Source organism: Gallalistipes aquisgranensis (assembly GCF_014982715.1).
In the GTDB taxonomy this organism is placed as follows: Bacteria; Bacteroidota; Bacteroidia; order Bacteroidales; family Rikenellaceae; genus Gallalistipes; species Gallalistipes aquisgranensis.
Genome location: NZ_JADCJY010000002.1, coordinates 346029 through 403699 on the forward strand (window position 1 = coordinate 346029; position 57671 = coordinate 403699).

43 protein-coding genes and 1 pseudogene (2 of these 44 cut by a window edge) are annotated in these 57671 nt (G+C 59.7%); 31 read left to right on the forward strand and 13 right to left on the reverse strand.

The genetic code is table 11. The features are described 5' to 3' along the window. The 5 genes in view from INF32_RS10770 to INF32_RS10790 are tightly spaced (at most 34 nt apart) and all read left to right on the forward strand, a layout consistent with a single transcriptional unit that may run on beyond the window. Positions 1-781, forward strand: partial view of a SusC/RagA family TonB-linked outer membrane protein gene (locus INF32_RS10770; protein WP_226388409.1) — the 3' portion only. Its footprint begins 2504 nt before the window's first position; the window shows 781 of its 3285 coding nt (coding positions 2505-3285); its start codon lies off the left edge, out of view; the stop codon is at positions 779-781. Between the two features lie 26 nt (positions 782-807). Then, entirely contained in the window at positions 808-2664 is a 1857-nt protein-coding gene (locus INF32_RS10775) for a RagB/SusD family nutrient uptake outer membrane protein (RefSeq protein WP_226388410.1), read from the forward strand. A 34-nt stretch (positions 2665-2698) separates the two neighbouring features. After that, positions 2699-4435: a DUF5123 domain-containing protein gene (locus INF32_RS10780; protein WP_226388411.1), complete on the forward strand. Its 1737-nt coding sequence runs from the start codon at positions 2699-2701 to the stop codon at positions 4433-4435. 16 nt (positions 4436-4451) lie between these two features. Beyond that, complete coding sequence (locus INF32_RS10785; RefSeq protein ID WP_226388412.1) at positions 4452-5858, forward strand: right-handed parallel beta-helix repeat-containing protein; 1407 nt, start codon at positions 4452-4454, stop codon at positions 5856-5858. Positions 5859-5870: 12 nt separating this feature from the next. Further along, entirely contained in the window at positions 5871-7292 is a 1422-nt protein-coding gene (locus tag INF32_RS10790) for a right-handed parallel beta-helix repeat-containing protein (protein WP_226388413.1), read from the forward strand. Positions 7293-7424: 132 nt separating this feature from the next. Here INF32_RS10790 and INF32_RS10795 read toward each other — a convergent pair whose 3' ends face one another. Both INF32_RS10795 and uvrC read right to left on the reverse strand, forming a co-directional pair. Then, positions 7425-7733, reverse strand: coding sequence for a DUF3467 domain-containing protein (locus tag INF32_RS10795; RefSeq protein ID WP_226388414.1), 309 nt, complete (start codon positions 7731-7733; stop codon positions 7425-7427). Between the two features lie 121 nt (positions 7734-7854). Further along, positions 7855-9690 carry an excinuclease ABC subunit UvrC gene (uvrC, locus tag INF32_RS10800; RefSeq protein ID WP_226388415.1) on the reverse strand — a complete coding sequence of 612 codons (1836 nt, stop codon included), beginning with the start codon at positions 9688-9690 and terminating at the stop codon, positions 7855-7857. Positions 9691-9792: 102 nt separating this feature from the next. On the opposite strand from uvrC, the gene INF32_RS10805 reads away from it, so the two are divergent. After that, entirely contained in the window at positions 9793-11577 is a 1785-nt protein-coding gene (locus INF32_RS10805; RefSeq protein ID WP_226388416.1) for a lysophospholipid acyltransferase family protein, read from the forward strand. 52 nt (positions 11578-11629) lie between these two features. On the opposite strand, the gene INF32_RS10810 is transcribed toward INF32_RS10805, so the two are convergent. The 3 genes from INF32_RS10810 to INF32_RS10820 form a co-directional block, all read right to left on the reverse strand. Beyond that, on the reverse strand, positions 11630-12181 hold the full coding sequence (locus INF32_RS10810) for a 5-formyltetrahydrofolate cyclo-ligase (protein ID WP_226388417.1): 552 nt from the start codon (positions 12179-12181) through the stop codon (positions 11630-11632). A 98-nt stretch (positions 12182-12279) separates the two neighbouring features. Beyond that, positions 12280-13344, reverse strand: coding sequence for a uroporphyrinogen decarboxylase family protein (locus INF32_RS10815; RefSeq protein ID WP_226388418.1), 1065 nt, complete (start codon positions 13342-13344; stop codon positions 12280-12282). Positions 13345-13409: 65 nt separating this feature from the next. Further along, a complete protein-coding gene (locus INF32_RS10820) occupies positions 13410-14789 on the reverse strand; it encodes a polysaccharide lyase 6 family protein (protein WP_226388419.1) in 1380 nt (459 codons plus the stop codon). 167 nt (positions 14790-14956) lie between these two features. Here INF32_RS10820 and INF32_RS10825 point away from each other — a divergent pair, with 167 nt between their 5' ends. From INF32_RS10825 to INF32_RS10870, 10 genes are all read left to right on the forward strand, one after another. Continuing rightward, positions 14957-15649: a succinate dehydrogenase/fumarate reductase cytochrome b subunit gene (locus INF32_RS10825; protein ID WP_226388420.1), complete on the forward strand. Its 693-nt coding sequence runs from the start codon at positions 14957-14959 to the stop codon at positions 15647-15649. 33 nt (positions 15650-15682) lie between these two features. Continuing rightward, positions 15683-17626: a fumarate reductase/succinate dehydrogenase flavoprotein subunit gene (locus INF32_RS10830; RefSeq protein ID WP_226388421.1), complete on the forward strand. Its 1944-nt coding sequence runs from the start codon at positions 15683-15685 to the stop codon at positions 17624-17626. 43 nt (positions 17627-17669) lie between these two features. Further along, entirely contained in the window at positions 17670-18413 is a 744-nt protein-coding gene (locus INF32_RS10835; RefSeq protein ID WP_226388422.1) for a succinate dehydrogenase/fumarate reductase iron-sulfur subunit, read from the forward strand. A gap of 166 nt (positions 18414-18579) precedes the next feature. Continuing rightward, on the forward strand, positions 18580-19068 hold the full coding sequence (locus INF32_RS10840; RefSeq protein WP_226388423.1) for a DUF456 domain-containing protein: 489 nt from the start codon (positions 18580-18582) through the stop codon (positions 19066-19068). Next, positions 19062-19934, forward strand: a complete 873-nt coding sequence (gene epsC, locus INF32_RS10845; protein ID WP_226388424.1) for a serine O-acetyltransferase EpsC — start codon at positions 19062-19064, stop codon at positions 19932-19934. The genes INF32_RS10840 and epsC overlap by 7 nt, the downstream gene beginning before the upstream one ends. Before the next feature lie 43 nt (positions 19935-19977). Continuing rightward, positions 19978-21978: an LTA synthase family protein gene (locus INF32_RS10850; protein ID WP_226388425.1), complete on the forward strand. Its 2001-nt coding sequence runs from the start codon at positions 19978-19980 to the stop codon at positions 21976-21978. A gap of 81 nt (positions 21979-22059) precedes the next feature. After that, positions 22060-23130, forward strand: coding sequence for a tetraacyldisaccharide 4'-kinase (gene lpxK / locus INF32_RS10855; protein WP_226388426.1), 1071 nt, complete (start codon positions 22060-22062; stop codon positions 23128-23130). Further along, positions 23087-23890 (forward strand): purine-nucleoside phosphorylase, encoded by an 804-nt coding sequence (locus INF32_RS10860; protein ID WP_226388650.1) that lies wholly within the window; start codon positions 23087-23089, stop codon positions 23888-23890. The genes lpxK and INF32_RS10860 overlap by 44 nt, the downstream gene beginning before the upstream one ends. A gap of 2 nt (positions 23891-23892) precedes the next feature. Then, positions 23893-24405 carry a hypothetical protein gene (locus tag INF32_RS10865; RefSeq protein ID WP_226388427.1) on the forward strand — a complete coding sequence of 171 codons (513 nt, stop codon included), beginning with the start codon at positions 23893-23895 and terminating at the stop codon, positions 24403-24405. A gap of 25 nt (positions 24406-24430) precedes the next feature. Beyond that, complete coding sequence (locus INF32_RS10870) at positions 24431-24943, forward strand: single-stranded DNA-binding protein (protein WP_226388428.1); 513 nt, start codon at positions 24431-24433, stop codon at positions 24941-24943. A gap of 76 nt (positions 24944-25019) precedes the next feature. On the opposite strand, the gene tsaB is transcribed toward INF32_RS10870, so the two are convergent. Then, positions 25020-25733, reverse strand: coding sequence for a tRNA (adenosine(37)-N6)-threonylcarbamoyltransferase complex dimerization subunit type 1 TsaB (tsaB, locus tag INF32_RS10875; RefSeq protein WP_226388429.1), 714 nt, complete (start codon positions 25731-25733; stop codon positions 25020-25022). 92 nt (positions 25734-25825) lie between these two features. On the opposite strand from tsaB, the gene INF32_RS10880 reads away from it, so the two are divergent. The 3 genes from INF32_RS10880 (at position 25826) to INF32_RS10890 (ending at position 29918) form a co-directional block, all read left to right on the forward strand. After that, positions 25826-26830 carry an adenosine kinase gene (locus INF32_RS10880; RefSeq protein WP_226388430.1) on the forward strand — a complete coding sequence of 335 codons (1005 nt, stop codon included), beginning with the start codon at positions 25826-25828 and terminating at the stop codon, positions 26828-26830. Between the two features lie 14 nt (positions 26831-26844). After that, positions 26845-27198 carry a dihydroneopterin aldolase gene (folB, locus tag INF32_RS10885; RefSeq protein ID WP_226388431.1) on the forward strand — a complete coding sequence of 118 codons (354 nt, stop codon included), beginning with the start codon at positions 26845-26847 and terminating at the stop codon, positions 27196-27198. Between the two features lie 146 nt (positions 27199-27344). Beyond that, positions 27345-29918: an adenosylcobalamin-dependent ribonucleoside-diphosphate reductase gene (locus INF32_RS10890; RefSeq protein WP_226388432.1), complete on the forward strand. Its 2574-nt coding sequence runs from the start codon at positions 27345-27347 to the stop codon at positions 29916-29918. A gap of 128 nt (positions 29919-30046) precedes the next feature. Here INF32_RS10890 and INF32_RS10895 read toward each other — a convergent pair whose 3' ends face one another. Next, positions 30047-31060: a DUF4837 family protein gene (locus INF32_RS10895; RefSeq protein ID WP_226388433.1), complete on the reverse strand. Its 1014-nt coding sequence runs from the start codon at positions 31058-31060 to the stop codon at positions 30047-30049. A 176-nt stretch (positions 31061-31236) separates the two neighbouring features. Between INF32_RS10895 and INF32_RS10900 the strand changes: the two genes are divergently transcribed. The 3 genes from INF32_RS10900 (at position 31237) to INF32_RS10910 (ending at position 33597) form a co-directional block, all read left to right on the forward strand. After that, positions 31237-31812 (forward strand): polysaccharide deacetylase family protein, encoded by a 576-nt coding sequence (locus INF32_RS10900; protein WP_226388434.1) that lies wholly within the window; start codon positions 31237-31239, stop codon positions 31810-31812. 184 nt (positions 31813-31996) lie between these two features. Further along, positions 31997-32563 (forward strand): elongation factor P, encoded by a 567-nt coding sequence (gene efp, locus INF32_RS10905; RefSeq protein ID WP_226388435.1) that lies wholly within the window; start codon positions 31997-31999, stop codon positions 32561-32563. A 269-nt stretch (positions 32564-32832) separates the two neighbouring features. Then, on the forward strand, positions 32833-33597 hold the full coding sequence (locus INF32_RS10910) for a zinc-binding dehydrogenase (RefSeq protein WP_226388436.1): 765 nt from the start codon (positions 32833-32835) through the stop codon (positions 33595-33597). A gap of 121 nt (positions 33598-33718) precedes the next feature. Here INF32_RS10910 and INF32_RS10915 read toward each other — a convergent pair whose 3' ends face one another. Both INF32_RS10915 and INF32_RS10920 read right to left on the reverse strand, forming a co-directional pair. After that, the gene (locus INF32_RS10915; protein ID WP_226388437.1) at positions 33719-34231 is read right to left on the reverse strand and encodes a GNAT family N-acetyltransferase; all 513 of its coding nucleotides are present in this window, start codon (positions 34229-34231) and stop codon (positions 33719-33721) included. Further along, on the reverse strand, positions 34228-35253 hold the full coding sequence (locus INF32_RS10920) for a DUF4435 domain-containing protein (RefSeq protein ID WP_226388438.1): 1026 nt from the start codon (positions 35251-35253) through the stop codon (positions 34228-34230). The genes INF32_RS10915 and INF32_RS10920 overlap by 4 nt, the downstream gene beginning before the upstream one ends. A 64-nt stretch (positions 35254-35317) precedes the next feature. Between INF32_RS10920 and INF32_RS10925 the strand changes: the two genes are divergently transcribed. The 4 genes from INF32_RS10925 (at position 35318) to INF32_RS10940 (ending at position 42176) form a co-directional block, all read left to right on the forward strand. Further along, positions 35318-35662, forward strand: a complete 345-nt coding sequence (locus tag INF32_RS10925) for a translation initiation factor (RefSeq protein WP_226388439.1) — start codon at positions 35318-35320, stop codon at positions 35660-35662. Then, on the forward strand, positions 35659-38676 hold the full coding sequence (locus INF32_RS10930) for a DUF2268 domain-containing protein (RefSeq protein WP_226388440.1): 3018 nt from the start codon (positions 35659-35661) through the stop codon (positions 38674-38676). The genes INF32_RS10925 and INF32_RS10930 overlap by 4 nt, the downstream gene beginning before the upstream one ends. Positions 38677-38754: 78 nt before the next feature. Then, the gene (locus tag INF32_RS10935) at positions 38755-41115 is read left to right on the forward strand and encodes a penicillin-binding protein 1A (RefSeq protein ID WP_226388441.1); all 2361 of its coding nucleotides are present in this window, start codon (positions 38755-38757) and stop codon (positions 41113-41115) included. 50 nt (positions 41116-41165) lie between these two features. Beyond that, positions 41166-42176, forward strand: coding sequence for an aspartate-semialdehyde dehydrogenase (locus INF32_RS10940; protein ID WP_226388442.1), 1011 nt, complete (start codon positions 41166-41168; stop codon positions 42174-42176). Between the two features lie 132 nt (positions 42177-42308). On the opposite strand, the gene sppA is transcribed toward INF32_RS10940, so the two are convergent. Continuing rightward, positions 42309-44087 carry a signal peptide peptidase SppA gene (gene sppA, locus INF32_RS10945; RefSeq protein ID WP_226388443.1) on the reverse strand — a complete coding sequence of 593 codons (1779 nt, stop codon included), beginning with the start codon at positions 44085-44087 and terminating at the stop codon, positions 42309-42311. A gap of 172 nt (positions 44088-44259) precedes the next feature. On the opposite strand from sppA, the gene INF32_RS10950 reads away from it, so the two are divergent. The 3 genes from INF32_RS10950 (at position 44260) to INF32_RS10960 (ending at position 48995) form a co-directional block, all read left to right on the forward strand. Further along, positions 44260-45318: an Mrp/NBP35 family ATP-binding protein gene (locus INF32_RS10950; protein WP_226388444.1), complete on the forward strand. Its 1059-nt coding sequence runs from the start codon at positions 44260-44262 to the stop codon at positions 45316-45318. A gap of 431 nt (positions 45319-45749) precedes the next feature. Beyond that, positions 45750-46727 (forward strand): quinolinate synthase NadA, encoded by a 978-nt coding sequence (gene nadA, locus INF32_RS10955; RefSeq protein WP_226388445.1) that lies wholly within the window; start codon positions 45750-45752, stop codon positions 46725-46727. A gap of 84 nt (positions 46728-46811) precedes the next feature. Next, entirely contained in the window at positions 46812-48995 is a 2184-nt protein-coding gene (locus INF32_RS10960; protein ID WP_226388446.1) for a beta-glucosidase, read from the forward strand. Positions 48996-49128: 133 nt separating this feature from the next. Here INF32_RS10960 and INF32_RS10965 read toward each other — a convergent pair. Then, positions 49129-50106: pseudogene (locus tag INF32_RS10965) on the reverse strand (acyltransferase family protein). A 38-nt stretch (positions 50107-50144) separates the two neighbouring features. Beyond that, positions 50145-52274, reverse strand: a complete 2130-nt coding sequence (locus INF32_RS10970; RefSeq protein WP_226388447.1) for a TonB-dependent receptor domain-containing protein — start codon at positions 52272-52274, stop codon at positions 50145-50147. Between the two features lie 313 nt (positions 52275-52587). On the opposite strand from INF32_RS10970, the gene INF32_RS10975 reads away from it, so the two are divergent. After that, positions 52588-54762, forward strand: coding sequence for a S46 family peptidase (locus tag INF32_RS10975; RefSeq protein ID WP_226388448.1), 2175 nt, complete (start codon positions 52588-52590; stop codon positions 54760-54762). A 27-nt stretch (positions 54763-54789) separates the two neighbouring features. After that, positions 54790-56475 carry a glutamine--tRNA ligase/YqeY domain fusion protein gene (locus INF32_RS10980; protein WP_226388449.1) on the forward strand — a complete coding sequence of 562 codons (1686 nt, stop codon included), beginning with the start codon at positions 54790-54792 and terminating at the stop codon, positions 56473-56475. Between the two features lie 143 nt (positions 56476-56618). Here the strand turns inward: INF32_RS10980 and mnmG are convergent, their stop codons facing one another. Further along, positions 56619-57671, reverse strand: the 3' portion of a protein-coding gene (gene mnmG, locus INF32_RS10985; protein WP_226388450.1) for a tRNA uridine-5-carboxymethylaminomethyl(34) synthesis enzyme MnmG. 870 nt of this gene lie beyond the right edge of the window; 1053 of the gene's 1923 nt are visible here — the last part of the coding sequence; the start codon falls outside the window, past its right edge; it ends in the stop codon at positions 56619-56621.

The window sequence follows — 57671 nt, forward strand, 5'->3', positions numbered from 1 at the left end:
CGACGGATTCTACACGGTGGACGACTTTATGGAAGGCGAGGGCAACTGGGCGCTGAAACCCGGCGTAGCCAACAGTCAGCCCATTACCGGTTCGCTTGGTGCGCCGAGCGTGACACAGGGACCGCGCGTGGGTTCGCTGAAACTGAAAAAACTCACGCCCTATGACCCGAACGACCCTCAGTCGTGCATGGTGACCGCGGACGACCGCACGGTTATCGGTAACGCCACACCCAAGCATACGGGCGGTTTCACCCTCTCGGGCAACTACAAGGGAATCGACTTCTCGGTATTCCTGAACTGGGTTTACGGCAACGACGTCTACAATGCCCAGAAACTGATGAACGCCTCCACGTGGAAATATTCCTACTATAACTTGTCGAACGAATTCAATACCGGCAACCGCTTCATGATCTTCGACCGGGACGGCAACGATCTGCGGGGCGACAAGGCGGCGCTGAAAGCCTACAACGCCAACGCGACCATGTGGAGCCCCACCCAGTCGCGCGTAGTGCTCCATTCGTGGGGCATCGAGGACGGTTCGTTCCTGCGTCTGGCCAACGTCACCCTCGGCTACACGCTTCCCTCGAAACTGACCCGGAAATTCGGCGTTTCGAAACTGCGGCTCTACGTGACGGGCAACAACCTTTGGCTGTGGACCAAATACACCGGATTCGACCCCGAGGTGAACACCCGGCGGTCGACTCCGCTGACGCCGGGCGTCGATTATTCCGCCTATCCCAAAGCCCGGACCTTCACCTTCGGCGCCAACATCACTTTTTAACCCACGACATCAATAATCAACAGACCATGAAAAAGATATTTCTTTCGATAGCCGCACTGGCAACCCTGGGGATGTCGTCCTGCACCAAGTTCCTCGAAGTGAACTCCCCTTCGACGCTGACCGAAGAGGTGATGTACTCTTCGGAGTCGGAAGCCTACCGCGCGATCCTGGGCGTCTATGCCGTATTGGGACACAACCGGCTCTACGGGCAGCAGACCAGCCTCTATTACGGATACAACAACGACATCGAATTCGGCACCACCTCGGCCACGCCGGAGGACACGCGGCGCGGACTGTGGGACTACACGGCCACACCGTCGAACTCCGAGATGGAGGGATTCAACTACATGTATATCGCCATCAACCGGGCCAACGAGTGTATCACGGGCATCGAGAACAGTCCGCTTTTCATCAACTCCGACCCGACCCAGCCCAGCATGATCCGCCACCTGTACGGCGAGGCGAAGGCCATCCGGGCCCTGATGTACCTGGAGCTGACCCGCAACTGGGGCGACGTTCCCTTCCTAACACGGGAAACACGGTTCGACGACGACTTCTATCCCGGCGCCACGAACCGCGACACCATCCAGGCCCATGTCATCCAGGACCTGATCGAAGTCGAACCCACCATGTACTACGCGGGCGAACTGACCGAAAAGGTGGAGCGCCTCAACCGCGGTGCCGTCCAGGGACTGATCGCCCGGCTGGCGCTGACCCGGGGCGGCTGGTCGCTGAGACCCGACCTCAACAACCCGAGTGCACCCGGCCGGATGTACCGTCCCGCCGACTATCTGAAGTACTACCAGATCGCCGCCGATTACAGCCGGAAACTGATCGAATCGGGTCGCCACACGCTCGCGAGCAGTTTCAAGGAGGTCTTCTACAACCAGTGTCAGGAGATCTACCCGGGCAACGACGACATGCTCTACGAGGTAGCCATGGCACTCAACTACAACAGCGCCGTCGGACATAATATCGGTGTGCGGATCGAAAAAAACTCCTTCAGCATCTACGGGTTCAGCAACGTCTACTACAACGTGACTCTGCCTTTCATGTACTCTTTCGCCCAGGGCGACGTGCGCCGCGACATCAGTTGCGTACCTTACCTGTGGAAATGGAACGAGGAGACGGGCAGACTGGAGCAGGAACCCGCCGACCCCGTAAGACGCGTGTGCGTCGGCAAATGGAGCAAACTGGATATGAAAACGCCGCAAGGTTACAACGGCGAATACAACACGGGCATCAACTGGCCGATCATCCGCTATGCGGACGTCCTGCTGATGTTTGCCGAGGCGGAGAACGAACTCAAGGGCGCTCCGACCGATTCGGCCCGCATGGCGCTGAAGGAGGTGCGCAAACGGGCTTTCCCGGCCGACCTGCACGCCACCATGGTGGATGAATACGTGGACGGACTGACCGACCACGACACCTTCTTCGACGCACTGGTCAACGAGCGGGCCTGGGAGTTCGCCGGCGAGTCGATCCGCAAATACGATCTGATCCGCTGGAATCTGCTGCGCGAAAAGCTGATCGAACTGAAGCAGAACCTCTTCGACATGGGCATACAGTCCCGGAATCCGAGCGACGGCGGAAAATACGCCAACGTTCCGAACTATATCTATTACAAGAAAAATTCCGATGGGACACTCGATATCAAAGGTCTCGATCAGAATATGACCAGCACCCCCACAGGTTACACGAGATACCAATGGTGCGGCCGAATGGTGGAGACCCAGAACGGAGAGTTCATTCTGAAAAAGGAGTATAACTACTACTACCGCGACGTGGTGCTGAATCAGGACCCCATGGTCTACCTCTATCCCATCCACAAGGACGTGATCGCCGAGAGCATGGGCTCCCTGAAAAACTATTACGGCAAATAACCTTCACGGAAGCGAACGTAAAACCGAAGATACCATGAAAACCATCTATAAAACACTTTTGCCCGCCCTTTTCCTGATCGTAGGGGCATTGTTCCTGCAGAGTTGCGAAGATGACGTCGATCCGCGCAAAAACGCACGCCTGTTCATGCCGGACAGCTTCATCGTCAAGGCCCGCTACAACGGGCTGACGGCGAGCTGGCGGCGCAGTCCCGGAGTCCATCACTACGAAGTGGACCTGGCCCTGAACGCCGAATTCGACCCCATCGAGCGGACGAACCTCGTACACCCCGATTCGCTCAACACGAAATTCGCCAACCTCGAGGAGAAGACCCAATACTATCTGCGGCTGCGGGCCGTCTCCGACAAGGCGGAACTGAACTCCAAATATGTCTACACCCAGGGCCAAACGGACCGGATGTACTCCATCTTCTCGGAGCCCACCTATCAGGAGCTGGGCTACACGTACGTCACCCTGCGGTGGACGGCCGAAATGGCCGGCGATGAAGAGGGCGTAATGGTGCCCGTGGACGCCGACGAACTGGTGCTGACGTCGAGCGGAGCCGAAGACCGTTCGGTGGAGATCACGCCCGAAATCCTCGCGGCGGGATCGCTGAAGGTCGAAGGGCTGAGCGAAGGGGTCTCCTACCGCGCCACGATGAAAAAGGACGGCGGTCCGATCAGCTACATCGCCTTCAAAACGCCTTCGGTGCCCGACAACGGCATTCTGGTGGACAAGGACGACGACCTGAAGAGCACGATCGAAAGCGCGCCCGACGGAGCTGTCATCCTGCTGACGGGCGGACAGAAATACGACTACTCCGCACAGGAGATCGAACTGACCAAGGCCGTCACGATCACCGGAGCCCCGGGAGCACCTTCGCCCGTGCTCTACCTCAAACAGTTCGTCGTGGGCGGCAACACTCCGGGCACGTACAACATGGACCATATCACCATCAGCCACATCGAAATCTCCGGCGTGACGCTCAGCGGAGAGACGGAAGACCCCTCGGTGAAACCGGCCGGACAAGCCGTCTTCTTCATTCCCATTCCCAATAATGACGTGGTATACCACATCACGATCGGCAAACTGACGATGGACGACTGCGTGCTGCGCAACTACGCTGCCTCCGTCATCCAAGTGCCGGGGTATACAATCAGCAACAGCTCCGTCCATATCGGGGAGATCAGCGTGAACGACGCCCTCGTCTACGACATGCGGAGCGACAACAACGGAAAGATCGGAGAAGTACAGTCGTTCATCCACCTGAACCGTAACGGAAGCGAAAGCATCGACATCCACTGCGGGAAATACTCCATCAAAAACTCGACTTTCCACCACCTCTACACGGGCCTGATCGAACAGCGCCTGGGCAAGGGAGCGATCGTCCCCGAGGTAGAGATCGCCAACTGTACGTTCGACCAGTTCGCCATGCCGTACAAGCACGAGTTCGTACCGGAAAACACCTCTTCGCGCAGTTTCTTGAACTTCAATAAACTCAATGCGAAGGTGTCCATTTCGAACTGCATCTTCGGACAGATGAAGGTGGACGACAAACTGTTGCTGAAAAAGAAGGCTTTCGACGGCGCCACGGGCGTCTTCCTGAACACATACCGGGTAACCGACACCAACGGTTACTTCACCGACATTAAGGATGCGTCCAGCATCGGCCACAAGGCTGCGGAAGTGTTCCCCGGACGCGACGAGTCCGACTACACGATCGCACCCGGGATGGGATTGGCCGGAGTGGGCGACCCCCGGTGGGAGAAATAGAAACGGAAAACGAACCATGACCGACCGGAATCCAGGCAAAAGCATGCTGACGGCCATCCTCTGGCTGTGTGCGGCGCTGACAGGATGCGGCGAGAGCCGGAAACTTCCGGAGGGCGTCTATGTCTCTCCGGAAGCCGGCCCCGCCGGAGCCGGCACCCACGGCAGTCCCGTGTCGCTGGTGGTGGCCGTGGAGAACGCCGTGCCCGGCACCGTCATCCGCCTCGAACCGGGGGTGTACAGGCTGCGCGAAACGCTGATGCTGGACGCCAAAGGCACGGAAGCGCAGCCGATCCGCCTGGAGGTATTCGGCAAGGGCCGGGCCGTACTGGACGGCAGCGGGATCGACGGAGAGGAGAAGGGCCCCTGCATCCGGCTGACGGGAAGTTTCTGGCAACTGAAGGAGATCGAGCTGACGGGAGCCGCCGGGGGCGGGGCATTCATCACGGGATCGCACAACCGTTTCGAACGTTGCAGTGCACACCATACCGGCAGCACGGGTTTCAGCGTGGGACTGGAGCACGGTTCGGAGAACGATTCGGGCGAAAAAGCCGCCCATAACCTCTTCGTCAACTGCGATGCCTACATGAACTACGACTGGTGGTCGACATACCGGGGAGAGTACAGTCCCGGGACGCATGCCGACGGCTTCGGCTGCAAACTGCGGTCGGGCAGGGGCAACAAGTTCCGCGGCTGCCGGGCCTGGAGCAATTCGGACGACAACTGGGACCTGTTCGAAAGCGGAGGAGGCGTGGAGATCGTAGACTGCTGGAGCTGGAACGCGGGCGTGTGGAGCGATTTCGCCGAAATGCACCGGGAAAAGACCGGGGAGACGCTGACCGAGGAGCTGTTCGCCGGCAACGGCAACGGATTCAAGCTGGGAGGCAACCATGTCTGGACGGGAGAGCCCGAAGCGTGCGCCAACCGGTCGGCGGGGCTGAACGTGCTGCACGGCTGCATCTCCTTCGGCAACAGGGTGAAAGGGATCGACCAGAACAACCACCAGGACGGAACGGTCGTGGAACACTGCCTCGCTTTCGACAACGGCCAGAACATCCGTTACTGGAAAGAACCCGACGCGGGCAGGACCAACGTGCTGCGTAACAACATCATTTTCGGAAAAGGCGGCGACCGACCGGTCATGGATATCGGATATGTCTCGGAAAACAACTCCTGGGACCTGGGGCTGACCTTCTCCCGGGAGGATTTCGTCTCCCTCAGCGCAGCCGATGCGGCGGCCCCCCGGCGGAAGGACGGGTCGCTGCCGGAGCGGTTCGGCCGCCTCAGGAGGGGATGCCGCGCCGTCGATGCGGGAGCGCCCGGGAAAGCGGTCCTGTCGCCCCGGGACGCCATCGACCTGCCGGCCCGTTCTTTCGCGGGGAAGGCTCCGGACCTGGGTGCTTTCGAATTCAACGAAAAACATTAACTTTACAAACCTATGAAAAACAAATTCTTTTCCGTAGCGGCCCTGACAGCGGGCTATCTGCTGTTCTCGCTCTCGGTGGGATGCGCCGACGAAAGGGCCCTGAACGACGGGGCGGAACCCCAACCCTCGGAGGGACAGGTGATCTTCGCGGCTCCCGACGGCAAATCCACGGGCAGCGGCACGATCGACTCGCCGCTGGACATCTTCACCGCTGTGGCCCGTATCGAACCGGGCGGCACGATCTACATGCGCGGGGGCAAATACATGCTCCACAAGGACGTGATCCTCAAAAAGGCGGGTTCGGAATCCAAACCGCTGAATCTCTGGGCCTACAAGGACGAAAAGCCCGAATTCGACTGCAGCGAGCAAACCCACAACAACGTCGGGCTGCATCTGACCACGGGACAGTGGTGGCACATCAAGGGGCTTTCGGTCTGCAACGCCTACAAGGCCGGCGTGAAGATCCGCGACGCCTCGCACAACACGTTCGAGCGCTGCACCTCGCACCATAACGGGGGAACGGGCTTCTACATCGGCTATCCCCACGTCGAGGAGAACAATCCGGACGGGGAAAAGGCCGCCTACAACACCTTCATCAACTGCGACGCCCACCACAATTTCGACTGGTGGACGAAAGACCGGCCCGGCACCAACACCGACGGGTTCGCCTGCCAGTCGAACACGGGCAAGGGCAACCGCTTCATCGGCTGCCGGGCCTGGGCCAACTCGGACGATGCATGGGATTTCTTCGAATGCGGTTTCGGCATCGAGCTGATCGACTGCTGGGCCTGGAGTACGGGCATGATGGAGGACCACAAGGAGATGTACCGCCAGCACACCGGCAAGGAGCTGACCGAAGAGCTGTTCGACGGCAACGGCAACGGATTCAAGATGGGCGGCGGCTGCCTCTTCATCGCCGGGCGCGAATGCCGGTTCGAATCGCGCGGCACCCACGTCCTGCGCGGATGCGTGGCTTTCAACAATGCCTCCAACGGCATCGACCAGAACCACCACGCCTACGGCGCGGTCATCGAGAACTGCATGGCCTTCTACAACAAGCGCAACTACAACTTCAACCACCCCAACAAGAACAAGACCGAATTCGTGCTGAGGAACTGCCTCTCGTGGGGCGCCCCTGTCAAGGACCGTTTCGAGAATGCGGACATGGTGTACGACAACAATCTGTGGCAGCTGCCCGGTCTGACGGACGATCCCGCCGCCGAATTCGTGTCGCTCACACCCGAGAGCGCCGAAGCTCCCCGCAAATCTGACGGCGGACTGCCGGACGAATTCGCCCGGCTCAAAAAGGGCAGTGTCCTGATCGACAAGGGTGTTCCGACCCAGAAGATCAATCTCGGATCCGACGTCATCCACCTCGACCCGATCCCCTACAAAGGGAAAAGACCCGACCTGGCACCCATCGAACTGAAATAACGAAAAACGGCCGGTCCCGGAGCGCTTCACCCGGCACTCCGGGGACAGCCGAAAAACCGACTACCCGAAAACCGGAAAGGGCACGGACCGTAACGATCCGTGCCCTTTCTTTTCATTCCGTTTCCGGCCGGTTTATGCTTCGCCCACTTTGAAACTCATGGCCACCTGCCCCTCTTCGGAAGAGGGAGCCTGCGGGATATTGATCCGTCCCACCGAACTCTCGTAGCGCGTGATGTTCTCCTGCAGGGAGAGCAGCAGCCGTTTGGCATGTTCGGGCGCCAGGATGATCCGGCTCTTCACCCGGGCCTTGGGTACGCCCGGCATCAGCGCCGCGAAATCGAGCACGAATTCGGAAGTGGAGTGGGAGATGATCGCCAGATTGGAGTAATGGCCTTCGGCGACCGTTTCGTTCAGTTCGATATCTATCTCACGTTTGTCCATGGCGGGATTCATTTGGTTTGCGGAGCAAAGATAACCTTTCCGGACCGCTTCTCCGCCGGAAAGGACGGGAAGTTATCGCCCGTTTATCAACAACGGGACTGCCGGCCGGTGTCCCGGCAGACTATTTCCGCTCCGGAGCGGAGTCCGCCCCGTCGTAAAAGGCCCTCACGGCCTTCGCCCTCGCAAGCCCGACCACTTCGGCCAGCTGCTCCTCCGTGGCTTTCCGGATAGCGCTCACGGTCTTGAAACGGCGCAGCAGCCTGGTCACCGAAACGGCACCCAGACCCGGAATCGACTCCAGTTCGCTCCTGATGAAGGCCAGCGACCGCTTGTGGCGGTGGAACGTGATGCCGAAACGGTGCGCTTCGTCCCGCAGGTGCATGATGACCTTCAGCGGTTCGCCCGTCCGGTCGAGGTAATAGGGCTCCGGATCGTTGGGGTAGAAGACCTCCTCGATCCGCTTGGCCAGGCCGATAATGGGAATGCGGTGCTCCAGCCCCAGCTCCTTCAGCACCCCGTAGGCGGAACTGAGCTGGCCCTTGCCGCCGTCCACGATAATAAGCTGCGGCAGTTCGGCTCCCTCGTCCAGCAGACGCCGGTACCGCCGGCCGATGATCTCCCGCATGGAGGCGAAATCGTCCGGACCCACCACCGTCTTGATATTGAAATGACGGTACTCCTTGCGCGAAGGCTTTCCATCGCGGAACACCACGCACGAAGCTACGGGATGGGTGCCCTGCAGGTTGGAGTTGTCGAAACACTCGATATGACGGGGCGGCTCCGGAAGCCTCAGCTCCCGTTGCAGGGCCTCCACGATCCGGCGGCTGTGGCGGGCCGGGTCCTTGATCTCGATATTCTTGAGCTTCTCCAGCCGGTATATCCTGCAGCTGCGCTGCGAGAATTCGAGCAGTTTCAGCTTGTCGCCCCGTTTGGGAACGACGAACTCCACGCCGGGGAAAAGCGTCGTCTCCGGCAGAAACGGCACCACCACCTCACGGGCGGGCTCCCCGGAGATGCGTTCACTCATCTGACGGATGGCGTGGGTGAAGATCGACACCTCGTCCTCCTCGGCCCCGAGAGAGAACTCCGCCGTGAAGGTATTGACCACGGCCCCGGCCTTGATCCGCACGAAATTGCAATAGGCCACCCCGTCGTCCGCCAGCAGCGAAAAGACGTCCAGGTCGGAGAGCGTACTGCTCACGATCACCGACTTGCTCTGGTAGTTTTCCAGCAGCTGGAGACGCATCTTGTAACGGGCCGCCAGTTCGAAATTCATCTTCTCCGCCTCGGCGTGCATCTGCCGTTCGAGGAAACTGCGCGTGGTCCGCATGTCCCCTCCCAGCATCGAAACCACCAGGTCGATGTCGTGCCGGTACTCCTCCTCGCTCTGCCGGCCCACGCAGGGCCCCTTGCAGTTTCCGATATGATACTCCAGGCAGACGCCGTATTTCCCCCGTGCGATCGCCTCCGGCGAGAGGTTGAGCGAACAGGTGCGCAGCTGGCAGACACCCCGGATCATCTCCAGCACGCTCTTCTGCATCACGACCGAGGCGTAGGGCCCGAAATAACGCGACCCGTCGCGCACCATGCGGCGGGTGGACTCCACCCGGGGAAAGGGTTCGTTGCGGATCACGATCCACGGGTAGGTCTTGTCGTCCTTCAGCAGGATGTTGTAACGGGGCTGAAGACTCTTTATCATGTTGTTCTCCAGTAGCAGGGCATCGGCTTCGGTCGCCACCACGATGTGGCGGATCTCTGCGATCTGCCGCACCAGTACCCGCACCTTCGGAGTATGGTCGCGGCTGTCGAGGAAATAGGAGGAGACCCGCTTGCGCAGGCTCTTGGCCTTCCCCACGTAGATCACCACCCCGTCCCGGTTCAGAAACTGGTACACCCCCGGCGAAAGGGGCAGCAGGGCCACCTGTTCTTTGAGCTTCTCGCGCGTTTCGGCAGACATTTTGAGGAAATTGGACTCCGGCAAAATTAATGATTAGGAAGAGTATAATTGATAAAATTTAATATAAATTTGTCGCGGATTCGAAGAATTAAACCCAATCGCATGCAGCTCGTAGAGCGTGAAGACCTGATGTTCGGAAAGAGGGGGGCCGCCGCCCGCGCGGGAGCATCCCTGCTGATGGGCCTGCTCGGCATCGGGAAGATCAACCGGCTCTATGCCGATACGCTCGCCGCCGGCGACCGCTGTGCCGAGGAGCTGCTCCGGCAGCTCGGAGTCACGGTTTCGGTGTGCGACCACGACCGGGCCAACATTCCCGCCGAGGGTCCCGTCATCTTCATCTCGAACCATCCGACCGGCCTGCTGGACGGAATCATGCTGATCGACCTCCTTTCAAAAATCAGACCCGACGTCCGCTTCATGGGCAACTTCCTGCTGGAGCGGATCGAATCGCTGAACCGGTATTTCATCCCGGTCGACCCGTTCGATTCGAAGGACGCGGGAAAGAACCTGCGGGGCCTCCGCGAATCGCTCGCCCACCTGAAGAGGGGCGGGGCGCTGGTTCTCTTCCCTGCGGGAGAGGTTGCCACCTGGCAGAAGGGCTTCTCGACGGTCAGGGACAAGCCGTGGAGCCCTTCGGCCGTCCGGTTCATCCGCCGGGCGAACGTGCCGGTCGTCCCCGTCTGCATCGAAGGCCGCAACAGCCGGCTGTTCCACTTGGCCGGCAAGATACACCCCCTGCTGCGGACCGCCCTGCTGCCGCACGAACTGGTCAACAAGCGGGGCGTCACGGTCGACATCAACATCGGGAGCGCCCTGACGCCCCGCCGGCTCGCCGAACTGGGAGAGACACGGGCATACGGCGATTACCTGCGGGCCAACGTCGACTACCTGCGGAAGAAAAAGCCGCGCAGGAAAATCCGCATCCTTCCCCGCCGCAAGCCGGTCCGTCCCGAAGCCGACGAGATCGTCTCGCCCGCAGCGATGGATGCGCTGACGGCCGAACTGCGCTCCATCCGCGCCGACCACCTGCTGTTCGCGTACAACAACTACGAAACCTACTTCACCCCGCCCGAGGCCATTCCTCTCATGATGCACGAGATCGGCCGCATGCGCGAGGTCACTTTCCGCGAAGTGGGCGAGGGTTCGATGAAAAGTATCGACACGGACCGTTACGATGCCTACTATCACCAGCTTTTCGTCTGGGACACCGCCGAAAAGGCGCTCGTGGGGGCGTACCGTCTGGGGCTGGGCGACCGGATCGTCCCGCGGTTCGGACTGGACGGTTTCTACACGAACTCCCTGTTCCGGATGTCGCCGCAGATGGAGCCGATCATGGCCCGGACCATCGAACTGGGCCGTTCCTTCATTGCGCACGACTACCAGCGCCGGGCGGCTTCCCTGATGCTCCTCTGGAAAGGCATTCTCTACGTGCTGCTCAAACACGAGCAATACCGGAACCTGTTGGGCCCGGTCACCATCTCGGGCGAATTCGAGCGGGTTTCCAAGACGCTGATCGTCCGCTATCTCCAGAAAAAACACATGAACCGCAAACTGGCTCCCTTCATCCGTCCGGTCACGGGGCTCGAAGGGATCGACTTTCCCCTGGACGACTCGCTGATCGACGGCGTGGAGAACATCGACCTGATCAACAAGATCGTCTGCGACATCGAACGGGACGAAATGGCTATTCCGATCCTGATCCGGAAATACCTCCAGCTCAACAGCCACGTGCTGGCCTTCAATGTGGACCACGACTTCTGCGACGCCCTCGACGCACTGATGCTGCTCGATCTGAAAAAGGTGCCCGAAAATATCATCCAGATGCTTTCGAAAGAGATCACCGACATCGACGTGATCGCCCGTTTCCGCCGGTTCGACAACCGGTGACACCCCTCCCGAAGCGGCACGCCTCCGGTTCATTGTCCGGCAACGGGACCGTCTATTGTCCGGGCATGTCGGGAACGCTCACCACCGCATCCATCCGTACGTCGTGCTCCTCGCAGGGGATCGCCCCGACCAGCTGGTAGCCGAAACAGACGCCCACCTTACAGGCGCGGCACCCGGTGAGGAACCGGTCGTAAAATCCTTTTCCCCGTCCCATACGCCCCCCGCTGCGGTCGAACGCCACCCCGGGCACGACGACCAGGTCGATCGCCGCCGCCGGACACTCCGCCCCGCGGGCCTCCCCGATACCGAAAGCTCCCGGAGTCACCCCATCCGCCGGATCGTATTCCCGGAACACCATCTCCTCTCCCCGCACCTCGGGCAGCACGATCCGCTTCGAGACGCACCATTTCCGGACGAAACCGTGCGTCTCCACCTCGTCCTTCAGCGACCAGTAGAGCGCCACCGTGTGTGCCCTCCGGAACTGCGGCAGACGTTCCACCCGCTCCCATATCTGCCGGGAGGCTTCCCGGCGCCACTCTTCGCCGTACTGCCCGGCGAGTTCCCCGATCCGGCGCCGGAGCGCCCGTTTCTCATCCTGTTTCACGGTCTGCGAAATTATCCGGCCGCACCGCGCAACCGTTTCGAACAGTATATCATCTGGTCTGCCGTCTCTCCAGACTTCCCGGACGACGGACGGAAAGATCATTTTTCCCGTCTCCGAATCTCCTTCACGGCATCGACCATCGCCTCGAATCCCTCCACGGAGGCGTATTCGGGAATGGAGTTGCCCGACCCGAGACCGTATCCCCGGGCCTTCGCCCGGAATTCTGTACCCTCTTCCAGCACTTTCCTGTACACATAATCGTACGGATTCAGGATCAGTTCATTCATATCGAAACCGCCGAACAGCCCGATCCGTTCGGAATAGTCGTCGATCCAGCGGCTGAAAGGGGCGATCTGGTCCTCGTTGGAATGCTTGGCGTCGATGCCGGCCGCGATCAGGTCGTCCATCAGCGAAAAGATACAGCCGCAACTGTGCATCAGGAATTTCCTGCCCGCACCGTGTACCAGGGAGATCACCCGGCGGTACTGCGGAACGACATGCTCGCGCAGCACCTGCGGATCGAGCAGCGTGTTGGTACGGAAACCGAGGTCGTCTCCCATGCGGAAAAAGACGAAAATATCCGAATACCGCTTCACCATCTCGCTCCACAGCGTCTCGTACAGGTCGCCGATGCGCCTGAACAGATCGGCGAACAGCTCCGGATCGTCGTACTGCATCATGCACAGACTGGTATAGCCCACCAGGTCCTGCGCCGATTCGAAAATACCGTAGCCGCATCCCCCGTATGCCTTCATGCCTTCGGGCAGCGCCTTGCGGATGGCTTCCAGGTGGGGCGTATAGGTATCCCAGAAGATTCCGGGCAGCTCGTCGAACGGGTATTTTTCGAAATCGGCCCGGCTTTGGATCGGTCCCTCCCCGCCCAGAATGGCGCCATGACCGGGAAAAATTTCGCAGATGGCCGCTTCGTAGTCAAAAGCGTCGTAGGTGTGGTCCCGCCAGAAACCGATCACCGTGCGGTAATGCTCCACCAGATCATCCCCTTTCCTTCCCTCGGCGGAAACTTCGCGGCCGAGGACCTTGGAGATGAACGGAGCGTCGATATGGTGTTCATACAGGGGAAGATAACCGGGCCGTTCGTTGTACAGCACCTTCAGAATATTGGTATAATCGGGCTGGAACGGCTCTTTGCGGATGATTTCCATAGGATCGAACAATCTTTAAGGGTTAGACACATTTGTTCGAACCAAAAATACGAAAAATATTCGAATCACTCCCATGTCGTACCGGCAGCCTCTTCGATGGCCGACAGCTGCGCCGAGCCGTCCGGTATCCCGGGACGCTCCTTCTGGGCGGACAGGCCGAAATAGTTGTTTTTAAAACGTCCGTAAAATGTGTTGTTTTCCCAGACGATCTCCGCCTCCGGATCGGAACTTTCGTAACGGACCACGTAATCGGTCGTCCCCTCGGCCGCGACGGCCGTGTTGTTCTCGATCCGGCTCGAAACGACCGGAAGCGTCATTTTCGAACTCCCGTAGTTGACATGCATGGCAAGGTTGCAGTCGACGAAGACGTTGTTTCGGACAACGGCATTCCGGACCTGGAAATAACCGCTCAGGGAAGGATTCTCTTCGCCGCGCACCAGACACAAAGCCGCCTTGTAACCGACGCTGTTCAACCGTTCGAACCGGTTGTTCTCCACGGTATGTCCTTCGCCGATGATGCGAACGCCGCCGGTATCCTCGATGTCGTTGCCGAGGAAATAGTTCCCGCTGACGGTGCAGTCGTTTCCGTGCCGCAGGGTCAGCGTACCCTTGCTTTCGAAAAAGCCGTTGCCGCGGTAGGTGTTCCGGCAGCTTTTGTTCGAAACGATCTCCTGAGCCTCTCCGTTGCACCGGTAAAAATAATTGTGCTCGACGATGCAATGGGCCTCCTGCATGGAGTGTGCACTGTCGCCGATACGGATCGTCTCCTGTTCATTGGCCGGCTCGTCCGTCTCATCGTAGATGGTTTCCGGCCGTGTAAACCGGTTGTAGGAGATCGTATGCCCCGCCGTCACGCCCTCCTCGAGCCATACGACCATGAGTGCGCCCATGTTGCGTTTGTTCTCGAAATCGCAGTGCGTCACCGTGTGTCCGCTTCCGTACAGCGAGACCCATTTCGTGCCGTTTTCGGCATCGGGGAGCGTCCCCGAACCGTCGACGGCACAATCTTCCAGCCGACACGACAGGGAACCGCTCCGGAAACAAATGAGGTGCTCGCCCGCCGGCTCCGGGTCCTGCCAGCGAAAGCCGCTGACGCAGATGCCGCTGCCGTCTACAGCGAGCGAGGAAGCTCCCGTAAAGCAGACTCCCCCGGGCGTTTCCGCCCTGAAAACGATCGGGTCTCCGGCGGTGCCCTGGCCCGTTAAAACGATCTGCTGCGCATCGTAAGTTCCGTCTTTCCAAATCACCACGTCGCCGGATTTCAGCGCACCGAGTGCAGAAAGTTCATCCGTCGAAGAAACGACGTGCGGAACGGCCGTCCCTCCGTCGTTTCCGCCGCCGTCGCCGGTATCCGTCGTGCCGTTCTCGCTGCAAGCCGCAACGGCCGTCGCCGCAAGAAGCAAAACAGCCTTTCTTAACAAAATCAGGAATGAGTTCAAGTTCATCGGGATAAATTTTAGAATTCGAAATTGGTCAACCAATTTGTAAAGGTATAAAATTTTCGAAAACTTGTCCCCCGTTTGGTTGTTATTTTGCAAACAATAGGATACCTTTGTGGCTTTAAACGGCGCGACAGACGCTGCACAAACCGTACAAACAAAAAATTTATTCTATGAGTAATCTGTTCACTTCATCGATCGGCAGAAAGCTGATCATGAGCGTTTCGGGGGCTTTTCTGGTGCTGTTCCTGCTCTTCCACATGAGCATGAACCTGGCGGCCGTCTTCTCGGCCGAGGCCTACAACGCGATCTGCGAGTTCCTGGGCGCCAACTGGTACGCGCTGGCGGGAACGCTCGTACTGGCTGCCGGCGTGGCGGTACACTTCATCTACGCCATCATCCTCACCCTGCGCAACCGCAAGGCCCGGGGCGGCATCCGCTATGCCGAAACCGCCCAGGAAACGGGAGTCAGCTGGGCCTCGAAAAACATGTTCGTGCTGGGTCTGATCGTCATCCTGGGCCTGCTGCTCCACCTGTTCAACTTCTGGAGCAAGATGCAGCTGGTAGAAATCCTGGGTGAACACACCAACTCGCTGGGCCTCTCGCCGACCGACGGCGCCGCCCTGATCCAATACACCTTCAGCCAGTGGTACTACGCGGCCCTCTACCTCGTATGGCTCGTGGCCCTCTGGTTCCACCTCACGCACGGTTTCTGGAGCATGTTCCAGACCGTAGGCTGGAACAACCAGATATGGCTCTCGCGCACCAAATGCATCGCCAACATCGTGGCCACCGTAGTATTCCTCTGCTTCGCGCTGGTGGTGCTGGTCTTCTTTTTCCGGAGCCTGTGCCCCTACGCCTGCTAAGTAGTCCCTAACCGAAAAACAAAAACACAAGATATGGCAACGTTAGATTCGAAAATTCCTGCCGGCCCGCTGGCCGAGAAATGGAGCAAGCATAAGGCCGAGATCAAGGTGGTCAGCCCCGCCAACAAACGGAAACTGGACATCATCGTCATCGGTACGGGCCTGGGCGGCGCATCGGCGGCCGCTTCGCTGGGCGAACTGGGTTATAACGTGAAGGTGTTCTGCATCTCCGACTCGCCCCGCCGCGCCCATTCGATCGCCGCACAGGGCGGCATCAATGCGGCCAAGAACTACCAGAACGACAACGACTCGGTGTTCCGCCTCTTCTACGACACGATCAAGGGCGGCGACTACCGCGCCCGCGAAGCCAACGTCTACCGTCTGGCCGAAGTATCCAACTCGATCATCGACCAGTGTGTGGCCCAGGGCGTTCCTTTCGCCCGCGAGTACGGCGGTCTGCTCGACAACCGCTCCTTCGGCGGTGCGCAGGTATCGCGCACCTTCTACGCCCGCGGCCAGACGGGACAGCAGCTGCTGCTGGGCGCCTATGCGGCCCTCAACCGTCAGATCGCCAAAGGCTCGGTAAAGAGCTTCCCGCGCCACGAGATGCTGGAGCTGGTGATCGTGGACGGCAAGGCCCGCGGCATCATCACCCGCAACCTGGTGACGGGCCAGATCGAGCGTTTCGGCGCGCACGCCGTAGTGCTCGCTTCGGGCGGCTATGGAAACGCCTTCTTCCTCTCGACCAATGCCATGAACTCGAACGGTTCGGCCGCATGGCAGTGCTACAAGAAGGGGGCATTCTTCGCCAATCCCTGCTTCACGCAGATCCACCCCACTTGTATCCCCGTACACGGCGACCAGCAGTCGAAACTGACGCTGATGTCCGAGTCGCTGCGCAACGACGGCCGCATCTGGGTTCCCAAGAAGAAAGAGGACGTGGAGGCACTCCGCGCCAAGAAGAAAAAACCGTCGGACATCGCCGAAGAGGACCGCGACTACTACCTGGAGCGCCGCTACCCGGCCTTCGGTAACCTCGTGCCGCGCGACGTGGCTTCGCGCGCCGCCAAAGAGCGCTGCGACGCCGGATTCGGCGTGAACGAAACGGGCCTGGCCGTCTTCCTCGACTTCAAGACCGCCATCGAGCGGCTGGGCGAGGAGGTGATCCGCCAGCGCTACGGCAACCTCTTCCAGATGTACGAGAAGATCACCGACGTGAACCCGTACCACGAGCCGATGATGATCTATCCGGCCGTACACTACACGATGGGCGGCATCTGGGTGGACTACAACCTGATGACCACGATCCCCGGCCTCTACGCCATCGGCGAGGCCAACTTCTCCGACCACGGCGCCAACCGCCTCGGTGCATCGGCCCTGATGCAGGGTCTGGCCGACGGTTACTTCGTGCTGCCCTACACGATCGGCGACTACCTCTCGCACGAAATCCAGTCCCCGAAAGTGGACGTGACCACCAAGGAGTTCGACGAGGCCGAGCAGTCGGCGAAAGCCCGGATCGAGAAGCTCTTCTCGATCAAGGGCAAGCAGACCGTGGACGAAATCCACAAGAAGCTGGGCCACATCATGTGGGAGAACGTGGGTATGGCCCGCACGAAAGAGAGCCTCGAAAAGGCCATCGCGGAGATCCGGAAACTCCGTCAGGAGTTCTGGGCCGACGTGAAGGTGCCGGGCACGGCCGCCGAGTTCAACCAGGAGCTGGAAAAGGCGCTCCGCGTGGCCGACTTCCTCGAACTGGGCGAACTGATGGCCCGCGACGGTCTGAACCGCAACGAATCGTGCGGAGGACACTTCCGCGTGGAGTACCAGACCCCCGAGGGCGAGGCGCTGCGCGACGACGAGCACTACGCCTACGCCGCCGTGTGGGAATACACGGGCAAGGAGACCGAACCGGTGCTGCACAAGGAAGCGCTCAACTTCGAGGCCGTACATCTGGCCCAGCGCAACTACAAGGACTAAGGCGAGGGAGCGAACAATCAAAAACGTGTAAAATCAAGAGATCATGAATCTGAAATTGAAAATATGGCGCCAGAAGGACGCCAAATCCAAAGGAGGCTTCGAAACCTATCACGTGGAGAACATCTCGCCCGACACCTCGTTCCTGGAGATGCTCGACATCCTCAACAACAACCTGATCCACGAGGGCAAGGAGCCGGTGGTCTTCGACCATGACTGCCGCGAAGGCATCTGCGGCATGTGTTCGCTGCACATCAACGGCCATGCCCACGGGCCCGACGAAGACATCACCACCTGCCAGCTCCACATGCGCAAGTTCCACGACGGGGAGACCATCACCATCGAACCGTGGCGTTCGGCCGCCTTCCCGGTCATCAAGGACCTGGCCGTGGACCGCAGCGCATTCGACAAGATTCTGCAGGCCGGAGGATTCGTTTCGGTCAACACGGGCGGCGTGCCCGACGCCAACGCGATTCCCATCCCCAAGAAGGACGCCGACGAGAGCATGGACGCCGCCGCCTGCATCGGCTGCGGAGCCTGCGTGGCCACCTGCAAGAACGGCTCGGCCATGCTGTTCGTGGCCGCCCGCGTATCGTCGCTGGCCAAGCTGCCCCAGGGCCGCGTGGAAGGCGCCCGCCGCGCCAAGGCGATGGTTGCCAAGATGGACGAACTGGGCTTCGGCAACTGTACCAACACCGGAGCCTGCGAGGCCGAGTGTCCGAAAGGCATCTCGATCGCCCATATCGCCCGCCTCAACCGGGAGTTCCTGTCGGCCAAACTGAAAGACTAAAGGAATCGTCTTCCGCATACGGAAAAAGGGCGTCTCGGACGCCCTTTTTCTTTTGCCCGGACCCGCACCCCGGCCGTTCCCTCACTCCGGAGAAAGGGGAGATTCCGACGAAAGCTACCGGATTCCGGCGAAAATCATTACCTTTACCGAACCGAAAACCGCAACGATGGATACACTGCTCATCATACTGGCCGTACTATGTGCCGTAACGGGCATCGCAGGCAGCATTCTGCCCGTACTCCCGGGGCCTCCGGTCAGCTACGTGGGACTGCTGCTCGTGCACTGGGCCGGACGCGGGGAGTTCTCCACGCAGTTCCTGCTCACCTGGCTGGTCGTAACGGCCGCCGTGACACTGATCGACTACCTGATCCCGCCCTACCTGACGCGCCTTACGGGCGGATCGAAAGCGGCCGCCCGCTGGTCGCTGGCCGGCATGCTGGCGGGAATTTTCATCGTCCCGCCCGTGGGGATGATCGGGGGCATGTTCCTCGGGGCCCTGCTCGGCGAACTGTACAGCCACCGGGCCGAAAACCGCGATCTGTGGAAAGCGCTCAAAGTGGCCTTCGGCTCCCTGCTGGGCTTCGTGCTCGGCACGGGTATCAAGCTGGTTTCGGCAGGGTTTATGTTTTATTATGTGATCGCCGCCTTATGGTAAAAGAGTACGAACGAAATAGCCGCACGATGACCAATACGCTGAAAAATTTCCCGGCACGCCTCTACAAGATGACCCGCGCGTTCTACCGCGAAGTCCCCTCCACGGTCGAGGCCCGCGAGTTCATCGACTCGCTGGTCAACCTCCTCTTCCTGGTGCGTGCCAACAAGAACATGTCGCTCAAGGAGATCGAACTGCGCTGGGAACAGATACAGGAACGGTTCCTGAAGATCATCACCCCGCTGTGCGCCTCGCAGGAGTGTTGCTGCGAATCGCTCACGGAGCGTTTCTTCGGCGAAATTCCGCTTATCTTCACCGGACTGATGCAGGACGCCGAAATGTACGACCGCTGCGACCCCGCCTCCTACTGCAAGGAGGAGGTGATCCTCTGCTACCCGGGATTCTACGCCATGACCATCCACCGGCTGGCCCACGTGATGCACAAACTGAACATCCCGATCCTGCCGCGCGTGGTGGCCGAATGGGCCCACAGCCAGACGGGAATCGACATCCACCCGGGGGCCACGATCGGCAAACGGTTCTACATCGACCACGGTACGGGCATCGTGATCGGGGAGACCTGCATCATCGGCGACAACGTGAAGATCTACCAGGGAGTGACGCTCGGCGCCACCTACGTGGACAAGGAGCTGAAAGGGGTGCGCCGCCACCCGAAGATCGAGGACAACGTCATCATCTACGCCGGAAGCACCATCCTCGGGGGCGACACCACCATCGGACACGACACGGTGATCGGCGGTAACGTGTGGCTCACGGAGTCGGTTCCGCCCAATTCGCGGGTCTACCACCGTCCCGAAATCGTCATCAAGGGGGCCGCCCGCCCCAAAAGGGAAAAAGTCCTGAAATAACCTACGGTTCCCCTGTACTACGAACACCAAACGTCCGAACGATATGAAGTGCGAAACATGCGCCAAATGGTGGAACAGCGACATGGCCGTGCTGGCCAAACGGCTGCTGGCGGTCTATGCCGCCCTTTTCCTCTGCCGGATCATCTTCTACCTCTACAACGCCCCGTTGCTGGGCCCGGTCGCAGGCGGGGAAGTGTGGCCCCTGCTGAAAGGGTCGCTCGTATTCGACACGGCTTCGATCCTCTATGTCAACGCCCTGTTCATTCTCCTTTCGCTGCTTCCCCTGCGGATACGGGAACGGAAAGGATACCAGCGCATGCTGTTCACCTACTGGATCGCCGTCAACGGAGCGGCCGTCGTGGTCAACCTGTCCGATGCCGTCTATTTCCGCTACACGCAGAAACGGTTCACCTCGGACGAAATCTTTTTCGCCTCCAACGACAACTCAGCGAGACTGATCCTGAAATTCGCCGCCGAAAACTGGTATCTGGTCGCGGCGGGCATCCTGCTGATCGCGGCTCTGGTCTGGGCATGGCGCCGGAGCGGGCATCCCTGTACGCCGGTCGCCGGCAGGGGAGGGTACCTCGCCGTCGGCACACTGTTCCTGCTGGGAGCGGTCGCCCTGGTCATCGGAGGCATCCGGGGCGGATTCGGCCGCTCGGTGCGGCCGATCACCCTGAGCAACGCCACCCTCTACACGCCCTCGCCCGACAAGGCCAACCTGATCCTGAGCAATCCGTTCTGCATTATCCGCACGTTGGGCAAAGGACATATCGCCTATACGAAATACTACGCTCCCGAAGAGCTGGAGTCGATCTTCACCCCCTGCCACTATCCGGCCGGCGGGGAGGCGGCACTCCTCACCGACACCTCCGCCCCGTACGAAGGTCCGGGACCGCTGCGCCCCGTCCTCGGCCAGCGCAACATCGTGATTTTCGTTCTGGAGAGTTTCAGCGCCGAGCACTCCGGCCTGCTCAATCCCGACCTCTATCCCGACGGGAAGGGATTCACCCCGTTCCTCGACTCGCTGATGCGGGAGGGATACACCTTCACGTCGGGCTTCGCCAACGGCCACAAGTCGATCGAGGCGCTGCCCGCCGTATTCAGTTCGATCCCCTCGTTCAAGACGCCCTTCGTCCTGCTGCCCCAGTCGCTGGCCCCCACCCGGGGACTTCCGAAGATACTGGGCGAAGAGGGCTACGCCACCGCCTTCTTCTGCGGTTCGCCCCGCGGTTCGATGGGTTTCGGGGCCTACGCCACGGCCTCCGGCATCACCCGCCTGTACAGTCAGGAAGACTACGAGAAGGCACACGGGACGGACGATTACGACGGTTACTGGGGCATCTGGGACGAACCGTTCCTCGGCTTCATGGAGGAGACGCTCGGGGAGCTGCCGCAGCCCTTCTTCGCCTCGGTTTTCACCCTCTCCTCGCACCATCCGTTCGTCGTGCCCGAAAAATACGAGGATACGCTGCCCGAGGGACGCACGCGCATCCACAAGGGAGTGGCCTACACCGACCTGGCCCTGCGCCGCTTTTTCGAACGGGCCGCCGGGACCGACTGGTTCCGCAACACGCTTTTCGTCTTCACGGCCGACCACGTCTCCTCGGAAACCTTCGCGCCCAAGACCCGCACCCCGACCGGAAAGAGCCGCATCATCCTCTTCCTCTACACGCCCGACGGCGCCCTGCGCGGCACGGACAACGTGGTGGCGCAGCAGACCGACATCATGCCCACCCTGCTGGGGCTGATCGGGTACGACAAACCCTATTTCGCTTTCGGGCGGGACATTCTGGGCGAACCCGAACGGATGCCGATGGCGGTGAACTACGCCAACCAAAATTTCCAGGCCGTCACCGACTCGGTAGTGATCTATTTCGACGAGGAAAAGGTACTGGGCGCCTACGCCCGCAGCGACACGCTCCAGCGGCACGACCTGGCCGGACGGGAAAACGGCGCCGTCCGGGATGCGGAACGCCGCCTGAAGGCCGTCATACAGCAGTATTACCGGCATCTGGAGGAGAAAAACTACATGGTAAAATAGGACGCGTTCCTGCGAAATTCGGCAAATCGCTTTGGAAATCGAACCTTTTGCGTTACCTTTGGAAATTACACGTTGAATCAGATGTTCAGAGCGCTTCTCTCCCCATTCGCCTTCCTCTACGGGCTTGCGGTGACCATCCGCCACAAGTTCTACGACTGGGGCTTTCTGCACTCCGAGGAGTTCGACATTCCGATCGTCTGCGTGGGCAACCTGACGGTCGGGGGCACGGGAAAGACCCCCGTGGCCGAGATGCTAATCGAACATCTGAGCCGCACCTACAAGGTGGCGCTCCTCTCGCGGGGATACCGCCGCCGTACGAAGGGATATGTCGAAGCGACCCTCCGCTCCTCGTTCCGCGAGGTGGGCGACGAACCCAAGCAGATCAAGCTGAAGTTTCCGGACATCGTGGTGGCCGTCTGCGAAAAGCGGGCCGAAGGTATCCGGCGCATCCGGCAGGAACACCCGGAAGTCGATCTGATCGTGCTGGACGACGGCTTCCAGCACCGGCAGGTGGAACCGTGGGTGAACATCGTGCTGATGGACTATTCGAGACCTATCTACCGCGACCACCTGCTGCCATGGGGTTCGCTGCGCGACCGCACCAACCAGCTCTACCGGGCCCATTTCGTGATCGTCACCAAATGTCCGCCGGAGATGAATCCGCTCGACATGCGGATCGTGACCAAATCGCTGGCCCTGTTCCCCTACCAGGGGCTCTACTTCTCCTCGCTCTCCACGGGCAGCATCACCCCGCTGTTCGCCGACATGGCCTCCGGACAGGTACTGGCGGGCAGCCCCGTGATCGCCATGGCCGGAATCGGCAATCCCGCCCCCATGATCCGTTCGCTCCGGGAGAGCTACGAGGTGGTGGACACGCTCGTCTTTCCCGACCACCATCCCTACCGGATGCGCGATCTGGACAAGATGAAAAAGGCATTGGAATCGGCCCCTCCGGGCACGATTATCGTAACGACCGAAAAGGACGCCGTGAAACTGACCAACCGGAAGCGGATTCCGGAAGAGATTCAGCGTGCGCTCTATTTCCTTCCGATAAAAGTCTCACTGACGGAGGATTCCAAGCGGAATTTTCTGCGAAAACTGGATTATGATGTTAGATCGAATCAAAAGTACGGCCTGCTTCATTCGCAATAAGGTTGCGTTCGAGCCCGAAGTAGGCATCATTCTGGGCACCGGCCTCGGCGGACTGGCCGACGGCATCGACACGGTCGCCTCGCTCGACTACCGCGAGATTCCCGACTTTCCCGTCTCCACGGTGGAGGGACACAGGGGCAGGCTGATCTTCGGCATGCTCGGCGGCAAAAAAGTGGTGGCCATGCAGGGCCGTTTCCACTACTACGAGGGATATACGCCCCAGCAGGTGGTCTTCCCCGTCCGGGTGATGAAGATGCTGGGCATCCGGTACCTTTTCGTTTCGAACGCCAGCGGCGGGGTGAACGAAACCTTCCGCACGGGCGACCTGATGGTCATCACCGACCACATCAACCTGATCCCCAACCCGCTGATCGGCCCCAACATAGCCGAACTGGGACCGCGGTTTCCGGACATGAACGACGCCTACAACCACGAACTGATCGAGAAGGCGAAACGGGTGGCCGCCCGCGAGGAGATTCCCCTCCGGTTCGGCTGCTACGTGGGCGGCACCGGCCCGACCTACGAGACACAGAAGGAGTACGGCTACTTCAAGGCTATCGGGGGCGACGCGGTGGGCATGTCCACCACGCCCGAGGTGATTGCCGCCCGCCACATGGGCGTCACCGTGTTCGGCGTATCGGTCATCACCAACATGGGCCTCACGGGGCTCAAGTCCACCCACGAAGAGGTGCAGGAGGAGGGCATCAAGGCCGGCAAACGGATGACCCGCCTATTTACCGAACTGCTGAAAGAGTTGTAACGATGAGAACGCTTACCCGTATCCTCTGCGTCGGAGCGGTCTGCCTGACCGTACTATCCGCCTGTAAAAAAGAGTATTACGACACGAACGAACCCGATCTGAAGACCCTTCGGATGGAGGCGGTCGGCGCACTTTTCGAAAACATCGCACGCCAGCCGGAATCGGCCGGCCAACTGATAAAAACGGCGGAAGAGACGATTTACGCGAGCTACACGGCCCTGCTTCCCCTGACCGACGCTGCCGTCAACGCCCGGGGCGTGGCCCGGGGCAACGCCATAGGATCGCTGCTCGAGTCGATCGCGCGCCAGCCGGAAGCACGGGCCACGCTGGAAGCGGCGGCCGAACAGTTTCTCGGGACCTACGACGACGTGAACATCACCGCAGAGATGAACAAATACGCCAAAGCGGCCGCATCGCCCTACCTGACCAGCGCGATCGCACGCCAGCCGGAGATGGCCGCCGCACTCACCGCCGTGGCGGCGAAGTACCTGGGACCCGACATCACCGCAAATTAACCGAACGCAAAACCATACAGACCCGATGATTAACAAAGTAATTCTGATAGGAAACGTGGGGGCCGATCCCGAAGTCCGCTCGCTGGAGGGCGGCGTGAAGGTGGCCCGCATCCGCATCGCCACCACCGAACGCATCTACAACCGGCAGACGCAGGAAGCACGCGAGCACACCGAATGGCACAGTGTGACGCTGTGGCGCAATCTGGCCGACGTGGCCGACCGTTTCATCCGAAAGGGAAGCCAGGTCTACGTCGAAGGACGCATCCGTTCCCGCGACTGGACGGACGAGGCGGGCAACAAACGCTTCGCCATCGAAATCATGGCGGACGATCTGAAACTGCTCGGCCGCAAACAGGAAGGGACAGGCGCCCCCCTGAGCGGAACCACCTACGGAGCCGCTCCCGCCGGAGCCCCCGCCCAGCCGTCATATGGCTCGCCCCAGCCCGGAGGACAGCCTGCCTACGGCGCCGCACCCCAACCGCAGCAGCCGGCCGCTCCCGCCGCCCCGGCGGAAGATCCCGACGACCTGCCGTTCTGATACGGTCCGGAACGAACATGCCGAAGGCCGCTTCTCCGAAAAGAGAAGCGGCCTTCGGATTTACCTGACGAGACCGTCAGAAAAATTTCTTCTTCGACTCGGTCACCACGAAATCTTTCAGATAGAAGGGCTCGAAATAGGCGATATCCTCGAACCGGCCGGCATCGAAAGCCTCCTGGGCCGGAGTGACCAGACCGCGGGCCGAAGGAGTGACATCCACCCACTTGACGCGGCCTTTCGGCAGGACATCCAGGCATTTGGCCGCCCCGCCGCCGAAAATGACGAACTCTCCGGGCCCGGAGACGAACTCCGAAAAACTGTCCGGAGTCACCACCGAAGCAGCCACCTCGGTGAGCGGACGGAGCCGGCCGTCGAACACCTGCGCATACACCTCCATGCGGCGGGCGTCGATCATCGGACAGAGACGGGCCGAGGCGAAATCGTCGATGTCCAGAATCCCCGCCTCGTCGTCCTCGGCGGCCACCCGCACCAGCGCCTCCAGCGAACCGACGGCGATCAGGGGGATTTGCAGCGCATAGCACATTCCCTTGGCCAGAGAAACGCCGATGCGCAATCCGGTGTAGGAACCCGGCCCCTTTCCCACGGCCACGGCGTCCAGTTCGTCGGCCCGTATGTCGTTTTCGTGCAGAATCTCCTCCACGTACACGCCGAGCTGACGGGCGTGGTCGCGTCCCTGCGTGCTCTCCCGCAGGGAGATCAGCCGGCCTCCGCGGGCCAGCGCCACGGAACAGATATCGGTTCCCGTTTCGATGCAAAGTATGAGTGCCATATGCGTCTGTTCGATCTTCTCCACAAAAGTAGGCAATTATGGGGATTAATCGGCCAAAAGCATTATTTTTGTGGAGCAAAAAACGAAAAAGCATGGAAAAAGTCATCGGCATCGGCAATGCCCTCACGGATATTCTGATCAACCTGCCCTCGGACGAGATACTGAAACGGTTCGGCCTGCCCAAAGGCAGCATGAGCCTGGTGGACGCCGACCTGCAACGGAAGATTTCGGAGAGCACGGCCGACCTGCCCCGCACCCTGTCGCTCGGCGGTTCGGCCGGCAATACGATCCGGGCCATGGCCCGCCTCGGCGCGCAGGTCGGTTTCGTGGGCAAGGTGGGCAACGACACGACCGGAGACTTTTTCGAAAAGGCGCTGGAAAACCTGGGCGTGAAACCCACCATCCTCCGGGGAACGCTGCATTCGGGCCGGTGCGTGTCGCTGGTGTCGGGCGACGGGGAACGGACGATGGCCACCTATCTGGGCGCCGCGCTGGAGATGAAGGGCGGAGAGATCGCTCCGTCGGTCTTCGAAGGTTTCGACTGCCTCTATATAGAAGGATACCTGGTACAGGACCACGACCTGATCCGAACGGCCGTAGCCACCGCCAGACGATGCGGCATGAAGGTGGCCATCGACCTGGCCAGTTTCAACATCGTGGAGGAGAACCTCGATTTCCTGCGCGGACTGGTGCAGGAGTACGTCGACATCCTCTTCGCCAACGAGGAGGAGGCCCGCGCCTTCACCGGGGAGGTGAAACCGCTCCGGGCGCTGGAAGTGATCTCGAGGGCCTGCGAACTGACCGTGGTGAAGGTCGGCATCAAGGGCGCCTACATCAAACGGCAGGGCGGGGAGGTGATCCACGTGGGCATCCTCACCGCCGCCAACCGGGTGGACACCACCGGGGCGGGCGACTTCTACGCCGGGGGATTCCTGGCGGGCCTGTGCCAGGGGCTGACGCTCCGGCAGTGCGGCACGATCGGAGCCATCGCGGCCGGAAAGGTGATCGAAGTGATCGGCACCACGTTCGGCGAAGAGACCTGGACGGAGATTCTGCGGCTCGTCCACAAAGTGAAAACGGAAAAATACCTGTTCTGAAAACCGACTCTGACATGCGTACCCTCATCGAACTCGAAAACATGGAATTCAAGGCCTTTCACGGCTGTTACGACCTGGAAAAGAAGGTGGGCAACCTGTTCCGGGTGGACGTGGCGATCGAAGCCGAAATCGGGGATGCCGCCGCGAAGGACTCGATCGGGGAGACGGTCAACTACCTCACCGTGTTCGAACTGGTGCGCGAGCAGATGGCCGTCACTTCCGACATCATCGAAAACGTGGCCGAACGGATCATCGACGCGATCCGCGCCCGCTTCCCGCAAGTCCTGCGCGTCACGGCCAAAGTGTCGAAACTCGCCCCGCCGCTGGGCGGCAAAATCGAACGGGTGAGCGTAACCCTAACAAAATAAGGGGCTCGCGGAAAGTGTTGATAACTTCTTGATAAGTTATGCGGCACGGGGGGCGGTTCTCCCGAAAAGAGTGTGTAAACTTGTATTGCGGCTTCCGGCCCGGCAGTACCTCAACAGTCTGAATGTAACAACAATACAATACGAACATGTCAGGTAACAAGGAAAAGAAGAGTGCCGACGGCGCTCTGAAAGAGTACGACTACTCCGATGCGGTGGAGACGGCCAAGGCCTATTTCCGGGGCGACGAACTGGCCGCCACGGTGTGGGTGAGCAAGTACGCCCTGAAAGATTCGATGGGCAAGCTCTACGAGAACTCCCCGGAGCAGATGCACTGGCGGATCGCCGGCGAGATCGCCCGGATCGAGGAGAAGTATCCCAATCCGATGGACGCGGCGGAGATTTACGGGCTGCTGAAGGATTTCCGCTACGTGATCCCGCAGGGAGGTCCCATGACCGGCATCGGAAACAACCTGCAGGTGGCCTCGCTGTCGAACTGTTTCGTGATCGGCCACAAGAACCCGGCAGACTCCTACGGCGGCATCATCCGCATCGACGAGGAGCAGGTGCAGCTGATGAAGCGGCGCGGCGGCGTGGGCCACGACCTGTCGCACATCCGCCCCACGGGCAGTCCCGTGCTCAACAGCGCCCTCACCTCGACGGGTATCGTCCCTTTCATGGAACGCTATTCCAACTCCACCCGCGAGGTGGCGCAGGACGGCCGACGGGGCGCGCTGATGCTCTCGCTCTCGATCAAGCACCCCGACGCCGAGAACTTCATCGACGCCAAGGTGGAGACGGGTAAGGTGACCGGAGCCAACGTCTCGATCAAGATCGACGACGAATTCATGCGCTGCGTGAAGGAGGGCAAAAAATACCACCAGCAGTTCCCGATCACGGGCGATCATCCGATGTACGAAAAGGAGATCGACGCCAAAGCCCTGTGGAACAAAATCATCCACAACGCATGGAAATCGGCCGAACCGGGCGTGCTGTTCTGGGATACGATCATCCGCGAATCGGTGCCCGACTGCTACGCCGACCGGGGTTTCACCACCGTATCGACTAACCCCTGCGGCGAAATCCCGCTCTGTCCCTACGACAGCTGCCGTCTGCTGGCCCTCAACCTGTACAGCTACGTGGACGATCCCTTCACGAAAGACGCCAAATTCAACTTCGATAAGTTCAGGAACCATATCGCCAAGGCGATGCGGATGATGGACGACATCATCGACCTGGAGCTGGAAAAGGTGCAGCTCATCATCGAAAAGATCAGCAAAGATCCCGAAGACGAGGATATCCGCCACGTGGAGCACAGCCTTTGGGAGAAAATCCGCGAAAAGGCCCTGATGGGCCGCCGCACGGGCCTCGGCATCACGGCCGAAGGCGACATGCTGGCCGCGCTGGGCCTGCGTTACGGCACGGACGAGGCGATCGACTTCGCCGTGGAGGTACAGAAGACCCTCGCGCTGGGGGCCTACCGCGCTTCGGTCGAAATGGCCGGGGAGCGGGGAGCGTTCCCGATCTACGACGCGAAGAAGGAGGAGAACAACCCCATGATCGCCCGCATCCGCGAGGCCGATCCGGCTCTCTACGAGGAGATGGTGAAGAAGGGCCGGCGCAACATCGCCATGCTGACCATCGCCCCCACGGGCACCACGTCGCTGATGTCGCAGACCACTTCGGGCATCGAACCGGTCTTCCGTCCGGTCTACAAACGGCGCCGCAAGGTGAACCCCAGCGACAAGGACGTGAAGATCACCTTCGTGGACGAGGTGGGCGATTCGTGGGAGGAGTACAACGTCTACCACCACAAGTTCCTCACATGGCTGGAAGTGAACGGTTACTCGACCGACATGCTCGATAAGATCACCGACGAGGAGCTCGACAAGCTGGTCGAGAAGTCGCCCTACTACAAGGCCACGGCCAACGACATCGACTGGGTGGCTAAAGTGAAGATGCAGGGCGCCATCCAGAAGTGGGTGGACCACTCGATCTCGGTGACCGTCAACCTGCCCAACGAAGTGACCGAAGAGCTGGTGGCGCAGGTCTACCTCACCGCCTGGGAGTGCGGCTGCAAGGGCGTCACGGTCTACCGCGACGGTTCGCGGGCCGGCGTGCTGGTCGACAGCAAGAAGAAGAAAAAGGAGGGCGACGAGAGCGGCAACGGCGAGTACAAACCGCCCCTGCACCGTCCGAAAGAGCTGGCAGCCGACATCGTCCGTTTCAAGAACGGCGAGGAGGACTGGATTTCGTTCGTGGGCATCTACAACGGCCGCCCCTACGAAATCTTCACCGGTAAACTGGAAGAGGACGCCATGTTCATCCCGAAGAAGGTGACAAAAGGTGTGATCCTGAAGGTGGTGGACGCCGAAGGCAACAAACGCTACGACTTCCAGTACACCGACAAATACGGCTATACCAACACGATCGGCGGCATCTCCCGCTTGTTCGACGAGGAGTTCTGGAACTACGCCAAGCTGATTTCGGGCGTGCTCCGCAACGGAATGCCCATTCTGGACGTGGTGACGCTGATCGAATCGCTCCACCTGAACAGCGCCTCGATCAACACGTGGAAAAACGGCGTGGCCCGGGCTCTGAAGCAGTACATCTCGAACGGTACCAAGTCCAAGGAGAAGTGTCCCAACTGCGGACAGGAGACGCTCGTCTACCAGAACGGATGCCCTGTCTGCATGAGCTGCGGCCACTCCAAATGCGGTTGATACCTTTCTTTACCAATCATAATTCCGAAGCGAAAGAGCGGCTCCCGCAAGGGAACCGCTCTTCGTGATTGACATGGGATGCCGCCGGAACGGGAACATCTCCTCCGTTCCGGAAAAAACGTCCGGAACTATTTTCCCGTTTCGGCCTGCCGTTTGACCTTCGCCTCGTCGTCGGGGAAGCTGACCGTGTAGATCAGGTTCTCCAGCTGGCGCAGGTAGTTCCTTTTGGGCTTCTTGGGCGAATAGACGTACATGTCGATGGTGGTCACCCGGTTCGTGGTAAGGTTCAGCGTGGAATAGCTGATGAAGGGACCGCCCATGAAGTCGCCGTGCACCTCCCAGAAACCGCGCATCTCGGCCCAATAGCGGCCGTCGATCCGCACGTGTTTCAGATCGGGCAGGGCATCGGGATAGGTGGCCATGTAGGAGCTGTCGGAGGGCCCCGGAATCCGTGCGGCGAATTCGTTGCGTCGGGCCAGCAGAGCCCCCACCGTGAAATCCGCCTTCCCCGTATAGGGATAGCTGTATATGAAAAATCCCTGGCTCGCCAGCGGCAGTTCGTAGGAAATCCAGAGAAAATCGGGGCTCTCCTGACGGAGTTTGTACCCGGTGGGCACCTGCATCTGCATGTCGAATTTCCGGCGGATCAGCTCCACCAGTTCGCGCTCGTAATGCTTTTTACCCTGGGCGATGGCCCGCTCGCGCTCGGCCAGTTCGAAAATGGTCTGCAATTCGTAGCGGTGCCCGGACATGTAGGCGACCACCGCGGAATCGGAAGGTCCGGTGACCGAAACGATGATCTGCGGCGCCGCATCCACATCGTAGGAGGCCGTCATGGAGGGCTCGGCGTAATCGGAACCAGTCTTGATCGTCAGCAGGTTGCGGTGGCGCATCACCAGCCCCGTATAGTTCGGCACGTAGAACAGGTCATAGATCGGTTCGAGCTGGTTGATCATCGGCACGGGTTCCTGCAGGATGGAACGGATCGTATCGCCCAGCCGTCCGTCCCACTTCTCTTTGGGGCAGACCACGAAGATTTCGTACAGGCCGCCGCTCGAAGTGATCTGCTTGTTGGGCGCCCCGCAACCGCCCAGCAGAAGGGAGAGTGCTCCGAAACAAAGAATCTTTCGCATATTTTTCATAATCCGGTCGGTTTTATTCGAACAAAAGTAGCTCTTTTTTAGAATATCTTGTCAAATGACGGAAATGATTTTAACTTTGCACCGTTTTTGAAACGCACGAATCACACGAACGAAACGAACCTAATAACCGTCAGCCGATAACGATGTTCGCCGGAGCCACAAAAATCCTCACCAGGATGTTCCCTTCGCTCAGATGGAACATGGCGGGCGACGAGCGGGTGTTCCTCACCTTCGATGACGGTCCCACGCCCGGAATCACGGAGTGGATTCTGGAACAGTTGTCCAATTACGATGCCAAAGCCACGTTCTTCTGCCTGGGCAAGAACGCCGAGCAGTACCCCGACCTGTACCGGCAGATCGTGGAGACGGGACACCGCATCGGAAACCACACGTACAGCCATCAGAAAGGGTGGGGCATGAGCCTCGAACGCTACGTGGAGGACGTGGACTTCGCCAACCAGATTCTGAAAACCGACCTGTTCCGCCCGCCCTACGGCCGTATCAAGCCCGTGCAGCTGCGGGTGCTTTCGGAACGTTACAACATCATCCTGTGGAACGTGCTGAGCCGCGATTACAGCCGCGTGGTCTCTCCCCGCAAATGCCTGCGCAACGTCACCCGACAGGTGGGACCCGGTTCGATCGTGGTGTTCCACGACTCCCACAAGGCGTTCCGCAACCTGCGCTACGCCCTGCCCCGCACGCTCGACTACCTGAAAAAGCAGGGGCTCGAGTGTGCCGCCATCGACCTGTGACCCGACAGTGGCGGCCCGGAACCCCACGCTCCCACATCCGGCGGCAGGAAAGGGAACCGGAATTTTCATTTTCCGGTTTTTATTACTAATTTTGCCGCGCGGAAAATCCGGCGGAAATCCCTTGTCGGAAGCATGTTTACCCGCACCGCGACAAATTCGAACAAATCAGATAAAACCGAACACAATGGCTACAACCGCTGATCTCAAAAACGGCATGTGCATCGAGCTGAACGGCAAAACCTTCATGGTGGTCGAATTTCAGCACGTGAAACCGGGCAAGGGTCCCGCTTTCGTCCGCACGAAACTCAAAAACCTGGAAAACGGCCGCACCATCGACAACACCTTCACGGCCGGCGTCAATATCGAACCCGTGCGTGTGGAGCGCCGTCCCTACCAGTACCTCTACGAGGACGACATGGGCTGCAACTTCATGCACACCGAAACGTTCGAACAGATCCAGATTCCGCGCGAGATGATCGAGAACTCCGACCTGATGCGCGAGGGACAGGTGGTGGAGGTGATGTTCCACACCGAAAAGGAGACGGTTCTCTCGGCCGAACTGCCCCCGATCGTGGACATGGAAGTGACCTACACCGAGCCCGGCATCAAGGGCGACACCGCATCGACCAACTCGCTCAAGCCCGCCACGGTGGATACGGGCGCCACGGTACGCGTCCCCCTGTTCATCAATACGGGCGAAAAAATCCGGGTGGACACCCGCACCCGCGAATACTACGAGCGGATCAAATAACGGGCGGCAGAGCCGCAGGCATATATCCCAAAGGAAGACACATACCCGACCGGGTATGTGTCTTCCTCGTTTTTCCCGGTCCTTCTGCAGGAACGATATGTATCGCCGGGAAAGATCCCGCTGCCTGCACGGACGCTTCCGGAAAAACGGCGTCAGAGCGTCTCCGCTCCCCGGGGCAGAGAAAAGCCCGGTCGTCCGGCCGGGACCGCCGTGCGGAAAAATTCGGTATCTTTGCGGAAAACGGATCGCAAACCACAAAAACGAACAATATGCTTGCCTACACCTATGTCGAACGGGGAAAGTTCGAACTGAGGGAGAAACCGGTACCCGAACTGAAAGACGCCCGCGACGCCATCGTGCGCGTGCCCCATGCCGACCGGGGACTGAACCGGATTCCGGATACGGTAAGCGACGAACAGGCCTTGCTGACGGGAGACGTGCTCGCAACGGGATTCTGGGCCGTCCGCATTTCGGAGATCACCGAAGAGGAGACCGTTCTCATCATCGGCGCCGGTCCGACGGGCATCTGCACCCTGCTCTGTGCCATGCTGAAACGGCCGAAACGGATCATCGTCTGCGAAAAATCGCCCGAACGGATGCGATTCGTCCGCGAGCACTATCCCGACGTGTCGGTCATCGACCCGCAGCACTGCCGGGAATACGTACTCCGGCACAGCGACCACGGCGGCGCGGACCGCGTGCTGGAGGTAGCCGGAACCGAAGAGACCTTCCGCCTGGCATGGGAGTGCGCCCGGCCCAACGCCGTCGTCACCGTCGTCGCCCTGTACGACAGGCCCCAGACGCTTCCCCTGCCCGACATGTACGGCAAGAACCTCACCTTCAAGACGGGCGGGGTGGACGGATGCGACTGCGACGAAATCCTTCGCCTGATCGGGGAGGGAAAGATCGACACCACGCCGCTCATCACCCACAGGTTTCCGCTGGACGAGATCGGGGAGGCCTACCGCATCTTCGAAAACAGACTGGACGAGGTCATCAAAGTGGCCGTATCGGAAAAACAGGCCGGACGATAGTGTCTCCTCTCTCGGGGCACTCCTCAAAAATATGAATTCCCGGTTTCGCAGCGGCGGCGGAACGGGATCGGTTCCGGCCGATATCTTCCCCTTCCTTACCGGAACGGAAGAGAGGGTTCCGTCACCAGACCTTTTCGAAAGCCAGCCGGGAATCCTCTCCATACTTCACCTCCCCGCACCGGACGAACCCCAGGCGGCCGAGCATCTTCAGCATCGGACGGTTGTCGAAATTCGTATCCACGCGGAAGGAACGGATGCCGCGGCCGTGTGCCAGCTCCTCCGTCCGCCGCATGAAAAGGGTCGCCACGCCGCGTCCCAGCATGTCGCCGGAGACCGCCAGACGATGTACCGCCACGTAGGGAGACGCTCCGGTCCACGCCCCGTCTATCGCTTCGTAGGCCGGTTCCCCGTCGAACACCACGGCACCGTAGGCGGCCACCCTCCCCCCGTACTCCAACACCCGGCCGTATCCCCGCACCAGATCGCGCTCCATATCCTCCCGGGCGGGATAACCGTCCTGCCACTGGAGCGATCCGGCCTGCCGCATCCGCTCCTTCGCCAGCCGGATGATCTCCGCCACGGCCGGCAGGTCGGCCGGAGCGGCCTCTCTGAAAAGGAAATCCTCCTCCCTCATTTCAGCGAAGCGATGTATTTCTCGATGTCCCGCTCCAGTTTTCGGTAGAGGAAACACTCCTTGTACTTCTCGTTGTCGAGCAGGATGTCGCGCACGCTGCGCAGGGAGTTGTTGTAGTTGCTCAGTTCGTTGCGCAGGGCGGTACCGCGTTTCTGGGAAGAGGCGATCTTCTCGTTGGTCATGGATTTGAGACACTCGCATACGGAGTGGAGCATCACGATCACCACGTTGTTCATGAGCGTGTGGCCCTGCATGAAGAGATAGACGTTGTCGGGGGTGACGCCCCGCCGCGCGAGGGCCCGGCCGAAGGCGTCCAGATCGGCGTCCCATCCGGGATGGTGGTGCCGGAGCGAGGAGACGCGCTTCTCCACCTGGCGGCCGAGCCATTCCAGCGTTCCCCGTCCGTTCTCCTCCACCTCCAGGTAGTTCAGCTTCACGCTGCTTTTGAAATCGAGCAGCGTGAAGACGTTTTCCGTGCTGAGCTGGGCCGAATAGGCATACCACAGAAAAAGCGGATAGATCGTCTGCGAATAGGCGGTCAGAAAGGTTTCGAAATCGAAAATCCGGGTATCGTTCTTGGTGGCCTTCACGCAGACGCTGTGCAGAGAGGGGGCGTAACAGAGAAAATTCTCGGTGGCGTAGGCATAGGTATGGAACATGAAGGGCGAACGGTTGACCAGCACCGACTGTTGGGTGCGGTCGGAAAAGAGGTAGTCGAAATCGCTGTCCACGCACAGCAACAACTCCTCGCAGCTGTCGGGAATCATCCCCATCAGCACTTTTTTCCCCTTGGCGAGGTCTTCGCGGGGCGGCACGCTGATCTCGAAACGGAGTTCCGGGGTTTCGTAATGGTCGAAAATCCCCCGCCAGAAAGCCACGTCCTCGTAACCCTCCACGAAAACCCGCACCAGCCGGGCCCGCTCGCCCAGCGGCAGGCGCAGCGGCCTGAACACGGGCTTCTGTTCGTAGGCCCACCCTTCCGGGCGCCCGGCCCGCTCTCTTTTCTTGTATCGCTTGCTCATCGAAAACAAATTTACGAATTTTAGACAAATCCTGTTATCTTTGCCTGTAATAACGCGATTATTTATGGGCAACAACGACTGGAAATCGAGGCTGAACGTGGTCTACTCGACCAATCCCGATTTCGTGTACGATACCGGGGAGAGCGAAACGGAGACGCTCCCCCCGCAGCAGCAGGAGCTGCGGGTGTGGCTCGACCGCCGACAGCGGGCCGGCAAGCAGGTGACGCTGGTCAGGGGGTTCGTCGGCAGCAACGACGACCTGAAGGAGCTGGCCGCCCTGCTCAAAAACAGGTGCGGAACGGGCGGTTCGGCCAAGGAGGGCGAGATCATCATCCAGGGCGACTTCCGCGACCGGGTGGTGGACATACTCGTCAAGGCCGGATACAAAGCCAAAAAAGCAGGCGGATGAGAACTTTCCTGCGGAAAACGGTCCTCTTCGCCCTGACGCTGGTTCCCCTCGGCGCCGCAGCCCAGTATTACGATCTGGGACAGTCGCCCGCCTCGATCCGGTGGAAACAGATCCGCACGCCGTGGAACCGGTTCATCTTTCCCGAAAACTACCAGGGACAGGCCCTGCGGCTGATGAAGTACCTCGATACGATACGGCCCGTCATCGGCCACGGTTTCCGGTACGGCCCCATGCGGATGCCGGTGGTGATGCACACCCAGAACTTCGCCTCGAACGGCCTGGTCATGTGGGCCCCGAAACGGATGGAGCTGATCGTGCCCCCGAACATCGAGACCTGCGCGGAACCGTGGCTCAAGCAGCTGGCCACGCACGAGTACCGCCACTCGGTGCAGTTCAACAACACCAACCGTCACTTCATCAAGGCGCTCAGCTACGTGGTCGGCCAGCAGGGATCGCTCGTGGGCGCCGCCCTGCTCCCGCTCTGGCTCATGGAGGGCGACGCCGTGATGGCCGAAACGGAGCTGTCCACCTTCGGACGGGGACTGCAACCCTCCTTCACCATCGACTACCGCGCCCTGAGCGGACAGAAGAACGACTTCCTGCGGCAGAGTGCCGGCCGGAAAACGACCGGCCGGGAGTACCGCCGGGCCCTCGCCTCCGGAGAGCCCGCGAACCGCTGGGACCGTTTCGCGATCGACAAATGGTTCTGCGGCTCCTACAAGGACCACATCCCCGACCACTACCATGTCGGATACCAGATCGCCACCTACTCCTACACCCGCTACGGGGAGAACATCTGGAACCGGGTGGCCGACTACGGTTCGCGCTACCCCTTCCTCATCTTCACCACCAAGATCGCCCTGCACCGCCACTACCGCACCTCGGTGAACAAACTGTTCCGGGCCGCGTTCGACGACCTCGACCGTTACTGGGACTCGCTGCCCCGGACGGAAGACGACACCCGCATCGTTCCCACGCCCCGCACGAGCTTCACCACCTACACTTCGCCGATCCCCACCGGTCCCTACACGCTGCTGGCTCTGAAAAGCGATCTGGACCGTTATTCGAGGATCGTGGAGATCGACACCCGCACGGGCGCCGAACGGACGATCCGCCACACGGGACAGGTGAGCACGCCGCCCACCCTCGCGGACGGACGGCTCCTGTGGACCGAATACCGGCCCAGCACGCTGTGGGACCAGCGGATCAACTCCCAGCTCTGTTACCTCGACCTCGGCACCGGAAAAAGCGGCACGGTGCGGGGCCGGCGGCGCACGCTCTTTCCCGTCCCGCTGCCGGACGGGGCGACCGCCCGTGCCGAATACGACTACGACGGCACCTACACCATCACGGACGGAAAAACGCGCTGCACGCTTCCCGACACGGTCTCCGTGCACGGACTGGCCTGGGACGACCTCACGCGCCGCCTCTATTTCATCGGGCTGAGCGACGGGGGCATGTGGATCGGGGCGGTCGGAAACCCCGGCGGAACGGAGGGATTCTCCGTGGTCAAACCCGCTTCGTACAGCACCCTGTCCAACCTGCGGGCGGAGGGAGGAAAACTCTACTTCGGCTCGATCCAGTCGGGAAAGGACGAAGCCCATCTGTACGACCTGACCACACGGCAGGAGTACCGCATCACCTCGTCGCGCTACGGCTCCTTCGCGCCAGCACCTTTCCCGGGAGGCAGAGAGGCCGCAGTGACCACCTACACCCCGGAGGGTTACCTGATTGCCACACGCACGACCGATCCCGACTCCCTCGCGGCGGTCGCCGATCCCCGTCCCCGGAACGTGGTCAATCCGCCGCGCAGACGCTGGAACGTGGACTTCAACATCGACACGGTACGGGCCGACACGTCGGACAACGTGCGGATCGAACGGTTCCGCAAGGGATTCAACATGCTCAACGTACACAGCTGGGCCCCGCTGGGATTCGACCCGGACGGCGTGGTGGGCGAAGAGAGCCTCAACATCCATCTGGGCGCCTCCCTCATCTCGCAAAGCCTGCTGAACAACACGTTCGCCCACCTGATGTACGCCTGGACGGAAAAGGGCTCGCAGGTGGCCGGCCGGATACGCTACTACGGTTTCGCCCCGAAGATCGAAGTGGAGGCCCGTTACGGAGGAGGCGACCAGCTCGCCTATCTGCCCACGGTCATCACCTCCGTTCCGGGCGATCCGGACACCTCGCCCGAAAACCCGTCCAAACCGGGACAGAAACCCGACCCCGAACCCTCGGACACCGACCGGCCGGAGATCGCGCTGCCGGCGACCCCGTCGCTGAAAAACTATTTCGACGTCTCGCTGCGGCTGTTCATGCCGATCCTGCTCGACGCAGGCTACCACATCCGGTATCTAACGCCCGACATCGAACTCTCCCACAACAACGCCCTGCTCTACGACCCGGCCGGAAACGGATACGACCACGGCATGCAGAAGTTGTCGGTCTCGCTGCAATACATCGACAACGTGCGGATGGCGCACCGGGACTTCCTGCCCCGCTGGGGATACGCCGTCCGGCTGAGTTCCGTCTCCGACCCGTTCAACCGCAATTTCGGCAAACTGTGGAGCGCCTACGTGCGGGGATACCTGCCCGGCGCGGCACTCCATCACAGCATCCGGCTGAGGGCCGCCTACCAGTACCAGCATGCCGGATACTACAACTACCGGCAGAAGGAGGTCTTCCCCCGGGGGGCGGACTACGACATCGCGCCGCGGCGTTACCTGGGCACCTCGGTCGATTACCAGCTGCCGCTCTGCTATCCGGACGGGGGCATCACCTCGATCGTCTATTTCAAGCGTATCCGCCTGAACCTGACGGGCGACTACGCCCGGTTCCAGAACCACCGGGGCGTCATGGGGAACGTCTACTCCTACGGCGGTGAGCTGATCTTCGACCTGAACGTACTGCGCACACCCTCGGCGGCCACCACCTCGTTCAGCGTCTCGGTCTACAAGCCGAGCGACCGCCGGGGATGCATGGCCGGAGTCAACCTGGCGATCCCCCTGTAACCCCCCCGCAAAATATCCGGAAGGGCCGTACGTTATATTTGCGGATAAAATTGTACCTTTGCGGGGAAAACGAGAGACATGGACCGGAAAAAGATCATCGCTTCGCTTCAGACGCCCAAAGCCGTCAAATGGTTCTGGATTGTCGTCACGGCACCCTTCGCCCTGTTGCTGCTGCTGTTGCTGCTCACGGCGGCCGGACTTTTCGGCAAACTGCCCTCGTTCGAGGAGCTGGAAAACCCGAAAAGCAACATATCGACCGAAATCTACTCCGAGGACGGACAGATGATCGGTTCGTTCTACGTGCAGAACCGGTCCTATGTCGACTACGACGAAATTTCGCCCAACCTGGTGGCGGCGCTCATCTCCACGGAGGATTCCCGGTTCTACTCCCATTCGGGCATCGACTTCATCTCGCTGGCCCGCGTGGGCGTGAAAACCCTGGCCCTGGGCAACCGCAGCCAGGGCGGCGGCAGCACCATCACCCAGCAGCTGGCCAAGAACCTCTTTCCGCGCGACACGTCGATTTACTCGAATCCCTTCTCGCGCAACGGAAAGCTGGTGCTCGCCAAACTCAAGGAGTGGATCACGGCCGTCAAACTGGAATACAACTACACGAAGGAGGAGATCATCGCCATGTATCTCAACATCGTGCCCTACGGCAGCAACGCCTTCGGTATCAAATCGGCCGCCCAGACCTTTTTCAACAAGCTCCCCTCGGAGGTGAGCGTCGAGGAGGCCGCCCTGCTCGTGGGGGTGGTGAACGCCCCGACCAAGTACAGTCCCGTGCGCAATCCGGAACGGGCGCTGGCCCGCCGTAATACGGTGATCGACCGCATGGAGGCCAACGGCTACCTGACCCGGACCCAGCGCGATTCGCTGAAACAGGTGCCCATCACGCTCGACTATCATCCCATCTCCCACAACATGGGCAGCGGCACCTACTTCCGCGAAATGCTCCGCACGGTGATGACCGCCCGGCGGCCCGAACCTTCGGACTACTACAACGAGTGGGACTACCGGCAGGCCGCCCGGGAGTGGGAGGAGAATCCCCTCTACGGCTGGTGCAACAAGAATATGAAGGCCGACGGAACCCCCTACAACATCTATCGGGACGGTCTGAAAATCTACACCACCATCAACTCCTCCATGCAGCGGTATGCCGAAAAGGCCGTCGCGGAACAGATGTCGAAAGAGGTGCAGCCGGCCATGGAACGGCAGTACAAGCGCACGGGAAAGCTCTTCATCGGCGTGGACAGGGAAGGGGCGGAGAAGATCGTCCGCAGCGCCATGCGGTACACCGACCGCTACCGGACGCTCAAGGCCCGCGGCGCCTCGCAGGCCGAGATCGACAAAGCGTTCGACACCCCGGTGGAAATGCGTGTATTCAGTTACAGGGGCGACATAGATACGGTGATGACTCCGCGCGACTCGATCCTCTACCACAAGCGGATGATGCGGTGTTCGTTCATGGCGCTCGACCCCTCGACGGGCCATCTGAAAGCCTATGTGGGGGGACCCGATTTCCGTTACTTCAAGTACGACATGGTGCGGCAGGGTAAACGGCAGGTGGGTTCGACCATCAAACCCTTCATCTACACCTTCGCCATCGAGCATCTGGGTTTCAACCCCTGCACGCTGGTGCCCAACCTGCCCACCACGATCGAAACGGACACGGGCGACGCCTGGACGCCCAAGGAGGCCGGGAACGTGGTCTACGACGGTGCGCTCAAACCGCTGAAATGGGGACTGGCCAACAGCCGCAACAACTATTCGGCCTGGATCATGAAACAGGCCAAGCAGCCCGTTGCAGTGGCCGATTTCATCCATAAAATGGGTATCCGCAGCTATATCGACCCGGTGTATGCCCTCTGTCTGGGCACGCCCGACGTGTCGCTCTACGAAATGGTGAGCGCCTACGCCACCTTCGCCAACCGGGGCGTCTACACCGATCCGATCTTCGTGACACGGATCGAAGACCGCCACGGCAACCTGATCGCCTCGTTCACGCCCACGTCGAACGACGCCGTCAGCGAACAGACCGCCTACACCATGCTGGGCATGCTCAAGAACGTAGTGAATGCCGGAACGGCCGGCCGTCTGCGCTGGATGTTCAAATTCACGGGCGACATGGGCGGCAAGACCGGTACGTCGCAGAACAACTCGGACGCATGGTTCATCGGCGTAACGCCCAAACTGGTGGCCGGAGCATGGGTGGGAGGAGAAGACCGCAGCGTGCATCTCTACTCGCGGGCCGAAGGTTCGATCATGGCGCTGCCGATCTACGGCAAATTCATGCAGCAGGTCTACGCCGACCCGAAACTGGGCATCAAACAGACCGACACGTTCCCGCTGCCCGTGGGAGCCGTGACCTACGAATGCGACAGCGAAGCGGCCGCGGAACCGGTCCCGCAGGAGGGCGGCGACGAATTTTTCGACTGAGAAGACAGACAACCAATCATAAACCCCCAACTCACAATCACGACCCAATCATGAAAATTGCTATTGTCGGTGCCAGCGGCGCGGTAGGCCAGGAGTTCCTCCGGGTACTCGAACAACGCGCATTCCCCATGGACGAACTGCTCCTGTTCGGTTCTTCGCGCAGCGCAGGGAAAACCTATCCGTTCCGGGGCAAGGAGATCACGGTGAAACTGCTTCAGCACAACGACGATTTCAAGGGCGTGGACATCGCCTTCGTATCGGCCGGGGCGGGAACCTCCCGGGAGTTCGAGAAGACCATCACCCGGCACGGGACGCTGATGATCGACAATTCGAGCGCCTTCCGCATGGACGAAGACGTGCCCCTGGTGGTGCCCGAGGTGAATCCGCGCGACGCGGTGAACCCCGCCCGGCGGGTGATCGCCAATCCCAACTGCACGACGATCCAGATGGTCGTGGCGCTCAAGGCGATCGAAAACCTGTCGCACATCCGGAAGGTCCATGTCTCCACCTACCAGGCCGCCAGCGGCGCCGGAGCCTCGGCCATGGCCGAACTGGAAAACCAGCACCGCGAACTGACGGAGGGCAGGGAACCCACCGTGGAGAAATTCGTCTACCAGCTGGCCTACAACGTGATTCCGCACGTGGACGTCTTCACCGACAACGGATACACGAAGGAGGAGATGAAGATGTACAACGAGACACGCAAGATCATGCATTCGGACGTGGCCGTGAGCGCCACCTGCGTGCGGGTACCCGTGATGCGGGCCCACTCCGAGAGCGTGTGGGTGGAGACCGAGCGTCCGGTGAGCGTCGAGGAGGCCCGCAAGGCGTTCGCCAAAGCGGAAGGCGTGGTGCTGATGGACGAACCGGACCGGAAGAAATATCCGATGCCGCTCTTCCTGGCCGGGGAAGACCCCGTGTTCGTAGGCCGCATCCGCAAGGACCTGAGCAATCCCAACGGGCTCGCGTTCTGGTGCGTCAGCGACCAGATCCGCAAAGGGGCCGCCCTGAACGCCGTACAGATCGCCGAATACCTGATCTACAACGGGCACATCAAGTAACACAGACGGGCAGAGGGAGGAAAACGCACGACAAGCCCGCCTGCCTTCTTATGATTTCGCCCCGGTCAGGGATCGTTCTGACCGGGGCGATTTCTGTTTCCGGGAATCTGTCGGACAGTCCCCGCAGGCCATCTATTGAAACTCGATGATATAAGGCATCCGGGCCTGCACGCCCTGCTGCGAAAGCATGGTTTTCAGATAGTTGTACTGTACGAAGGCGTCACCCAGTTCGTCCCGCATCCGGGCGCTCCGGGCACCGGACAGCGAACGGAGAATCGCCACGAAGGAATCCTCCCGGTCCACCTCCTGGATCACGCGGAAATCGTCGGCGATGCCGGCCCGGTCAGCCGCCAGCGCAATGGCATCCTTCAGTCCGCCGAAACCGTCGATCAATCCGATCTCCAGGGCATCGGTCCCCGACCAGACACGCCCTCCGGCGATCTTGTCCACCGCCTCCACGGAGAGGTTACGGCCGGCGGCCACGTGTCCCACGAAGGTGCCGTACACCTTCTCGATCTGATCCATCAGATAGGCACGTTCGCCCTGGCTCAGACCGCGGAAAGGAACCCCCATGTCGGCCGAAGGATTGGTCCGGGCCACGTCCACCGTGATTCCCAGCTTGTCGCGCAGTCCCTTCTCCGCATTGAACAGCAGACCGAACACGCCGATCGAACCGGTAACGGTGCTCCTGTCGGCCAGAATGATATCGGCCGGACAGGAGATATAGTATCCGCCTGAAGCGGCCACGCCGCCCATCGACACCACGACAGGCTTCTCCTGCCGGATCAGCTCCACTTCGCGCCACATCACCTCGGCCGCCAGCGCACTGCCCCCCGGGGAGTTCACACGCAACACCACGGCCTTCACGTCGTCGTCCTTCCGCACCCGAGCCAGTTTGGCCGCGATCGTGGCTCCGCCGACCTTGTCGTCGAAACTCTCGCCGTCCACGATCTCACCGTCGGCGTAAACGATCGCCACCGCATTGCGGGAAAGTTTGCGGGCCACCGGCTTCATCGCTCCAATATATTCCGAAAGGGTCACCATGTCGGGCTCGTCGTCCGAATCGGGATCGTTGCCGGCCAGACCGTTCAGAACGGCCATCATCTGGTCGCCGTATACCAGACTGTCCACGATCCCCTTCTCAAGGGCGATCTGCGGCGTGCGCAGGGTCAGTTCGGAGGCATACCGCTGGAGAAGGGCGGAATCTATTCCCCGGGAAGCGGCGATCTCGCCCACCAGTCCGCCCCAGATACTGCCCGTCAGACGTTCCGTCTGCAAACGGTTCTCCGGACTCATCCGGTCCATGATGAAGGGTTCCACGGCCGCCTTGAACGACCCGTGGCGCAGCACCTCGGGCTGAATGCCCAGCTTGTCGAGGAGCCCCTTGTAGAACATGACGTTGGAGGCCATACCCTGCCACATGATACCCCCTTCGGGATTCATATAAACCTTGTCGGCCACCGAACAGAGATAGTAGTCGCGCTGGGTGTAGACCTCGTTGTAGCTGACGACGAACTTGCCCGACTCCTTGAAGCGAAGCAGGGCGGCGCGCAGCTCCTCGATGTTGGCCAGGGAGACCGCTCCCCAGCCCGGCGTGAGATAGATGCCTTCGATGTTGTCGTCCACGGCCGCATTGTCGATGGCCTCGATGCACTGGAGGATCGTGTTGGACGACTTCATGCGGAAGTTGCCGAAGTCGATCGAACCCAGCGGGGAAGAGACCGGAGAGTCGGTGATGGCTCCGGCCAGGTCGATCTTCAGTACGGTTCCCGGACCGACGGTCGTGTGGCCCCCCCCGGTGGCGAGCCCCATCACGAATCCCGTCATCACGAGCATGGCCAGCATCCCGAGGGCGAGATTGGCCACGACGAACGCCAGCAGAGAGGCAAGGAATGTTTTGAGAAAATTCATAATCAATCGTTTTTTATCTGTTTTTTCGGTCTTGTCGTATTCCGGCGGGGCGGGAAAACAAAAATAGGAAATTTTTCGGTATTCCCCCTCCCCGGCAAAAAGGGAGCCTCCGAAAGTGGATACAATGGTATGAAAAACGTATCTTTGTCTCCGTAACCAAACCGTCACACACATGACACAACAACAGATAACGGAATCACTGCGCACGATCGTACATCCCGAAACGGGCGCGGACATCGTATCCTCCGGCATGGTGGAACGCGTGGAGGCCGCCCCCGACAAAGTCTCGGTCACGCTGGCCTTCCCGAAAGGGCGCGATCCGTTCGCCGCCTCGATCAGACGCCAGGTCATACAGCAAATCACAGACCGAGATCCCTCGCTGGCGGGGAAAATCACGGTCGTCATCAAGGAGGCCGCTCCGAAAAAGGCGGCTTCCGCTCCGGAGAAGAGAAGCGCCGCCGACCGCATACGCCGCGTGATCGCCGTCGCCTCGGGCAAAGGAGGCGTGGGCAAATCGACCGTGACGGCCAATCTGGCCGTAGCCCTCGCACGGCTCGGCTACAAGGTGGGTGTACTGGATGCCGACATCTACGGCCCGTCGCAGCCCCGTATGTTCGGAGTGGAAGGCTACCTGCCCCCGGCCGTGAAGGAGGGGGACGAGGAGCTGATGATCCCGGCCGAGGCGTACGGCGTGAAGGTAATGTCGATCGGTTTCTTCATCGCTCCGACCGATGCCCTTGTCTGGCGCGGCCCGATGGCCACCAACGCCCTGCGGCAGATGATCCACCAGACCCGCTGGGGCGAACTGGACTTCCTGCTGACCGACCTTCCCCCCGGAACGGGCGACGTGCACCTGACCATCCTGCAGGAACTGAAGGTGGACGGGGCCGTGATCGTCAGCACGCCGCAACAGGTGGCGCTGGCCGACGTGGTACGGGGCATCCAGATGTTCCGGGCCCCCAAGATCGAAATCCCCGTCCTGGGCATCATCGAGAACATGGCCTGGTTCACACCGGCCGAATTGCCCGAAAACCGGTACTATCTCTTCGGGAAAGGAGGGGCACAGGCACTGGCCGAACGGGAAGGAATCGCGCTGCTGGGTCAGATTCCCATCATCCAGTCGGTGATGGAAGGAGCGGAGAACGGCCGTCCGGTGGCGTCGGAGGACTCGCTCTCCGGCGAATACTACCGGGAAGCGGCCCGGAAAACGGCCGAAAAAACCGGATTGTAGAGAGTGTGTTGACAACTGCGGAAAAAAGGGGAACGAACAGTGTTGATAACCGGAACCGAAGGTGTGGATAAAAAAAGAGAGATTCTCTCCTTTCCGGTTTGGAGAATCCGGAAAGAGATCCGTATAGGCGGACAAAGGAGAAAACCTAACGGAAACGATGAAAAAAGATCGGCCGGATACCGACCGGAAATCATCCGGGAATGTGCACAAATATCCGGCTGTCGACAGGTTCGCAAAAGTTATGAACATCTGTTGAAAACCCGGTCAATCTACGGAAAATCACGGAAAAAAGAGGAGGATAAGATTGTCGATAACAAAATATAACTATCTTTGGATAGCCGTCGGAAAAAGTTGCTGACAGAATCGACAGCCATTATTATTCCTCTTTTTTAAGGAATTTTTAAAAAGTGAAAAAACAAAAAGAAAGAGAAATGCGTGTGGATATCCGAAAAGGTTTCGTGGACGAGCCGGTCGATCCGGAACTCGATCTGCCGAAAGAGATCGAACGGTTGAAAAAGGAGAAGAAGGCCGTGATCCTGGCGCACTACTATACGACGGGGGAGGTGCAGGACATCGCCGATTTCGTGGGCGATTCGCTGGCCCTCTCCCAACAGGCGGCCCGCACCGACGCGGAGATCATCCTCTTCGCCGGAGTGCATTTCATGGCCGAAACGGCCAAGGTGCTTTCGCCCGGCAAGAAGGTACTGATCCCCGACCTGAATGCGGGGTGTTCGCTGGCCGAGTCGTGTCCGGCCGACCGTTTCGCCGCTTTCCGGGCCGCCTATCCCGACCACAAGGTGGTGGCCTACGTCAATACGACGGTGGAGATGAAGGCGCTGACCGACGTGACCTGTACCTCGTCGAATGCCGTGCAGATCGTACGGTCGTTCCCGAAGGAGCAGAAACTGATCTTCGCGCCCGACCGGAACCTGGGCAATTACATAAAGAGCGTGACGGGACGCGAGGATATGGTGCTGTGGGACGGAGCGTGCCACGTACACGAGGAGTTTTCCGTGGAACGCATCGCGGAACTCAAGCGGGAACATCCCCGTGCCAAGGTGCTGGCCCATCCGGAGTGCAAGGCTCCGGTGCTGCTGCTGGCCGATTTCGTGGGGAGTACGGCGGCGTTGCTGAATTTCTGCGGCAGGGACGATGCCCGGGAGTACATCGTGGTGACGGAATCGGGTATTCTGCACAAGATGCGTCGTCAGTATCCCGACCGTACCTTCATTCCCGCTCCGCCCACCGACTCCTCCTGCGGCTGCAACGACTGCGCCTTCATGAAGCTGGTGAACCTGCGCAAAATCTACCTCACTCTGAAATACGAACTGCCCGAGGTGGTGATCGACGAGGAGGTGCGCAGCCGGGCCGAACGTTCGATCCGGGCCATGCTGGAACTTTCGGAATAGTTTCCTGCCCGGTAAGGGGCGGATAATTCCCTGGAAATTCCTTTTTATACAACTAAATACTACTAACCTAAAAAAGTTCTTTTGATGAAACGAATCGCGCTGTTGCTGCCCCTTTGCGGGGCGGTTCTCGTATGGGCGTGCGGAGGGGGACGGACCGCCGGAAATCTGCCCGTGTACCAGGACCCCGATGCTCCGATCGAAAAACGGGTGGAGGATGCGCTCTCGCGCATGACGCTGGAGGAGAAGGTGGCCGTGTGCCACGGGCAGTCCAACTTCAGTTCGGCCGGGGTGCCCCGGCTGGGAATCCCCGAGTTGTGGACCAGCGACGGTCCCCACGGGGTGCGTGCCGAAGTGGGATGGGTGAGCATGGGAAACATGGACTGGAACTCCGATTCCTGCACCGCCTATCCGGCCCTGACCTGTCTGGCCGCCACGTGGAATCCCGAGTTGTCGCTCCTGTACGGAAAGTCGATCGGAGAGGAGGCGCGTTACCGGAAGAAGGACGTGCTGCTGGGTCCCGGCGTCAATATCTACCGGACGCCGCTCAACGGGCGCAATTTCGAATACATGGGAGAAGACCCCTATCTTGCCTCGGAGATGGTGGTCCCCTACATTCAGGGGGTGCAGAGCAACGGCGTGGCCGCCTGCGTGAAGCACTTCGCACTGAACAACCAGGAGGTGGAGCGCAAGAGCGTGGACGTTTACGTGGACGACCGGGCCCTGCACGAGATTTACCTGCCCGCCTTCAAGGCCGCCGTGCAGAGGGCGGGCGTGTGGTCGCTGATGGGGTCCTACAACAAATACCGGGGGACGCACTGCTGCCACAACGACAGGCTGCTGAACGACATTCTGAAAGGGGAGTGGGGATTCGACGGAGCCGTGATTTCGGACTGGGACGGTACGCATGACACGCGGGAGGCCGCGCTCAACGGGCTCGATCTGGAGATGGGAACCTCGACTCCGGAGATGAAGGAGATGGGGAACCGCCGGTTCAACGCCTATTACCTGGCCGATCCGTTCCTGAAGATGCTCCGGGCGGGCGAAGTGGACGAGAAGGTACTGGACGAGAAGGTGCGCCGCGTGCTGCGCCTGATGTTCCGCACGACGATGAGTCCCGACCGTCCGTGGGGGGCGTTCGCCACCGAAGAGCATGCCGCGGCGGCGCGGAAGATCGCCGAGGAGGGGATCGTCCTGCTGCGCAACGAGGGGAATATCCTGCCGCTCGATCCGGCCCGCCGGATGAAGATCGCCGTAGTGGGCGAAAATGCCGTGAAGATGCTCACCGTGGGCGGGGGCAGCTCCAAATTGAAGGTGAAGCGGGAGGTCTCCCCGCTGGAAGGGGTGAAGCGGGTGTTCGGGGAGCGTTCCGAGATCGTTTATGCCCCGGGTTACGAGTACACCCGGAAAGCCGACTCCTCCGCCATGAAAAAGGAGGCCGTAGAGGCTGCGAAAGGGGCCGATGTGGTATTCTTCTTCGGCGGACTCAACAAAGAGCCTAAAAACGACTGTGAAGGGCACGACAGGCTCTCCCTGCACCTGCCTTACGGACAGGATGGATTGATCGCCGAGTTGGCCGCCGTCAACCGGAACGTGGTGGTGGTGCTCCTGAGCGGGAACGCCGTGGCCATGCCGTGGCTCGGGCAGGTGCCTGCGGTCGTGCAGGGATGGTACCTGGGCAGCGAGGCCGGGAATGCGCTGGCCGCCGTGTTGTCGGGCGAGGCGAATCCCTCGGGCAGGCTGCCCTTCACGTTCCCCGCGAAGCTGACCGACTGTGCCGCCCATGCCGTGGGGGACTATCCCGGCGAAGAGGGGAAGGAGACCTATAACGAAGGGGTGTTCGTGGGATACCGTTGGACGGACCGGGAGAAGATCGAACCCCTGTTTCCTTTCGGACACGGGTTGAGCTACACCGGGTTCGAGTACGGGGAGGTGTCGGCAGACCGCGCTTCGGTCGGACCGGGCGAGAGCCTGACGGTTGCGGTGCCGGTGAAGAATGTCGGTTCGCGGGCCGGTGCCGAGGTGGTGCAGCTCTACGTGAGCGACCTCGAATCCTCGCTTCCGCGACCTGTCAAGGAGCTGAAGGGATTCCGGAAAGTGACCCTGCAGCCCGGAGAGGAGACGGTGGTGAAACTGACCGTGGCTCCCGAATCGCTCTGCTATTACGATGACCGGAAAGGGGAGTGGGTGGCCGAACCGGGCCGGTTCAAGGCTCTGGTCGGGGCCTCGTCGGCCGACATCCGGGGAGAGGTTTCCTTTGAACTGAAATGACGGCCCTGCCGGACGGGGAGAGCGTCCGGTGAAGTTGTCCGGAAACGATCGCCTCCCTGCCTCAAGACACTGAGGCAGGGAGGCATTTCGTTTTTACGGGATCGGTTTTCCCGTTCGGGGAGAAGAGGGCTTTTCAGCCTTTTTTCATCAGCCAGTGTTTCCGGAGCCATTCGCGTACGGGCAGGTCGTAGAGTTTCAGTCCGGCGTAGGCGATGCCGACCGAAAGAATGAACACCGAAACACTGAGGCATACCGCCGTGTCGAGCGGTGCGTCCGGATGGGCCTGGGCCCAGGCTATCTGCATGTAAACGAGGGAATAGTGCGTGATATAGAGCGGATAGGAGATGGCTCCCAGAAAGGAGCATACCGCTGCGGAACGTCTGCCGGTGACCGTACTGCCCGCTCCGGTTATGACGATCAGCGGGAAGATCAGCAGGATGCATAGGGCCTCGTAGGCGCCGTTCATCCACATGTGTTCCGTGCCTCCGATGCGGGGCATGGCCAGCAGGATCAGGATCAGGGCCGAACACCACCAGAAGCCGCCCCGAAGCCGGATCGACTTGCCGATCCGGGAGAGGAGCAGGAGGTTCGGAAAGCGGCGGATGAAAAGGGCGTAGAGCAGGTTCCCTATGTATTCGAAGGTGAGCGACCAGGCCGGTCCGTTGAGCGGGTTCATTTCACCCCATCCCCGTATTTCCAGCGAATTGCGGAGCGGGAGCATCAGGCATCCGAGCAGGAGTATGTAGAGCAGTTTCCACTATGGGGTCTCCCCGATCAGCGGGAAAACTGGGCTTTCTGCGAAGTAGAAGAGCAGGGCTCCGATCAGCGTTCCGAGAATGACCATGGGATGGAGACGCACCAGCCGGCGTTTGAAGAAATCTTTCAGGGACATCCGGTCCCATCGGTCATCGTAGGCGTAGCCGATGACGAAGCCTGAGAGGACGAAGAAGAAGTCGACGGCCAGGTATCCGTGGTTGATGATCTGGGTCAGCGGGCCTCCGGAGTAGGTTTCGAACAGATGGAAGGCTACCACGGTCATGGCGGCCACGCCCCGCAGTCCGTCGAGTATCTCGTAGCGTGGTTTCGGGGGCAGGTAAACTGAGTTTTTCATAGCGGTTTTTTTGGGGTGGGTGTTCGTTTTTCGCCGGATCAGAACCTGCAGGAGAGCCGGATCATGAAGTTGCGTCCGGGCATGTAATATCCGTCCCGTTCCATGTAGTTTTCTCCCAGCAGGTTGTTGATTTCGGCGGCTACGGTCAGGTTCCTGGCCGGCATATAGGAGAGGTAACAGTCGAAGACCATGAAGTCGGGAAGGGTGATCGTCCGGTCGTTTACGAGCGTCGGGCGCACTTCGATGCCGGATGCGGTGACGAAGGGGACGTTTTCGTAGTTCGGGCCCGTCATGTAGAGGAAGTTGTCTTCGATCCGGTGGCCGAGGTAACGGCCGCCGATCCGGGCCGCGAAACGGCGGGAGGTAAAATCCGCACCGAATGCCGCCGTATTGGGGCTGAGGTATTTGATGGGGGTCTCCCCGTCGGAGGCGGTCATGCTGCTGTGGTAAATCCGCGTGTAATTGCCGTAGAATTTCAGGGAAAAGTCGCGGCCGAGGGATTTGCCCAGATCGTAGGAGAGGAGGAATTCCAGGCCCCGCACGGCCGATTTGCTGCTGTTCACGTAGGTGTAGAAGGCAAAGTCTTCCGCCGCTTCGGTGACAATCATGTTCCTGTGGTCGGTCAGGAACCATGTGACGTCGGCCTGGAGGGAGCCGTCGTGTGTGGTCGCCCCGATACCGGCATCGACGGTCAGGGAAGATTCGGGTTTGAGATCGGGGTTGCCACGGTATTCGGTGCGGGATACGCTTCCGTTCCAGACATATTCGAGGGCATACCGGCCGGTCGTTTTGAAGGCTTCGGGCGCCATGAATCCGCGGCCGATGCTGGAATGGAGGCCGAGCAGGGGGACGGGGCGGTATTTGAGCGCCAGGGTGGGATTGACGCTGTGGTAGCTTTTCCCGGAGGATTTCATGTCGATCAGCCGGGTGGCGGTCGTCCGGAACCATGTGTTGTCGTATCGGATTCCGGTCTGGGCGATCAGCCGGTCGCGGAACAGGCGGAGGTGCAGCTGGGCGAACGCTCCGGTCTGGATGTTGTAGTAGTCGGGCTGGTAGGGGGCCGTGGGGGTGCCGTCCTCCCGGGACTGCGTGGAGACGTAGCGCTGCGAGAAGTTGTCGATTCCGAAGACGAGACGTCCCGTCCGGAAGCGGAAAGCGTCCTGCGCCACGAGACCGAACGTGCGGTAGGCATAGTGGCTGCGGGTCTTCTCGTAGCCGGAGTTGAGGTAGTCGCTCGTCTCGTTACCGAAATAGGGGGATATGCGCAGCGAGTGGTTTCCGGCGTTTCCCGTGATGTCCAGCCGGTGATAGTTGCGCAGTACCCGTTTGTCGGTCTGGTCGTACAGTCCCCAGATCGTGCCGTTTCCGCGGGCGTGTCCGGCATGGAACAGATTGTTGTAGAGGTTCAGCCGCCAGCCCCCGTGCAGGTCGTAGCCTACCCGCAGGACGCCCTGTTTTTTGTCGAATCCGGTGTTGGGATAGACCATGCCATAGGAGTTGCGGTCCAGCACCTCTTTTTCGTACGGCGTGCGGCGGAACAGGTCGTTGTGTCCGGTTTTGTAGTCGTCGTGCTGGCGGTGGTAGTCGAACGAAAGGTCGAAGTCGAGCCGGTGGGCCAGCCAGCCTCCCGCATGGGCCGAGAGTTCCAGTGTGTTGTAACTGCCGTATCCGGCGGACACACTACCCGAGATGCAGTCCCGGGACTGTTTTGTAACCAGATTGACCACGCCGCCCATGGCACCGCTGCCGTACAATGCGGAGAAGGGGCCTTTCATGATCTCGACGCTCTCCAGACCGGAGAGAAACGTGGCGGCGGCGTTTTTCGTCCCCATCGGCACGCCGTCGAGCAACAGCACGCTGTATGTGTTCGTTCCGGCTCCTCCCGGCGAGAATCCCCGGAATTCGATGCCTCCGGTCATGCCCTGCATGTCCACGCTTTCGGCCGCCGTGCTCTTCTTTATGAGGTCGGAAAGGTGTACGGCCGGCGTGTGGAGGATGTCCCGGGCCGAGATCACCTCCACCTTGTTGGGGGCGTCCCGCAGCGGAAGTTCGAATTTGTAGCCTTTGACCACCACCTCCTCGATCGGATGGGAAGGCAGCGAGTCGGTCTCTGCCGCCCGGAGCGAAAACAGGGGTAGGAGAGTCAGCAGCAGTGCAGTCGGTTTCATGGAGCTTTTTTTTGCGATATGGTTGCAAAAATAGTTAAAATTATGATTCCGTGCGGTTTTTATCCGGGAAGACGATTCTTTTCCGGAGGTCCGTTTCCCCGGCGGTCGCCGCATGCGGGAGAGGAATCGTATACTCTTCGTTCAAAATAGAACACTTCCCTCTCGTATTTTCGGAAAATTAGCTACATTTGTAAGATTTGACCTGCGGGAAAATGATTGTAATCCGTTGATTGTTATTTAATTGTAATTTATGTTTGATTTTTAACAAAAAGAACGGATTCCGCTGTGAGAGTATTAACCGATAAATGCGTATATGAAAAAAGTTCTGTTATCCGTGACTGCCGCTCTTCTTCTGCTGGGAGGGCGCGCGACTGCCGACGAGGGAATGTGGCTGCTGCCCTATCTCCAGAAGATGAATATCAAGGATATGAAGGCCAAGGGGCTGAAACTCTCCGCTCAGGATATTTACAACCTGAACGGCGATGCCATCAAGGATGCCATCGTGATTTTCGGACGGGGATGCACGGGTGAGATCGTTTCGCCCGAAGGGTTGCTGCTGACCAACCACCACTGCGGTTTCGGCGCCATCCAGCAGCACAGTTCGGTGGAGCACGACTATCTGAAGAACGGATTCTGGGCCATGAACCGGGGCGAGGAGATTCCCACTCCGGGGCTGACCGTGACCTTCATCCGGGAGATCGTGGACGTCTCCGACCGGATTCTGCCCGCGCTTGACGACAAGATGACAGAGAAGGAGCGCAAGGCCAAGGTGAAGGAGTTGAGCGAGGCGGTCGTCAAGGAGAAGATCGGCGAGGGTTCGACCCGCGAGGCGGTCGTCAAGGATTTCTTCGGCGGAAACCAGTATCTGATGTTCGTGACGGAGGTCTATCCCGACGTGCGTCTGGTGGGGGCGCCTCCCATGTCGATCGGCAAGTTCGGCGGCGATACCGACAACTGGATGTGGCCCCGTCATACGGGCGACTTTTCGATGTTCCGCGTCTATTCCGACGCCGAGGGCCGGCCGGCCGAATATTCGAAGGACAATGTGCCCTATAAAGCTCCTAAGCACCTCGATATCTCGCTCAAGGGATATAAACCGGGCGATTTCGCCATGATTATCGGTTTTCCGGGTTCCACGGAGCGTTACATGACTTCCTACGAGATCGACCAGACGGTGAACGTGGACAATCCCAACCGGATTCTGATCCGCGGCGAGCGACAGAAACTCCTGATGGAGGACATGATGGCCAGCGACAAGGTGCGTATCCAGTATGCCTCCAAATATGCCTCCTCTTCGAACTACTGGAAAAATTCGATCGGTATGAACCGCGGTCTGGCCAAGCTCAACGTGCGGGCCAAGAAGGTGGAGATCGAAGAGCGTTTCCGGGAGTGGATCGGAGCCGATCCCGCCCGCAAGGCGAAGTACGGCGAGGCGCTTCCGTTGATCGAGGAGGCCGTGAAGGAGCGGATTCCGGCCATGAAGACGCGCCAGTACCTGTCGGAAGCCTTTCTGCGGGGTACCGAAATCGTGGGACTGGCCCGGATCGGCCGTTCCCTGTTGCGTGCCGACAGCACGAAGCTCGATGCCGACATGCTGGAAGAGTTGAAGAAGGAGAGTGCCGAGATATATAAGGATTACAACATGCCGACCGACCGGAAGGTGGCCAGGAAGATGTTCGCGCTGGTGCGCGATTCGATTGCCCGGGAGGACCTTCCTTCCGTGTACGGATATATCGCGGAGAATTATTCGGGTCCGGCGGCCGACCGGAACGGAATTCCGGCCGATATTGACCGTTATGTGGATTACCTGTACGACAACTCGCTGTTCGCCACCCAGGGCAAATTCGAGTCGTTCCTGGCCAATCCCGACATCGAGACGCTGAAAAAGGACCCGGCCTATATTCTGGCAGGTTCGGTCATCGAAGCCTATAACAGGACGGCTCCCGTCGTGGTGAAGGCTGCCGAGAAGTTCGGCCGCGGTCACCGTCTTTTCGTGGCGGGACTGATGGAGATGGAGCCCGGGAAAAAGTTCTATCCCGATGCCAATTTCACCATGCGTCTTACCTACGGACAGGTGCTTCCCTACCGGCCGCAGGACGGTGTGATTTACGATTATTATACTACGCTGGACGGCGTGATCGCCAAGGAGGACCCGAAAAATCCCTACGAGTTTACGGTTCAGCCCCGTCTGAAGGAGCTCAATGCGAAAAAGGAGTTCGGTCCCTACGGAGAGAACGGCGTGCTGCACGTGGCTTTCCTCAGCAACAACGACATTACGGGGGGCAATTCCGGCAGTCCCATCATGAATGCGAAAGGGGAGCTGATCGGACTGGCTTTCGACGGAAACTGGGAGGCCATGAGCGGCGACATCGCCTTCGAACCCGAGTTGCAGCGTACGATCAATGTCGATATCCGTTATGTGCTGTTCATTATTGACAAGTATGCCGGAGCGAAATATCTGGTCGATGAGATGACGCTTAAAAAATAATTTATTGGTAATTTTATATTACTGATTATGAGTGAAATAAAAGAAGAGGTCACAGGGAATGAAAAGTCCCTGAACTTTCTGGAGGAGATTATCGGAGAGTCGGTGTCCAGGGGTGAGAAACGGGTATTGACCCGTTTCCCGCCCGAACCGAACGGCTATCTGCATATCGGACACGCCAAGAGCATCTGTCTGAATTTCGGTCTGGCGAAGAAATACGGCGGGGCTACGAACCTGCGTTTTGACGATACGAACCCGGTGAAAGAGGATGTCGAGTATGTCGATTCGATCAAGGAGGACGTGCACTGGCTCGGATTCGACTGGGCCGGGGAACACTATGCTTCGGACTATTTCGACCAGTTGTACGAGTGGGCCGAGGAGTTGATCCGCAAAGGAAAGGCCTATGTGGACGATCAGACGCAGGAAGAGATTCGCCAGGGACGCGGAACGGTGACCGTGCCCGGTACTCCCAGTCCGTGGCGCGACCGCTCGGTGGAGGAGAACCTCGATCTGTTCCGCCGGATGCGTGCCGGTGAATTTCCGGACGGAGCGAAGGTGTTGCGTGCCAGGATCGACATGGCCCATCCCAATATGCTGATGCGCGACCCGATCATGTATCGGATTATCCATACGGAACATCACCGTACGGGCAGCAAATGGTGCATTTATCCCATGTACGATTTCGCCCACGGTCAGAGCGATTCGATCGAGAAGATCACCCACTCGATCTGTACGCTGGAATTCGACGTACACCGTCCGCTCTACGACTGGTTCATCCAGGAGCTCGGCATCTATCCCAGCCATCAGTACGAGTTTGCGCGGCTGAACCTGACCTATACGATGATGAGCAAGCGTAAGTTATTACAACTTGTTCAGAATAAGATTGTTATGGGTTGGGATGATCCCCGGATGCCGACGATCTGCGCTTTGCGCCGGAAAGGATATACGCCCGAATCGGTGCGGGCTTTCGCCGAGCGCGTCGGGGTCGCCAAGCGGGATAACGTGATAGACCTGAGTCTGTTGGAGTTCTGCGTCCGGGAGGACTTGAACAAGGTGGCTGAACGCCGTATGGCTGTGGTCAATCCCCTGAAGGTAGTGATTACGAACTATCCGGAGGGAAAGACCGAGGAGGTGAAGTGTATCAATAATCCCGAGAACGAGGAAGCCGGTACCCGGCTGGTTCCTTTCTCGCGTGAAATCTATATCGAGCGGGACGACTTCATGGAGGAGCCTCCCAAGAAGTATTATCGTCTCTCTCCCGGCAAGGAAGTGCGTCTCCGTTATGCTTATCTGATTAAGTGCGAGGAGGTTATAAAGAATGATGAAGGAGAGGTCGTAGAGCTGAGGTGTACGTACGATCCGATGTCCGGCGGAGGCTCTTCTTCCGACGGTCGCAAGGTGAAAGGTGTGATCCATTGGGTTTCCGTTCCTCATGCCGTGAAAGCGGAACTTCGTCTTTTCGATACGCTTTTCACGAAGGAAAATCCCGACGACGTGGAAGAGGGAAAAACGTTCCTCGATTATTTGAATCCGGATTCGCTGGTCGTCAGGACCGGTTACCTGGAACCTTCCTTGAGCGGAGCGAAGCCCGGAGACAAATTCCAGTTTGAACGGGTCGGTTATTTCTGTATGGATAAAGATTCCACTCCTTCCTCCCCTGTCTTTAACCGGACCGTGGGACTGAAGGATTCTTGGGCGAAGATGCAGGCTAAGTAACTACCTGCGTATTATAGAAAAGGCTATCCGATTTTCGGATAGCCTTTTTTGTTATACTTTTATGATATATGATATTGAAGATTTTGTCGATGTTGAGCGAGTGGATTTTTTTGATTTGTTCCACGTGGAACAAATCAAAAAATCTATCTTCCGAAATAGATAAGCAATACGTTGATGTCGGAAGGGGAGACGCCTGGAATGCGGGATGCCTGTCCGATGGTGGAGGGACGGATGCGGGTCAGTTTTTGCCGGGATTCGATCGAAAGGGAGGTGAGTGTGTTGAAATCGAAACTTTCGGGTATCCGAATGTTTTCCAGACGCAAGAGTTTGTCTGCCATGAATCGTTCCCGTTCGATGTATCCTTTGTATTTGATCTGTATTTCCGCCTCTTCGATGATTTCGTCGCTGAATGCTCCGTTGCGGATGAATTCTCCAAGGGAAGAAGGGAGGGCTTCGATCAGTCCTTTCAGTGTGACTTCGTTTCTTAGAAGGATGTCGTAGAGTTTCCGTCCTTGTGTCAGGGGGGCGGAATCGACCGATTTTAAATAGCTCTGTAAATCGGCTGGAGCGATACTCAGTTCATGGATGAATTTTTTAAGCGATTCTACGAGCGATTTTTTTTGCTCGAAAATCGAGTATCTTTTGGCGTCGGCCAAGCCGATTTTGTATGAAATGGGAGTTAGTCGCAAATCCGCATTGTCCTGCCGTAGTAGAATACGGTATTCTGCGCGGCTCGTGAACATTCGGTAGGGTTCGTCCACGCCTTTGGTGACGAGGTCGTCGATCAGAACGCCGATGTAGGATTCGTCCCTGCGGAGTATCAGGGGGTCTTTCCTGTTCAGTTTCAGGTGGGCGTTGATTCCCGCCATCAGACCTTGAGCTCCCGCCTCTTCATAGCCTGTGGTGCCGTTGATCTGACCGGCGAAATAGAGGTTTTCCACCCGTTTGGTTTCGAGGGTGTGGAAGAGTTGGGTGGGCGGAAAATAGTCGTATTCGATGGCGTAACCCGGCCGGTATAGCTGGACTTTTTCCAGTCCTTCGATTTTTTGAAGCGCTTCGATCTGTATTTGCCAGGGGAGGGAGGAGGAAAAACCGTTCAGATAATATTCGTTCGACTCCTTTCCTTCGGGCTCCAGGAAGAGTTGATGGCTCTCTTTTTCGGCGAATGTGCGCAGTTTGTCTTCGATGCTCGGGCA

Bases quoted from the DNA above. Each gene is read 5' to 3' on its own strand.
- INF32_RS10775 (WP_226388410.1), top strand. From the start codon at position 808: ATGAAAAAGATATTTCTTTCGATAGCCGCACTGGCAACCCTGGGGATG.
- INF32_RS10780 (WP_226388411.1), top strand. From the start codon at position 2,699: ATGAAAACCATCTATAAAACACTTTTGCCCGCCCTTTTCCTGATCGTA.
- INF32_RS10785 (WP_226388412.1), top strand. From the start codon at position 4,452: ATGACCGACCGGAATCCAGGCAAAAGCATGCTGACGGCCATCCTCTGG.
- INF32_RS10790 (WP_226388413.1), top strand. From the start codon at position 5,871: ATGAAAAACAAATTCTTTTCCGTAGCGGCCCTGACAGCGGGCTATCTG.
- INF32_RS10795 (WP_226388414.1), bottom strand. From the start codon at position 7,733: ATGGACAAACGTGAGATAGATATCGAACTGAACGAAACGGTCGCCGAA.
- uvrC (WP_226388415.1), bottom strand. From the start codon at position 9,690: ATGTCTGCCGAAACGCGCGAGAAGCTCAAAGAACAGGTGGCCCTGCTG.
- INF32_RS10805 (WP_226388416.1), top strand. From the start codon at position 9,793: ATGCAGCTCGTAGAGCGTGAAGACCTGATGTTCGGAAAGAGGGGGGCC.
- INF32_RS10815 (WP_226388418.1), bottom strand. From the start codon at position 13,344: ATGGAAATCATCCGCAAAGAGCCGTTCCAGCCCGATTATACCAATATT.
- INF32_RS10820 (WP_226388419.1), bottom strand. From the start codon at position 14,789: ATGAACTTGAACTCATTCCTGATTTTGTTAAGAAAGGCTGTTTTGCTT.
- INF32_RS10825 (WP_226388420.1), top strand. From the start codon at position 14,957: ATGAGTAATCTGTTCACTTCATCGATCGGCAGAAAGCTGATCATGAGC.
- INF32_RS10830 (WP_226388421.1), top strand. From the start codon at position 15,683: ATGGCAACGTTAGATTCGAAAATTCCTGCCGGCCCGCTGGCCGAGAAA.
- INF32_RS10835 (WP_226388422.1), top strand. From the start codon at position 17,670: ATGAATCTGAAATTGAAAATATGGCGCCAGAAGGACGCCAAATCCAAA.
- INF32_RS10840 (WP_226388423.1), top strand. From the start codon at position 18,580: ATGGATACACTGCTCATCATACTGGCCGTACTATGTGCCGTAACGGGC.
- epsC (WP_226388424.1), top strand. From the start codon at position 19,062: ATGGTAAAAGAGTACGAACGAAATAGCCGCACGATGACCAATACGCTG.
- INF32_RS10850 (WP_226388425.1), top strand. From the start codon at position 19,978: ATGAAGTGCGAAACATGCGCCAAATGGTGGAACAGCGACATGGCCGTG.
- lpxK (WP_226388426.1), top strand. From the start codon at position 22,060: ATGTTCAGAGCGCTTCTCTCCCCATTCGCCTTCCTCTACGGGCTTGCG.
- INF32_RS10860 (WP_226388650.1), top strand. From the start codon at position 23,087: ATGTTAGATCGAATCAAAAGTACGGCCTGCTTCATTCGCAATAAGGTT.
- INF32_RS10865 (WP_226388427.1), top strand. From the start codon at position 23,893: ATGAGAACGCTTACCCGTATCCTCTGCGTCGGAGCGGTCTGCCTGACC.
- INF32_RS10870 (WP_226388428.1), top strand. From the start codon at position 24,431: ATGATTAACAAAGTAATTCTGATAGGAAACGTGGGGGCCGATCCCGAA.
- tsaB (WP_226388429.1), bottom strand. From the start codon at position 25,733: ATGGCACTCATACTTTGCATCGAAACGGGAACCGATATCTGTTCCGTG.
- INF32_RS10880 (WP_226388430.1), top strand. From the start codon at position 25,826: ATGGAAAAAGTCATCGGCATCGGCAATGCCCTCACGGATATTCTGATC.
- folB (WP_226388431.1), top strand. From the start codon at position 26,845: ATGCGTACCCTCATCGAACTCGAAAACATGGAATTCAAGGCCTTTCAC.
- INF32_RS10890 (WP_226388432.1), top strand. From the start codon at position 27,345: ATGTCAGGTAACAAGGAAAAGAAGAGTGCCGACGGCGCTCTGAAAGAG.
- INF32_RS10895 (WP_226388433.1), bottom strand. From the start codon at position 31,060: ATGAAAAATATGCGAAAGATTCTTTGTTTCGGAGCACTCTCCCTTCTG.
- INF32_RS10900 (WP_226388434.1), top strand. From the start codon at position 31,237: ATGTTCCCTTCGCTCAGATGGAACATGGCGGGCGACGAGCGGGTGTTC.
- efp (WP_226388435.1), top strand. From the start codon at position 31,997: ATGGCTACAACCGCTGATCTCAAAAACGGCATGTGCATCGAGCTGAAC.
- INF32_RS10910 (WP_226388436.1), top strand. From the start codon at position 32,833: ATGCTTGCCTACACCTATGTCGAACGGGGAAAGTTCGAACTGAGGGAG.
- INF32_RS10915 (WP_226388437.1), bottom strand. From the start codon at position 34,231: ATGAGGGAGGAGGATTTCCTTTTCAGAGAGGCCGCTCCGGCCGACCTG.
- INF32_RS10920 (WP_226388438.1), bottom strand. From the start codon at position 35,253: ATGAGCAAGCGATACAAGAAAAGAGAGCGGGCCGGGCGCCCGGAAGGG.
- INF32_RS10925 (WP_226388439.1), top strand. From the start codon at position 35,318: ATGGGCAACAACGACTGGAAATCGAGGCTGAACGTGGTCTACTCGACC.
- INF32_RS10930 (WP_226388440.1), top strand. From the start codon at position 35,659: ATGAGAACTTTCCTGCGGAAAACGGTCCTCTTCGCCCTGACGCTGGTT.
- INF32_RS10935 (WP_226388441.1), top strand. From the start codon at position 38,755: ATGGACCGGAAAAAGATCATCGCTTCGCTTCAGACGCCCAAAGCCGTC.
- INF32_RS10940 (WP_226388442.1), top strand. From the start codon at position 41,166: ATGAAAATTGCTATTGTCGGTGCCAGCGGCGCGGTAGGCCAGGAGTTC.
- sppA (WP_226388443.1), bottom strand. From the start codon at position 44,087: ATGAATTTTCTCAAAACATTCCTTGCCTCTCTGCTGGCGTTCGTCGTG.
- INF32_RS10950 (WP_226388444.1), top strand. From the start codon at position 44,260: ATGACACAACAACAGATAACGGAATCACTGCGCACGATCGTACATCCC.
- nadA (WP_226388445.1), top strand. From the start codon at position 45,750: ATGCGTGTGGATATCCGAAAAGGTTTCGTGGACGAGCCGGTCGATCCG.
- INF32_RS10960 (WP_226388446.1), top strand. From the start codon at position 46,812: ATGAAACGAATCGCGCTGTTGCTGCCCCTTTGCGGGGCGGTTCTCGTA.
- INF32_RS10970 (WP_226388447.1), bottom strand. From the start codon at position 52,274: ATGAAACCGACTGCACTGCTGCTGACTCTCCTACCCCTGTTTTCGCTC.
- INF32_RS10975 (WP_226388448.1), top strand. From the start codon at position 52,588: ATGAAAAAAGTTCTGTTATCCGTGACTGCCGCTCTTCTTCTGCTGGGA.
- INF32_RS10980 (WP_226388449.1), top strand. From the start codon at position 54,790: ATGAGTGAAATAAAAGAAGAGGTCACAGGGAATGAAAAGTCCCTGAAC.